At 56.1% G+C, this 56,783-nt stretch carries 58 protein-coding genes, 2 tRNA genes and 1 riboswitch (2 of these 61 running past the window's edge); of the genes, 30 read left to right on the forward strand and 30 right to left on the reverse strand.

Features of this window, described 5'->3' with window-relative positions; all coding sequences use genetic code 11:
- Both ABIE64_RS07595 and ABIE64_RS07600 read right to left on the reverse strand, forming a co-directional pair.
- Positions 1-2,170, reverse strand: the 5' portion of a protein-coding gene (locus ABIE64_RS07595) for a tetratricopeptide repeat protein (protein ID WP_354377033.1). It extends 242 nt beyond the left edge of the window; 2,170 of the gene's 2,412 nt are visible here — the first part of the coding sequence; it begins with the start codon at positions 2,168-2,170; its stop codon lies off the left edge, out of view.
- 187 nt (positions 2,171-2,357) lie between these two features.
- Positions 2,358-3,440 carry a saccharopine dehydrogenase family protein gene (locus ABIE64_RS07600; RefSeq protein WP_071241443.1) on the reverse strand — a complete coding sequence of 361 codons (1,083 nt, stop codon included), beginning with the start codon at positions 3,438-3,440 and terminating at the stop codon, positions 2,358-2,360.
- 177 nt (positions 3,441-3,617) lie between these two features.
- On the opposite strand from ABIE64_RS07600, the gene ABIE64_RS07605 reads away from it, so the two are divergent.
- From ABIE64_RS07605 to ABIE64_RS07615, 3 genes are all read left to right on the forward strand, one after another.
- Positions 3,618-4,055 carry an Lrp/AsnC family transcriptional regulator gene (locus ABIE64_RS07605; RefSeq protein WP_037988527.1) on the forward strand — a complete coding sequence of 146 codons (438 nt, stop codon included), beginning with the start codon at positions 3,618-3,620 and terminating at the stop codon, positions 4,053-4,055.
- Between the two features lie 45 nt (positions 4,056-4,100).
- Positions 4,101-5,945, forward strand: coding sequence for an adenylate/guanylate cyclase domain-containing protein (locus ABIE64_RS07610; protein WP_354377034.1), 1,845 nt, complete (start codon positions 4,101-4,103; stop codon positions 5,943-5,945).
- Positions 5,946-6,099: 154 nt separating this feature from the next.
- The gene (locus tag ABIE64_RS07615; RefSeq protein ID WP_354377035.1) at positions 6,100-7,881 is read left to right on the forward strand and encodes an adenylate/guanylate cyclase domain-containing protein; all 1,782 of its coding nucleotides are present in this window, start codon (positions 6,100-6,102) and stop codon (positions 7,879-7,881) included.
- A 92-nt stretch (positions 7,882-7,973) separates the two neighbouring features.
- Here the strand turns inward: ABIE64_RS07615 and ykgO are convergent, their stop codons facing one another.
- Together ykgO and ABIE64_RS07625 are read right to left on the reverse strand one after the other, a co-directional pair.
- Positions 7,974-8,099, reverse strand: coding sequence for a type B 50S ribosomal protein L36 (gene ykgO, locus ABIE64_RS07620; RefSeq protein WP_007090004.1), 126 nt, complete (start codon positions 8,097-8,099; stop codon positions 7,974-7,976).
- A 150-nt stretch (positions 8,100-8,249) separates the two neighbouring features.
- Positions 8,250-9,296 (reverse strand): methyltransferase domain-containing protein, encoded by a 1,047-nt coding sequence (locus tag ABIE64_RS07625; RefSeq protein WP_037988530.1) that lies wholly within the window; start codon positions 9,294-9,296, stop codon positions 8,250-8,252.
- A 187-nt stretch (positions 9,297-9,483) separates the two neighbouring features.
- Between ABIE64_RS07625 and ABIE64_RS07630 the strand changes: the two genes are divergently transcribed.
- The gene (locus tag ABIE64_RS07630) at positions 9,484-10,854 is read left to right on the forward strand and encodes a DnaJ domain-containing protein (RefSeq protein WP_007090006.1); all 1,371 of its coding nucleotides are present in this window, start codon (positions 9,484-9,486) and stop codon (positions 10,852-10,854) included.
- 56 nt (positions 10,855-10,910) lie between these two features.
- On the opposite strand, the gene ABIE64_RS07635 is transcribed toward ABIE64_RS07630, so the two are convergent.
- From ABIE64_RS07635 to ABIE64_RS07645, 3 genes are all read right to left on the reverse strand, one after another.
- On the reverse strand, positions 10,911-12,371 hold the full coding sequence (locus ABIE64_RS07635; protein ID WP_037988532.1) for an aminoacyl-histidine dipeptidase: 1,461 nt from the start codon (positions 12,369-12,371) through the stop codon (positions 10,911-10,913).
- 133 nt (positions 12,372-12,504) lie between these two features.
- Positions 12,505-13,014: a GNAT family N-acetyltransferase gene (locus ABIE64_RS07640; protein WP_354377036.1), complete on the reverse strand. Its 510-nt coding sequence runs from the start codon at positions 13,012-13,014 to the stop codon at positions 12,505-12,507.
- A gap of 47 nt (positions 13,015-13,061) precedes the next feature.
- Entirely contained in the window at positions 13,062-14,696 is a 1,635-nt protein-coding gene (locus tag ABIE64_RS07645; RefSeq protein ID WP_354377037.1) for a sensor domain-containing diguanylate cyclase, read from the reverse strand.
- Between the two features lie 308 nt (positions 14,697-15,004).
- On the opposite strand from ABIE64_RS07645, the gene ABIE64_RS07650 reads away from it, so the two are divergent.
- Both ABIE64_RS07650 and ABIE64_RS07655 read left to right on the forward strand, forming a co-directional pair.
- Complete coding sequence (locus tag ABIE64_RS07650; protein ID WP_354377038.1) at positions 15,005-15,637, forward strand: NUDIX domain-containing protein; 633 nt, start codon at positions 15,005-15,007, stop codon at positions 15,635-15,637.
- A gap of 130 nt (positions 15,638-15,767) precedes the next feature.
- Complete coding sequence (locus ABIE64_RS07655) at positions 15,768-16,766, forward strand: cysteine synthase A (RefSeq protein ID WP_007090011.1); 999 nt, start codon at positions 15,768-15,770, stop codon at positions 16,764-16,766.
- Positions 16,767-16,832: 66 nt separating this feature from the next.
- On the opposite strand, the gene ABIE64_RS07660 is transcribed toward ABIE64_RS07655, so the two are convergent.
- Positions 16,833-18,113 (reverse strand): MFS transporter, encoded by a 1,281-nt coding sequence (locus ABIE64_RS07660; protein ID WP_354377039.1) that lies wholly within the window; start codon positions 18,111-18,113, stop codon positions 16,833-16,835.
- Positions 18,114-18,222: 109 nt separating this feature from the next.
- On the opposite strand from ABIE64_RS07660, the gene ABIE64_RS07665 reads away from it, so the two are divergent.
- Positions 18,223-19,140, forward strand: coding sequence for a LysR family transcriptional regulator (locus tag ABIE64_RS07665; protein ID WP_354377040.1), 918 nt, complete (start codon positions 18,223-18,225; stop codon positions 19,138-19,140).
- 3 nt (positions 19,141-19,143) lie between these two features.
- On the opposite strand, the gene ABIE64_RS07670 is transcribed toward ABIE64_RS07665, so the two are convergent.
- Complete coding sequence (locus ABIE64_RS07670; protein WP_354377041.1) at positions 19,144-19,650, reverse strand: P-loop nucleotide/nucleoside kinase family protein; 507 nt, start codon at positions 19,648-19,650, stop codon at positions 19,144-19,146.
- Between the two features lie 135 nt (positions 19,651-19,785).
- Between ABIE64_RS07670 and ABIE64_RS07675 the strand changes: the two genes are divergently transcribed.
- The 3 genes from ABIE64_RS07675 (at position 19,786) to ABIE64_RS07685 (ending at position 22,756) form a co-directional block, all read left to right on the forward strand.
- Complete coding sequence (locus ABIE64_RS07675; protein ID WP_354377042.1) at positions 19,786-20,805, forward strand: LLM class flavin-dependent oxidoreductase; 1,020 nt, start codon at positions 19,786-19,788, stop codon at positions 20,803-20,805.
- Positions 20,806-20,982: 177 nt separating this feature from the next.
- On the forward strand, positions 20,983-22,554 hold the full coding sequence (locus tag ABIE64_RS07680; protein WP_354377043.1) for an L-lactate permease: 1,572 nt from the start codon (positions 20,983-20,985) through the stop codon (positions 22,552-22,554).
- A 4-nt stretch (positions 22,555-22,558) separates the two neighbouring features.
- Positions 22,559-22,756 carry a hypothetical protein gene (locus tag ABIE64_RS07685; RefSeq protein WP_063092882.1) on the forward strand — a complete coding sequence of 66 codons (198 nt, stop codon included), beginning with the start codon at positions 22,559-22,561 and terminating at the stop codon, positions 22,754-22,756.
- A gap of 18 nt (positions 22,757-22,774) precedes the next feature.
- Here ABIE64_RS07685 and ABIE64_RS07690 read toward each other — a convergent pair whose 3' ends face one another.
- Positions 22,775-23,407, reverse strand: a complete 633-nt coding sequence (locus tag ABIE64_RS07690; RefSeq protein ID WP_114094383.1) for a LysE family translocator — start codon at positions 23,405-23,407, stop codon at positions 22,775-22,777.
- Between the two features lie 363 nt (positions 23,408-23,770).
- Between ABIE64_RS07690 and ABIE64_RS07695 the strand changes: the two genes are divergently transcribed.
- Positions 23,771-25,396: an inverse autotransporter beta domain-containing protein gene (locus ABIE64_RS07695; RefSeq protein ID WP_354377044.1), complete on the forward strand. Its 1,626-nt coding sequence runs from the start codon at positions 23,771-23,773 to the stop codon at positions 25,394-25,396.
- Between the two features lie 132 nt (positions 25,397-25,528).
- Entirely contained in the window at positions 25,529-26,692 is a 1,164-nt protein-coding gene (locus tag ABIE64_RS07700; protein WP_354377045.1) for a PA0069 family radical SAM protein, read from the forward strand.
- An 80-nt stretch (positions 26,693-26,772) separates the two neighbouring features.
- Here ABIE64_RS07700 and ABIE64_RS07705 read toward each other — a convergent pair whose 3' ends face one another.
- Both ABIE64_RS07705 and ABIE64_RS07710 read right to left on the reverse strand, forming a co-directional pair.
- Positions 26,773-27,051, reverse strand: coding sequence for a tyrosyl-tRNA synthetase (locus ABIE64_RS07705; RefSeq protein WP_297015924.1), 279 nt, complete (start codon positions 27,049-27,051; stop codon positions 26,773-26,775).
- Between the two features lie 297 nt (positions 27,052-27,348).
- Positions 27,349-28,203 carry an AraC family transcriptional regulator gene (locus ABIE64_RS07710; protein WP_354377046.1) on the reverse strand — a complete coding sequence of 285 codons (855 nt, stop codon included), beginning with the start codon at positions 28,201-28,203 and terminating at the stop codon, positions 27,349-27,351.
- 102 nt (positions 28,204-28,305) lie between these two features.
- Here ABIE64_RS07710 and ABIE64_RS07715 point away from each other — a divergent pair, with 102 nt between their 5' ends.
- Positions 28,306-28,707: a nuclear transport factor 2 family protein gene (locus ABIE64_RS07715; RefSeq protein WP_354377047.1), complete on the forward strand. Its 402-nt coding sequence runs from the start codon at positions 28,306-28,308 to the stop codon at positions 28,705-28,707.
- A gap of 102 nt (positions 28,708-28,809) precedes the next feature.
- On the opposite strand, the gene ABIE64_RS07720 is transcribed toward ABIE64_RS07715, so the two are convergent.
- The gene (locus ABIE64_RS07720; RefSeq protein ID WP_354377048.1) at positions 28,810-29,328 is read right to left on the reverse strand and encodes a hypothetical protein; all 519 of its coding nucleotides are present in this window, start codon (positions 29,326-29,328) and stop codon (positions 28,810-28,812) included.
- Positions 29,329-29,412: 84 nt separating this feature from the next.
- Complete coding sequence (locus ABIE64_RS07725) at positions 29,413-30,219, reverse strand: hypothetical protein (RefSeq protein WP_354377049.1); 807 nt, start codon at positions 30,217-30,219, stop codon at positions 29,413-29,415.
- Positions 30,220-30,501: 282 nt separating this feature from the next.
- On the opposite strand from ABIE64_RS07725, the gene ABIE64_RS07730 reads away from it, so the two are divergent.
- The 5 genes from ABIE64_RS07730 (at position 30,502) to rpmF (ending at position 33,706) form a co-directional block, all read left to right on the forward strand.
- Complete coding sequence (locus tag ABIE64_RS07730) at positions 30,502-31,212, forward strand: alanyl-tRNA editing protein (RefSeq protein ID WP_354377050.1); 711 nt, start codon at positions 30,502-30,504, stop codon at positions 31,210-31,212.
- A gap of 169 nt (positions 31,213-31,381) precedes the next feature.
- Entirely contained in the window at positions 31,382-32,239 is an 858-nt protein-coding gene (gene sseA / locus ABIE64_RS07735; protein ID WP_354377051.1) for a 3-mercaptopyruvate sulfurtransferase, read from the forward strand.
- Between the two features lie 17 nt (positions 32,240-32,256).
- Positions 32,257-32,814, forward strand: coding sequence for a GNAT family N-acetyltransferase (locus tag ABIE64_RS07740; RefSeq protein ID WP_354377052.1), 558 nt, complete (start codon positions 32,257-32,259; stop codon positions 32,812-32,814).
- Entirely contained in the window at positions 32,811-33,485 is a 675-nt protein-coding gene (locus tag ABIE64_RS07745) for a GNAT family N-acetyltransferase (protein WP_007090028.1), read from the forward strand. Before ABIE64_RS07740 ends, ABIE64_RS07745 begins: the two co-directional genes overlap by 4 nt.
- A gap of 41 nt (positions 33,486-33,526) precedes the next feature.
- A complete protein-coding gene (gene rpmF, locus ABIE64_RS07750) occupies positions 33,527-33,706 on the forward strand; it encodes a 50S ribosomal protein L32 (RefSeq protein WP_007090029.1) in 180 nt (59 codons plus the stop codon).
- A gap of 127 nt (positions 33,707-33,833) precedes the next feature.
- Here rpmF and ABIE64_RS07755 read toward each other — a convergent pair whose 3' ends face one another.
- Positions 33,834-34,790 (reverse strand): threonine ammonia-lyase, encoded by a 957-nt coding sequence (locus ABIE64_RS07755; protein WP_247793487.1) that lies wholly within the window; start codon positions 34,788-34,790, stop codon positions 33,834-33,836.
- 224 nt (positions 34,791-35,014) lie between these two features.
- Between ABIE64_RS07755 and metC the strand changes: the two genes are divergently transcribed.
- On the forward strand, positions 35,015-36,199 hold the full coding sequence (metC, locus tag ABIE64_RS07760; RefSeq protein WP_354377053.1) for a cystathionine beta-lyase: 1,185 nt from the start codon (positions 35,015-35,017) through the stop codon (positions 36,197-36,199).
- Positions 36,200-36,222: 23 nt separating this feature from the next.
- Here metC and ABIE64_RS07765 read toward each other — a convergent pair whose 3' ends face one another.
- From ABIE64_RS07765 to ABIE64_RS07790, 6 genes are all read right to left on the reverse strand, one after another.
- Positions 36,223-36,573, reverse strand: coding sequence for a type II toxin-antitoxin system HicB family antitoxin (locus ABIE64_RS07765; protein WP_114123869.1), 351 nt, complete (start codon positions 36,571-36,573; stop codon positions 36,223-36,225).
- A complete protein-coding gene (locus ABIE64_RS07770) occupies positions 36,570-36,800 on the reverse strand; it encodes a type II toxin-antitoxin system HicA family toxin (protein WP_244205018.1) in 231 nt (76 codons plus the stop codon). Before ABIE64_RS07770 ends, ABIE64_RS07765 begins: the two co-directional genes overlap by 4 nt.
- A gap of 78 nt (positions 36,801-36,878) precedes the next feature.
- Complete coding sequence (locus tag ABIE64_RS07775; protein ID WP_354377054.1) at positions 36,879-37,880, reverse strand: homoserine dehydrogenase; 1,002 nt, start codon at positions 37,878-37,880, stop codon at positions 36,879-36,881.
- 77 nt (positions 37,881-37,957) lie between these two features.
- On the reverse strand, positions 37,958-38,761 hold the full coding sequence (locus tag ABIE64_RS07780) for a metal ABC transporter permease (protein WP_354377055.1): 804 nt from the start codon (positions 38,759-38,761) through the stop codon (positions 37,958-37,960).
- Positions 38,758-39,624, reverse strand: a complete 867-nt coding sequence (gene znuC / locus ABIE64_RS07785) for a zinc ABC transporter ATP-binding protein ZnuC (protein WP_354377056.1) — start codon at positions 39,622-39,624, stop codon at positions 38,758-38,760. The genes ABIE64_RS07780 and znuC overlap by 4 nt, the downstream gene beginning before the upstream one ends.
- Positions 39,605-40,081: a Fur family transcriptional regulator gene (locus ABIE64_RS07790; protein WP_051682109.1), complete on the reverse strand. Its 477-nt coding sequence runs from the start codon at positions 40,079-40,081 to the stop codon at positions 39,605-39,607. The genes znuC and ABIE64_RS07790 overlap by 20 nt, the downstream gene beginning before the upstream one ends.
- 134 nt (positions 40,082-40,215) lie before the next feature.
- Between ABIE64_RS07790 and hisI the strand changes: the two genes are divergently transcribed.
- The 5 genes from hisI (at position 40,216) to ABIE64_RS07815 (ending at position 44,984) form a co-directional block, all read left to right on the forward strand.
- On the forward strand, positions 40,216-40,620 hold the full coding sequence (hisI, locus tag ABIE64_RS07795) for a phosphoribosyl-AMP cyclohydrolase (RefSeq protein ID WP_354377057.1): 405 nt from the start codon (positions 40,216-40,218) through the stop codon (positions 40,618-40,620).
- Between the two features lie 9 nt (positions 40,621-40,629).
- The gene (locus tag ABIE64_RS07800; protein WP_354377058.1) at positions 40,630-41,766 is read left to right on the forward strand and encodes a CobW family GTP-binding protein; all 1,137 of its coding nucleotides are present in this window, start codon (positions 40,630-40,632) and stop codon (positions 41,764-41,766) included.
- Between the two features lie 312 nt (positions 41,767-42,078).
- Entirely contained in the window at positions 42,079-42,909 is an 831-nt protein-coding gene (locus tag ABIE64_RS07805; protein WP_354377059.1) for an aldo/keto reductase, read from the forward strand.
- Between the two features lie 180 nt (positions 42,910-43,089).
- Positions 43,090-43,728, forward strand: coding sequence for a YitT family protein (locus tag ABIE64_RS07810; protein WP_354377060.1), 639 nt, complete (start codon positions 43,090-43,092; stop codon positions 43,726-43,728).
- Positions 43,729-44,060: 332 nt separating this feature from the next.
- A complete protein-coding gene (locus tag ABIE64_RS07815) occupies positions 44,061-44,984 on the forward strand; it encodes a hypothetical protein (protein WP_354377061.1) in 924 nt (307 codons plus the stop codon).
- A 3-nt stretch (positions 44,985-44,987) separates the two neighbouring features.
- On the opposite strand, the gene ABIE64_RS07820 is transcribed toward ABIE64_RS07815, so the two are convergent.
- The 5 genes from ABIE64_RS07820 to ABIE64_RS07840 all read right to left on the reverse strand — a co-directional run bounded on the left by ABIE64_RS07820 (position 44,988) and on the right by ABIE64_RS07840 (position 47,494).
- Positions 44,988-45,064 (reverse strand) — tRNA-Arg (locus tag ABIE64_RS07820).
- Positions 45,065-45,208: 144 nt separating this feature from the next.
- A complete protein-coding gene (locus ABIE64_RS07825) occupies positions 45,209-45,538 on the reverse strand; it encodes an ETC complex I subunit (RefSeq protein ID WP_354377062.1) in 330 nt (109 codons plus the stop codon).
- A gap of 91 nt (positions 45,539-45,629) precedes the next feature.
- A tRNA-Pro gene (locus tag ABIE64_RS07830) sits at positions 45,630-45,706 on the reverse strand.
- A gap of 184 nt (positions 45,707-45,890) precedes the next feature.
- Entirely contained in the window at positions 45,891-46,337 is a 447-nt protein-coding gene (locus ABIE64_RS07835) for a DUF192 domain-containing protein (protein ID WP_007090044.1), read from the reverse strand.
- Positions 46,334-47,494 (reverse strand): acetoin utilization protein AcuC, encoded by a 1,161-nt coding sequence (locus ABIE64_RS07840; RefSeq protein ID WP_354377063.1) that lies wholly within the window; start codon positions 47,492-47,494, stop codon positions 46,334-46,336. Before ABIE64_RS07840 ends, ABIE64_RS07835 begins: the two co-directional genes overlap by 4 nt.
- A 119-nt stretch (positions 47,495-47,613) precedes the next feature.
- Between ABIE64_RS07840 and ABIE64_RS07845 the strand changes: the two genes are divergently transcribed.
- Positions 47,614-47,919 carry a DUF6506 family protein gene (locus ABIE64_RS07845; protein WP_354377064.1) on the forward strand — a complete coding sequence of 102 codons (306 nt, stop codon included), beginning with the start codon at positions 47,614-47,616 and terminating at the stop codon, positions 47,917-47,919.
- A 52-nt stretch (positions 47,920-47,971) separates the two neighbouring features.
- On the forward strand, positions 47,972-49,060 hold the full coding sequence (locus ABIE64_RS07850) for an alpha/beta hydrolase family protein (RefSeq protein WP_354377065.1): 1,089 nt from the start codon (positions 47,972-47,974) through the stop codon (positions 49,058-49,060).
- Between the two features lie 6 nt (positions 49,061-49,066).
- On the opposite strand, the gene ABIE64_RS07855 is transcribed toward ABIE64_RS07850, so the two are convergent.
- The 3 genes from ABIE64_RS07855 to ABIE64_RS07865 form a co-directional block, all read right to left on the reverse strand.
- A complete protein-coding gene (locus tag ABIE64_RS07855; protein ID WP_354377066.1) occupies positions 49,067-49,663 on the reverse strand; it encodes a GNAT family N-acetyltransferase in 597 nt (198 codons plus the stop codon).
- 76 nt (positions 49,664-49,739) lie between these two features.
- Positions 49,740-49,934, reverse strand: a complete 195-nt coding sequence (locus tag ABIE64_RS07860) for a DUF3008 family protein (protein WP_341363855.1) — start codon at positions 49,932-49,934, stop codon at positions 49,740-49,742.
- A 179-nt stretch (positions 49,935-50,113) separates the two neighbouring features.
- Positions 50,114-51,259 carry a citrate/2-methylcitrate synthase gene (locus tag ABIE64_RS07865; protein ID WP_354377067.1) on the reverse strand — a complete coding sequence of 382 codons (1,146 nt, stop codon included), beginning with the start codon at positions 51,257-51,259 and terminating at the stop codon, positions 50,114-50,116.
- 101 nt (positions 51,260-51,360) lie between these two features.
- On the opposite strand from ABIE64_RS07865, the gene ABIE64_RS07870 reads away from it, so the two are divergent.
- On the forward strand, positions 51,361-52,758 hold the full coding sequence (locus ABIE64_RS07870; protein ID WP_354377068.1) for a CoA transferase: 1,398 nt from the start codon (positions 51,361-51,363) through the stop codon (positions 52,756-52,758).
- A 16-nt stretch (positions 52,759-52,774) separates the two neighbouring features.
- On the opposite strand, the gene ABIE64_RS07875 is transcribed toward ABIE64_RS07870, so the two are convergent.
- The gene (locus tag ABIE64_RS07875) at positions 52,775-53,632 is read right to left on the reverse strand and encodes a LysR family transcriptional regulator (protein ID WP_007090052.1); all 858 of its coding nucleotides are present in this window, start codon (positions 53,630-53,632) and stop codon (positions 52,775-52,777) included.
- Between the two features lie 98 nt (positions 53,633-53,730).
- Here ABIE64_RS07875 and ABIE64_RS07880 point away from each other — a divergent pair, with 98 nt between their 5' ends.
- The 3 genes from ABIE64_RS07880 to ABIE64_RS07890 all read left to right on the forward strand — a co-directional run.
- Positions 53,731-54,714, forward strand: coding sequence for a quinone oxidoreductase family protein (locus tag ABIE64_RS07880; RefSeq protein WP_354377069.1), 984 nt, complete (start codon positions 53,731-53,733; stop codon positions 54,712-54,714).
- Between the two features lie 1,022 nt (positions 54,715-55,736).
- A riboswitch (TPP riboswitch) is annotated at positions 55,737-55,848 on the forward strand.
- Positions 55,839-56,663, forward strand: a complete 825-nt coding sequence (locus ABIE64_RS07885) for an ABC transporter ATP-binding protein (RefSeq protein ID WP_354377070.1) — start codon at positions 55,839-55,841, stop codon at positions 56,661-56,663. It overlaps the preceding riboswitch by 10 nt.
- Positions 56,660-56,783, forward strand: partial view of an ABC transporter permease gene (locus ABIE64_RS07890; protein WP_354377071.1) — the 5' end (the start) only. 674 nt of this gene lie beyond the right edge of the window; only the first 124 of its 798 coding nucleotides appear in the window; it begins with the start codon at positions 56,660-56,662; its stop codon lies beyond the right edge, outside the window. The genes ABIE64_RS07885 and ABIE64_RS07890 overlap by 4 nt, the downstream gene beginning before the upstream one ends.

Raw genomic sequence — 56,783 nt, forward strand, 5'->3', positions numbered from 1 at the left:
CCAGCGGCACACCAAGACCAAGGCAGTCAAACGCCAGCATCGCATCGTTCCATGCCGGACTTTCAAGAACCACATCCACCGCACACAGCAGGGAATGAAGATCTGCACGACTATGCACCGAAACAAACCGCATGCGTCCGGCGACATCGGCATAGTTAAGAGCAAACCGCCGCCCCCATGCCGCGTCCCAGCTATCGCGTTCCGGTGCGATCAGCAAAAGTTCGGCGGTTTCATCAAGGCGCAGGATTTCGGCAATCAGCGGATCAAAATCAGCCGTCAGAACATCAAGCGGCTGCGGGCAAAGATAGGTATTCCGATCCTGATCAATCCGCCAGCGGCGCTGCAAATCGCCCGGCGACAAGGTGATCTCATCGGGCCGTGTTGCATTGACAAACAATCCGGGCAGACGGATCAATTCCTCGCTAAAGCGGGTTTCACCGCCCGCGGTTTCCCAATCCTCGGCAATCAGGTGGCAGTCAATATTTGCAAGCCCGGTCGTCGCGGCAATCCCGCCACCGGCAATTTGCAACGGTGCCAGACGCCAGCTTGCCAGCAACATCGTATAAGCATCGGCCTGTGGATCGGCATAATGCAAAACGTCAAGGTCAAGGCCCGCAATCACGCGCGCCGAATGCAACGGATCAAGCGGCAATGGCACCACCAGATCGGCCTCGGCGTCGATGCGGGCGGTAATGTCATCCTCGCCCAGTGGCGGACGGATAACCGTAATATCAAAACGGTCCCGGTCAATCGCCCGGACCAGCCCCGCAATCCATCGACCAATACCATTATCGCGCATATTGGCCGATACAACGCCAAGCCGGACCTTGCCACCCTTTGGCCGGGTTCGCGCCGCAACATGAGGCACGTCATAACCTGAAACCAACCGTTCCCAATAATGACCAACTGCACGCAATTGTGCATCGCCTTCGGGACGAAGGGCCGCACGCCACACTGGCGGGAACCGTGTCAGGGTAATCGGATCGATCAGGTCACTTTGGCCAAGATCAAGGTCAAGATCATCGTCATCAAGCGTATCGTCGAGAAGATCACGAACAACTTCGTCATTCTGGGCTGCCAGATCGGCCGGGACCGGCGCAAACAGCAATCGGCGGGCCGTTCGGAACAACGCCGTATTTTCCCCAATCGCAATCTTGCGATCAATGGCGTTCTGCAAAACCGATTGGGCCGATGCCGCGTCGCCTTCTTCCGCCAGTTCGACCGCCAGCCGGAACACGGCGTCATCGCCACCCCCCGCACCAATCGACGCCCCAAATCGCTCGACGGCTTCGCTGTGACGTCCGGCAAGGCTTAATGCCTCGCCCATCATCAAAAGAAGGTCGGGATCGTTGGGATTTGCATGCAAAAGTGCTTCAAGCGCACCAATCGCCTCGGTCCCCTGCCCGGTTCGCAAATACAACAGTGCAAGCGTCCGCCGCGCCCCGGCATCCTGCGGATCAAGTGCCAGAACCTGACGCAGGCAATGCAGCGCCCCGGCAAACTGCCCCAGTCGGAAAAGCGCATCGCCATAAGCCGTCAGGGCGCGCTGATGTCCCGGTTGCAGTTCAAGGGCACGCAAAAGGGGTTCGGATGCCGAAACCGTTCGCCCCTGATCAAGCCGGATCTGCCCCATAAGCACAAGTGCATTGACGATATCATCACGCAGCCTGAGCGCGGTTGTGCAGGATGCCTCTGCCCCGGCGATATCCCCCATGGCATACTGGCATGCCCCAAGATTGGCATGAATTTCGGCAACATCGGGTGCCAGTCGAAGGGCCAGCATGTAATTTTCATGCGCCAGTTCAAGTTCATCAAGCTGGCGATAGGTATTGGCGATATTGCAATAAAGTGCAGGGGAATCGGGGCATAGGCGAATCGCGCGCTTGAACGCACCAACGGCTTCGCGCAATTTTCCGACTGCCTTTAACGCCTGCGCATGATCGTGCTGGATTTCGGCGTTATTGGCATCCGCGATTGCAGCCCGGCCCATGCGTTCGGCAGCAATATCACCATTGCCCTGTTTCATCGCCACCAGACCGGCAAGATGCATGGCTTCTGCCGCCTGCGGATAGGCAAGCGTCATCTTGCGGCAGGCGCTTTCTGCCTCCGCCAGTTGACCCGTTTCAAACAGGTCGATTGCAAACCGGAACATCTCGCCAAGATCAGACAAGGATCGTATCGCCACCCGAGAGTTTGTTTAATCCGCCACCATAGGCGCCAAGCGTTAACAAACCACGTCTTTGCCACAAAATATGGGCTCTGACTATGGCAAGCACACACAAAAAACCACCCGGCCTGACAAGACCGGATGGCAAAGTTTGTCATCATGCCAAAAAGCATGATGTGGGGGTTATTCATCAACCCTCGTGGCTGAAGTAGCGGCCGAAACGGTTGGCAAGGAAATCATCGAGCGAAACCTGTTCCTGCCGGATATATCCCTTGCCCGCCAGTTTGCCGGTCAGGACCATATCCATCACCGCACAAAGCCCGGCCGACGTCGTGATCTGGATCGCCGACCAGTTCCTGCCACCGATTGCCGTGCCATGAACCTTGCGGATAAAGTTTTCCTCGCAAAGCTCGCCATCGCGGGTACCAATTGCATCGGCAAAAATCACGATCACGTCCTGACTTGTGATCGGTAGCGACTTTTCAAAGATCTCCTTCATCAGATCGGGGCGCTTGCCAAGCCCAAGGTCTTCGATCAGGATTTTCAGGATTTCCTGATGCCCGGGGTAACGCACGGTCTTGTAGTCAAGGTTTTCGACCTTGCCTTCCAGCATGTCACAAAGCGCACCGACCCCGCCCGATGTATTGAATGCCTCGTATTCGGTGCCATCGATGGTGAAACGCTCATATCCTTCAAGCGGCAGAACCTCGATCCGCTTGCCTTTATGGATGGCTTCGCACGGGTTCAGATATTCGTTGATCAGACCATCTGTCGACCATGTCAGGTTGTATTTCAACCGGTTGGTCGGGTTTTGCGGCAGGGCACCGACACGAAGACGCAGGTTCTGAACGCTATCAAACCGCTTGAACAGATCATGGGCCGCGATTGAAATAAAGCCGGGTGCCAGACCACATTGCGGCACAAACGCCCCATCGGCATCCTTGGCAATATCACGAATGGCACGGGTGGTTTCAACATCTTCGGTGACATCAAAATAAGATGCGCCAACACTGCGCGCCACACGCGCAATCGCGACATTAAGGTAAAACGGACAGGTCGACAGGATTGCATCATGGCCTTTGGCCACATCCGTCAATGCCGCCTCGTCGGTGACATCAACCTTGACCAGCGTTGCCGCATCATCCTTGGCACAAATTTCAAGCATATGCCCGTTGGAATCTGCCAGCGTCACCGCATATTCGCCACTTTCACGCAGCATGACAGCAGCAATACGACCGATTTTACCTGCCCCAAGGATCAGAACTTTTTTCATTTCAGCAAACTCCCATTTTGACGCCTTTGACCGCATATGATGCGTGGCCCCGCCTGATTATGGCCCTGATAACGTTATTATTATGCTGTCTTGATGGTCTTCCGCTGGACTGCCGGTTACAACCCGGCGATACTGTCATTTCTCATGATTTAACCGTTAAAATCACGGGCTACACCGATGAAACGTAACATTGATGACATTGATCGCCGCCTGATCGCCCGGCTGCAACAAAATGCCCGCACCCCGATTGCGGCCCTTGCGCGTGATGTCGATCTGTCACGAAGTGCTGTTCAGGAACGCCTTGAACGCCTTGAAAAGGCAAAGGTCATAACCGGATACACAATACAGCTTGGCGAACAAGCACGGGCGCTTTTGCTTGCCGAAGTCATGATACAGGTCGAACAGAAACAGTCTGCCGGGGTGGTCGGCGCGCTTCAGAAAATAACCCACTGCATTCGGTGCCTTGCGATTTCCGGTGAATATGACCTGATCGCCGAAATTGCCGCCGACACATCCGAAGAACTTGATACCGTTCTTGATCAAATCGGGGCCTTGCCCGGAATTAAACGCACGGCAAGCTCAATCATCCTTTCCACGAAATTTGATAGACGATAAACTGCCCCCGGGTTGGGGAGCCTCTGTTCGGGAATTTTCAAAAAATTGGCTGAAAAACGCAGATATTCCGTCCTGACTGTTCTGCTTGCCGGGTTTTCTGTCACCAGCATTCTTGGTGTCGGTATTGCCCTTTATGTCGGACTTGGGGCCGCCTATCAAAACACCCGCAACCTTTGGGTCATGCTTAGCGATCTGGACCTGACATCGGTCCAGCGAACCATGCATGAACGGATGGACAATGTGGGTAAACGTGCGGTCTGGGTCGCCGATCAGGTGGCAAGTGGCGCTCTGGATCCAAGCTTTCAGTATGGCTGGAACAATGCGATGCGCGCACTTTCGGCATCGCAAATCGATGTGATGGCCTATGGTCTGATTACCGGCGACCGCCAGTTTATCGGCTATAATCCCGAAAATATGAGCGAAATCCGCCGTACATTGCCCAGCGATGATGTTATTTTTTCAGAACTGGCGCATTTGCGTGGACCAACGGCTAATCACACCGGTTTTCCACGATGGGACCCCTATTTCAAGCAGACAGTGATTGCTGATTGGATTCCATTGTTTGCGGACGGTCGCTACGTCGGAACATTCATCCAGTATCTGTCACTGTCAAACCTGTCCAACAGCCTTATCCGTGGGCGCGAGGACTTGCCGGGTGTTCCGTTTATCCTGATCGCCGGAAACCGTGTCATGGCCCATCCACGTCTTCGTGAATGGGGCGATAGTGCTGCATCTGCACTGGTAAATGGCGCGGATATCGCACGCAGCCCTATTCCCCTTCCGACGATCAATGATATCGGTGATCCGGTTCTGGCCAATATCGGCAAGTCCGAGTCCATTGATATTGGCGATGAAAGCAAAAAACGCCCCGAAGCCAAAAACCTTCGCCTGTCCGGCCTTGATCTTGATGGCCGCTATTCGATGATCGTCACCAAACAGATGATGAATACCCCCTTCTCGCCGATCATCATCGGGATCCATTTCGAAGAAGAACTGTTCGATGACGAATGGAACAGGCTGGTTCTGGCATCGGTGATGGGCGGGACTGTTTTGTTGCTATCGATCATCGTTGCCGTGATCATTGCCCGTCACTTTACCAAACCGATCCGCCGTTTTGCCGCTGCCGCCCGGGCATTTGAGGAAGATGGCATCGAAAACCACGATTTCCCCGACCTTAAAGGCAGCCGTATTCGCGAATATGATGATGCCGCACGATCATTCAATCACATGATCAAGGCCGTCCATGACCGCGAACGGATCAGCAGCCTGTTTGGTAAATTCCTGCCGGCCTCCATTGCCCGCAAACTTCTGGCATCGGGAACCGATTCCGGGGTTCTTCCGCCGCAGCAGTGCGAGGCAACGGTCCTGTTTGTCGATATCGAAGGCTTCACGACATTATGTGAAGAACTTGAACCGCAACAGATCATTTCGATGCTCAATGCCTATTTTGATTGCGCGACCAGCATTATCGAAGAACATGGTGGCATCATTACCCAGTTCCAGGGTGACGCAATTCTTGCGGTATTTAACGCCTTTGATGAATTGCATGACCATGCCGATGCGGCCCTTGATTCGGCCCTCGCCATTCAGCATGCCGTCGAAACCCGCCAGTTTGACGGACTTTCCATTCATTGCCGCTGCGGGGTGAATACCGGGCGCATGATCGCCGGGAATGTCGGTGCAAGTGCCCGCCTGTCCTTTACCGTGCACGGCGATGCCGTTAACACCGCATCGCGGCTTGAACGGGAAAACAAGGAACTGGGAACCCGCATCCTTCTATCAGACAGCACCCGCGATCTCCTTTCCGATCCCGAGCGGGTGGTAAAAGCCGGACAAATCCAGTTGCGTGGCCGTCATACCGAAACCCTAATCTATACCTGCCGGAATTGACCCACGCGATATTCTTTTCATTGCGTTCAATCATCAGTAAGCTTTGCCGATAACCCGGAAAGACAAACCGGGCCATTGGGGGCATACGGGGAATATGATGACCAAACCCAGGGGGCGTTTTTCGATACTTGGCGTATTGCTGGGCGCGTTTTTTATGACCAGCGTACTCGGTGTGGGGCTTGCACTTCGCCTTGGCCTTGATACGGCTTATGACAACACCCGCAATCTATGGATTGCAATGACCCATGCCGACCTGAAAGACGCGCAAAATGCCATGCGCAACCGGATCGAACGGATGCAACGCCGCAATATCTGGGTCGCCCGCGAAGTGGCAAATGGCGATCTTTCACCCGATGACACTGCCATCTGGGACAATACCCTGGCGGCCCTTGTGACCAATGAACGCGATGTGACCGCCATCGGGATTCTGATGCCCGATGGTCGTTTCCGGTGGTACGACCCAAAGACGGACAGGACTGTCTCGCGCCAGGCCGATCCCCAGGAAGACATCATCGCCCGATCCCTGATCGCCTTTGGCCCGGGCCAAAGCATCACGCAGTTTCCACGCTGGAACAGCCTGGTCAATCAGGTCGTGATCACCGAAATGATCCCGCTGTTTCAAAGGGGGGAATATATCGGATCGCTTGTGCAGCTTGTATCACTTGGCGATTTTTCACGTGATCTGAAAACGGATCCGACAGAGGCCGGACGCACGCCATTTGTCATCGTCAATGATCATGTCATTGCCCATCCCGCCTTGCCCGACTGGCACCAGTTGCACCCGCCCGCAAATATTGGAACCGATGATGTTCTTGGCGTCCTGCCCCGTATCGACGACCTTGCCGATCCGGTTCTTGCACAGATGGACCAGTGGCAGACATTTGATTTCAACGACGGCCGAACACCTGATGGAACCAATGGTTCGACGGCCTCTGCACTCGAAACCGCGGGCGGATACCACGTTATCATCACCCGGAAATTTGAAGAATCGGCAGGTCTTCCAATTGTAATGGGCATGCATTTTGATCCGACCGTTTTTACCCGCGAATGGGAACGCCTGAAGCTCGCGACACTGATCGGAACGGCAATCATGGTTCTTGCGATCATACTGGCCGTCATGATCGCGCATTATTTCACGCGCCCGCTGAAACGGTTCTCAGCCGCAACAAGGCAACTTGAAACCGGCATGCTTGACGATCTGCCGATCCTGCCCGGCAGCCATATCATCGAATTTAACGATGCATCACGATCATTCAACAATATGGCCATCACCCTGCGTGACCGCGAACGCATCGGACGGCTGTTTGGCAAATTCCTGCCAACGGCCATCGCCCAGCAATTGCTGGCCTCTGACGATGACACCGGCAATATCCAATCCCGCCAGTGCGAGGCATCCATCCTGTTTGTCGATCTGGTCGGCTTTACGACCCTAAGCGAAAAGATCGCCCCGCAGCGGATCGTCACCATCCTGAACGCCTATTTTGCCAAGGCAACGGCAATCATCGAACAAAATGGCGGCATCATTACCCAGTTTCAGGGCGATGCCATCCTTGCCGTGTTCAATGCCTTTGACGAGGTGCCCGGTCACGCCGATGCGGCGGTGCGAACGGCAGTCGCCCTGCAAACGCTGGTTCATAATGAACTGTTTGACGGTGAAGAACTGCGCTGTCGCTGCGGGATCAATACCGGCCTGCTGGTCGCGGGAAATGTCGGGGCGCCGGACCGTCTGACATTCACCGTACACGGCGATGCGGTCAACAGTGCAGCCAGACTGGAAGCCAAGAACAAGGAACTCGGCACGCGCATCCTGATCGCAAGCACCACATTCGATCAGCTTTCAGACCCGTCACAGGCCCGTCTTGCCGATGAAATTCTGCTGCGCGGACGCAGCGAAACAACCGCTGTCTATACCATTCCGATAGATGGCATTGATTAAGAAAAGGGTTGGCAAGCCGCAAAACACAAAACGCCGCATTGGATAAACCGATGCGGCGTTTTGTAAAACCTGAGAGAACAAGGTACCGGGAATTAACCCTGGCGCGCCTTGAAACGCGGGTTCTTTTTATTGATCACGTATACGCGGCCACGGCGGCGCACGATACGGCAGCCTTTTTCCCGCAGCTTCGCGGATTTCAATGAGTTCCGGATCTTCATAATAGTAAACCTTAGAAACTTGGCCCCTTCGAGGAAGCCGGAAAATAGAAGTACACCCAGCCCCTGTCAACACCTAAAACAGGTTGCAGCGACAGAATTCCGGACAAAGTCCATTCCTTCGTCGCCCGCCGTAGACATGAAACAGGGCAATCACCTGATCGTTGCGTAGAACCGATAAAAGGCTAGCGTTCCGTTTTCAAGCATTTTTACGCGATTCATCCACATTTCCATCTCTGGCACCAGATATGTCAGCACATCCGGGTCCAAACCGCTGTTCTGGATATCTGCCAGCATCGCCATCCAGGCTGCTTTGATATGACTGACATGCACATCCGTCTCGTCCTTGGCGATACGGATATCGAATTTCAGCTTGCCCAACACCTTTTTGTATTGGTCAGCCGTCCATGGAAACGGTTTGAAGTCTTCGTACTTTGCCCAATTGGCCACCTCATCTTCGTGGCCCTCGGACGTCAGGACATAGTCGGTCAACAATATCTGGCCGTGATCACGCAGCGTTTCCGCCACCGAGACCAGCAAGACATCCTTTTTTTCGATGTGGAAAAGATCGCCAAACGAATAAACCACGTTGAAATAGGCTTTGCGCAAATCGGGGTTGGCCGGATCAAAGACCTGCACCGGGACTTTTTTCTGAACTCCGGCCTGCACGGACCGCTCCATCCCCAGCAACGCCAGTTCGCCATCCCGCTCGTAGGCAGTTACCCAGACACCAAGCTTATCGGCAAGCAAACGCGCAACCCCGCCAAGCTTCGCCCCGATTTCAAGGCAGCTCAGCGTCTCGTCAAGTGCAAGCGGCTTTGCCAGTTCCAACGCATAATCATGACCACCCGGGATCATGATGCCACGATCAAACAGCTTGGCATAAAGCTTGATTCGTTCCGGTGGCCAGCGACCGATTTCATCATCAAGGTCAAGCTCGCCCAGTTCCGGCTCAATCGGCCGGGCAAGAAACAGGCGCATTTTATGAAGCCACGCCCGGTAATCATCGATTTCTTTTTGCAGAAGATAATATTCGACCGGGTTGTCATACCCCTGCCAACGCGCACGAAGCTTTGTTGCAAGGCTCAGACTGTGACCTTCGGGCATCACGAATTCCGCCATATCACCACCATGACCACCATTGTGATCAAGGACATCGCCGTCATGGTCGGCATTGCGTTGCCAGAATTTAAGTTTCAAGGCGGATACTCGCTAAGCGGTTCGCAGATAAGCGGATCAATTCTTGCAAAATATGGCAAATACGCAAAAGTGACAACGTGTTAAGATTTCAATCATATGATCCCAGCATCGATACGAATATAAAGTGAATGTGATTTAACCTGCCCGGCTTCGGGACAATGTTTATGTGCGGGATGCCTTTTCACGAATGAGCCAGGATCACCTCGGGATCTATTATCGCCTGCTGAAAATTGCGCCGGGCGCCAGCGCAAAGGAAATCAAGCTTGCCTACCGCAAGCTTGCCTTTGAATTTCATCCCGATCGCAATACAGATATCGATGCCGAGGAAAAATTCAAGGACATCACCGAAGCCTATGAAATCCTGACCGGTGCGCGCAAGGCACCGCCAAACCCATCACGTAACGGTAAAAACGGTACCGGCACAAATGATGGCACAGCCGGCAAACAGCAAAACGGCCCCTATGGCCCACAGGCCGCCGGTGCCCAAAACGCCAATTCGCAACAACGCACCCGTCAGGGTTTTGCCGGTACAGGGCGCAAGGCCGAAACCAACCGCGAAAGCGAAGAGGAACGCTTTGCCCGCGCCAACGAAGCATATCGCCAGCAGCAGGAACGCAACGCGGCACGCAAATCAAACATCCATCCAGGCGCCAAGCGCCACGCAAAAGCACGCGCCAAGCCCGATCAGGCCGGTTTTGTCCGCTGTGCCGTGACAGAAGTCGTATCCGCCCAACCCCGCATGGTTGAATTCACCATTGTGCGCGGTTTTCTCAATTCCCTGAAAATCGAAAAAATCACCGCCAACCTTGCTCCCAAAGGGGCAAAACGCATGGCGCTTAAGGCCAGTTTCAAAACATGGTTGCGCGGTTTCTGGGGCTGGCGCAGCTTCATCCCGGCATGGCGCGCGATCATCGGTAATATGCGCGGCGGCACCCTGCCCGCAGAGGGCAATGCAAAACTTCTGTTCACGCAGGCCACCGCGTTCGAACGCAGCGGAAATAAACCCCTTGCCCGGGCCGTGTTGTTACAAGCCAGTGATTTCATCGGCACCAACCGGTCGGTACTGGCCGAACAGATCCGCGCCAATCTGCGGCGTCTGGATGACGGAAAACCCCTTCGCCGGGTCCGTAGCGAATGGAAACAGGCCGGGATGCTCGATGCCCTTTTGCATCTAAGCCCCCTATTTGTTGCCATTTTCTGTTTGCTGGTGGCGTTTGGACCGGGGCAAGGCTTTGTCAGTCACGACATCCCGCAACTTGTTGCCGACAAGACCAGCGAACTGACGCGATCCGTCGAAAAGCTGATCGGCGAAGATCGCGATCCCTATTATATCGACCGTGATCTTCTGAACATGCGCGAAGGCCCCGGCATCGAATATCCGGTCATGCGGCGTCTGGCACGCTTCGAAACTGTCTATGTCGACGGACCAAGCGAGGATTTCTGGATTGAAATTGAAACAGCCCTTGGCGAAACAGGGTTCGTCAATCTGGATGCGCTGGTTCCCGGAAGCGGTGCCAAGGCCCGCGATGAATGGTGCGCTACAAACAGTTGCGACTGACCGCGGATACGATCAGTCGCAAAAGAAACTCATTTGATATGGCCTGATGGAACCGGTCAGTTCTTGACCGGAACCGCCTTCAGTGCAGCCAGAAGATAATCCCAGAAACGCAGGACACTTGGCACATGGACGCATTCGTCCGGGCTATGTGCGCGTTTGATGGTCGGGCCAAATGAAACCATATCCCAATGCGGATATTTAGAGCCCAATACACCACATTCAAGCCCGGCATGAATGACCCGGATTTCAGGGTCTTTGCCAAACATGTCGCGATGAACCGCTTTCATCATATTGACGACTTCGCTATCCGCGTTCGGTTTCCAACCGGGATAGGCATCGCCCCACTTCACCGTCGCACCGATATTTTCAAACACCGATGTCGCAACCTCGCGCAGGGCATCCCGCGCCGAATTGATCGAACTGCGTGCCGAAAGGGTCACATCCGCCTTCCCATCGGCCAGTTTGACAATCGCCAGATTGATCGACGTTTCAACCACACCTTCAACACTGGTGCTCATGGCGTGAACACCGTTCGGTGCCCCGACAACCGCGTTATTGAAACGTTTGGAATCCGCTGCACTCATCGCTTTTGCTGGCAATGCGACATCTTTGGCTGCGATGGCAAAATTCGGCTCAATCGCGCCGATCTCGTCTTTGACCTCGGCGGCAAAGGCGCTCAGCGCGCCATCAAAGGCCGATGCCTTGTCGGACGGCAAAACAACCGTTGCAAAGGATTCCCGCGGGATCGCATTGCGCGCCGTACCGGCATTGATGGTCACAATCCGCGCACCAAGATCACGAATGGCGGTGCGCAGGAAACGCGCCATCAGCTTGTTGGCATTGCCAAGGCCCAGAATGATATCAATGCCCGAATGGCCGCCCTTAAGCCCGGTCAGGGCAATTTCACGCGCGACCTGCCCGCCTTCAACCGCTTCGGGGGTATAGGCAAAACTCGCGACCAGATCACCACCGCCGGCACACCCCACACAAAGCTCGTACTCGTCTTCGGTATCAAGGTTCAGAAGGATTTCGCCCTTAAGCCGCCCCGGCTCAAGGTTCATCGCACCCGTCAGGCCGCGTTCCTCATCAACCGTGAACAACAGTTCCAGCGGACCATGTTCCAGATTATCTTCGGTCATGAACCCCATCATGGCCGCCGCCCCGATGCCATTATCCGCACCAAGAGTGGTATTGTCGGCCGTGATCCATTCACCATCCATGATCATACGGATCGGGTCGGTGTCGAAATTGTGGGTCGATCCGCTATTGGCCTGGGTCACCATATCGACATGGGCCTGAAGGATGACCATCTTGCGATTCTCGAACCCCGGTTTGGCCGGAATGGAAATGACAAGGTTGCTGCCGCTGTCGCGGAAATGGGCGAAACCCTTGGCATCGGCCATCTTTTCCAGAAGCTGCAAAACGGCTTCTTCCTTGGTCGACGGGCGTGGGGTATCGCAAAGCTTCTGGAAGTTTTCCCAGATTGCGACCGGGGCAATTTTGCTGATCTCATTCACGGTGGCGCTCTCCTGTATCGTTTATTCGCGGCATTTATCGCGGGTGCCCCTGCTGCTTAGCGCATCGGCACCGCAATTTCCAGATCGTCTACGGGTTTTTACGCAACCCAGTGACAAATGATTGGATTGATATCTAGTCGATCCCGACAACATTGCTGCGCCGTTCAAGCAGCAGCACATCGCGCCACTGCCCCTGCATCGGGCCATATCCCATCCGGCCAAATCCGCTACGCTGGCAAAGAATCTCGAACCCGTGTTTTCGATGAAGGGCAACACTGCCAGTATTTTCCGGGAATATTCCGGCCTCAAGCGACCAGAAACCGTTCTGTTCCGAACCACGGATCAATGCGTTCATCAACGCACTTCCGATGCCCCGCCCTTGGCATCGCGGATCGACATAAACCGATACCTCCGAAACACCGGCAAAGGCACAGCGCCCCGAAACAGCAGACAATCCCGCCCAGCCCGTTACCTGACCTGCCTCATCGACGGCAACATACCGGCATTTCGTCAAATGCCCGTGATCCCAGTCGTCCCAGCTTCCGCCGTTTTGTTGAAAGGATGCATGGCCGGATTTCAGTGCCCGGTCATAGATATCGACAACAGCATCACCGTCCGAAGACAGCATTTCACGAATTGTCATCTTTCTCCTGCCCGATTGCGCAAAGCGCGAAGATAATTCACGGAAATTCAGTTGTCGATATCATCATCGAAGGTCAGGAACCTGATCGTGTCGCGACCGGCTTCCTTGGCGTCATACATCGCGCGGTCCGCCACCAGCAACGCCTGCTCCAGTTCCACAAACTGCCCACGCAGTTCCCCGCCGACAGTTACACCGAAACTGGCCGTGATGGTCACCATCTCGTTGCCTGAAGCACCGACAGGGATTTCGATGGCACGGATCATATTGGCAAGCCGTTCCGCAATACGCTTCGTAACCGCCGTGGTTGCAGATGGCAGCAGGACAGCAAACTCTTCTCCGCCCAGACGCACGACAAGGTCATCATCACGAAGCGCCTGCCGCAAGGTGATGGCAATTTTCTCAAGAACCCTGTCACCAACGGAATGGCCATAGGTATCATTGACGTATTTGAAATAATCCAGATCCAGCACCACCAGCCCGAATTGCCAGACCTTGCCTTTAAGCAGGCGAATTTCGCGAAGACGGCTGACAGCGGATTCAAATCCGCGCCGGTTCAGCGCCCCGGTCAGCGGATCGGTCGAAGCAAGCGCGTCAAGATGCTGCTCCTTGCGCTTGTGGCTGGAAATATCCAATGCCGAAACCATCACCCTGCCATCTTCCATCAGGTTCATGCGAATATCAGCGTGAGAACCGGACGGGGTTTCAACACTATCGACATTGGCGTGCCCGTGGCCACCTTTGATCATGGATGCATACAAATTGCACAAAATCGAAATATCAAAGACCGGATCGTCATCTTTGTTTTGTTGTTCTTCGCCAAACAGGCGGGCAAATTCACGATTGAAGTTCGTAACATTCTGATAGACATCAAGCATGGCAACAGCCGATGGCACCATGCGGATGACCTCGGTCACGGCTTCTTCAAGCCCGGCCTTGGTTCGCATCAGGGCTTCGTTCATTTCGACTTCTTCGCGCACGTCATGTGCCGTGGTCAGGATTGCCGGGCGTCCGTCGTGCCACAAAATCCGCTCGTCGGTCAGATCGCGCCAGACCGTGCTGCCATCATCAAGAATATCGCGCACACGATGACGTTCGCCTTCACGCGCGCCGTGTAAAATATCAGCAACATGTTTTATCGCCCGATCCCGATCCGCTTCGGGAATAAACCGCAAGATATCGGGTTTTTCCATGAATGCACTGGCATTGTGCGCCCCCATCAGGCAGGCAAAGGCATCATTGACATAAAGTGCCGTCATGTCGCGATGGACCATCACGCCGATAAAGGATCGTCCCAGCATGTGATCGACCTGCATGGCCGTCGTGCCGTTATCAATCAGCTGTGCAGTGGTTAGAACCGCGTTGTCATCGCCCCATTCGACGGTTTCGTCGCTGATCTCCATCCAGACCGGGGTTCCATCGGTGCGGATGTTATAGACCTTTTTCCAACCGTGAAAACCGGTCGAATCCTGGAACTTCGCAACAAGCTTGCTGGCTTCGTAGTGGAAACTGGGCGGGATATACTGGCGCAGATCGGGCTCCGCCATGAAATCCTTAACGTCTTTTCGGCCAAGCATTTTCGCATAGGCGTCATTGACATACACAGCGTTCAAATCCCTGTGCACGACAACTCCCACCCGCGACCGCCCGTAAAGACGCGCGATTTCAGTCGGTTCGAATCGCATCAATGCCCCATCTTCCCCGCCAATGCGATCTAACGCGCTACCTGTCCGGTTTGGCAGCGTTCATTCCGCGCGCTAATTGATCAGATTTTACACTACATTAAAAATTATTAAAATACGGCACTTGGCCTCACACCCTTGCGAATAGTTGCAGTGCAACCTGAACGGTTTCGGCTAATCACCCCCTCACGGGAGGCGCGCATCAACCGCAAAGTGGCTCTGCCCTCTTCTCTTCACAAATCTGATGTGAAACCATGAGATATATGTTGTCTCCAGAATGATAATTCCAGAACCACCACCGGACAGAATTTATGAAACACAACAATAATTACGAAATCATTCGCCGCACACGCGGTTGGGACGGCCATTTCAAACTTGATGTATATGAATTGCGCCATCACCTTTTTGACGGCGGTCAAAGTGCGGTTTTGCAGCGCGAGGTTCTTGAACGCGGCCATGCCGTCGCGGTCCTGCCCTATGACCCGGTGCGTGATGAAGTTGTTTTGATCGAACAATTCCGCCCCGGCGCCATTTCGGTTCATCAGCGCTTCCCTGAAATGCCGCTTTGGCTGACGGAAATTGTCGCGGGCATCGTCGAGGATGGCGAGGAAATGGAAGATGTCGCGCACCGCGAAACCAAGGAAGAATCCGGTTGCACCATCATCGGCGACCTGGAACTGATTTCGCGTTACTATGTCACCCCCGGCTGTTCGAGCGAGACAGTCACCATGTATTATGGTCGGGTCGATGCGTCGGGTGCCAATGGCCTGCATGGTCTGGAAGAAGAAGGCGAAGACATTCGCGTTTATACGGTATCGTCCGATGAATGCTTTGCCATGTTGCGTGACGGACAACTCTGCAATGCAACGGCGACGATTGCCGTTCAGTGGCTGATGCTCAATCGCGACCGTATTCGCCGGGAAGCCGGGGTTTCCGGTCCATGAGTGCGGTTTTGGGATGTGAATTAATTAACACACAAATTACGTGGTAATTTTTAATCCATCTTGACTTTTGTGTATAAAAGACCCAATCAACAGGTAACAAAACACATTCTAACCACGCTTGGAGTCTGTCATGGACATTCGCAATGGCACCATTGAAGCCATTGGCCGCACCCCGCTTGTGAAACTCAGAAAGGTTTCCGAGCTGACGGGCTGCACCATTCTGGGCAAGGCGGAATATGCCAATCCGGGCGGATCGGTCAAAGACCGCGCTGCCCTTGCCATCATTCGTGACGCGGAAAAACGCGGCCTTCTGAAGCCCGGCGGCGTGATTGTCGAGGGCACTGCGGGCAATACCGGCATCGGTCTTGCCGTGGTCGGCAACGCGCTTGGCTATCGCACCGTGATCGTCATCCCCGAAACGCAAAGCCAGGAAAAGAAAGACCTGTTGCGTTTGCTCGGTGCCGACCTTCGCGAAGTCCCCGCCGTCCCCTATCGCGATCAGAACAACTATGTTCACGTTTCGCGCCGTCTGGCCGAAGAACTGGCAAAGACCGAACCGAACGGGGCCATCTGGGCCAACCAGTTCGATAACGTCGCCAACCGTCAGGGCCATATCGACACCACCGGCCCCGAAATCTGGGAACAGACCGACGGCAAGATTGACGGCTTTATCTGTGCGGTCGGTACCGGCGGGACACTTGCCGGTGTGTCGATGGCGCTCAAGGATCGCAACAAGGACATTCAGATCGGTCTTGCCGATCCGATGGGGGCTGCCCTTTACAGCCACTACAAATTTGGCGAACTGAAATCCGAAGGAAGCTCGATCTCCGAAGGCATCGGTCAGGGCCGGATCACTGCCAACCTCGAAGGCATCGATATCGATCACCCGTTCCAGATTTCAGATGATGAAATGCTGCCGATCGTCTTTGACCTACTCAAGGAAGAAGGGCTGTGCATGGGTGGCTCGACCGGTATCAACATCGCCGGTGCGGTTCGCCTGGCACGTGAACTCGGCCCGGGCAAAACCATCGTCACCATCCTGTGTGACCTTGGCACCCGCTATCAAAGCAAACTGTGGAACCCGGCCTTCCTCAAGGAAAAAGGCCTGCCGAGCCCAGATTGGCTCTAAGCACGCCTGTAACCAGCGATCAGACAGAAGCCCCCGCCCGATAGCGGGGGTTTCTTTTTGTCTGTGTCAGGCAACGGCCTCAGCCCGTCTTGCGGCCTGCCAAAGGTAAGTCCCGCAAATCGCCGCCCCAATCAGAAGCGCCCCGGCAAACGCCGCCACCGCGTCCCAGCCGCCATGCGACCAGAACCAGCCGCCAACCGATCCCATGATGCTTGAACCCAGATAATAGGCCAGCAGATAAAGCGATGACGCATGGCCCTTGGATTGTTTCGCCATCCGCCCGACCCAGCCACTTGCCACCGAATGGGCCACGAAAAAGCCGCTGGTCAGGACCATGATCCCACCGATCATGCCCCAAAGGCTGGAAAGCAGGGTCAAGGCAACCCCAACACCTGCAATCAGGATACCCGACACCAAAACCGGGCCCCGGCCGATCCGGTCGGACATGGCACCGGCAATGGAAGACGTCACCATCCCGCAAAGATAAACCACAAAAATCAGACTGATCTGCCCCTGGCTCAGGTCATAGGGGGCCGCGGATAAACGGAACCCGGCATAATTATACACCGTCACAAAACAGCCCATCGCAAATGCCCCGATCAGGAACACGAATGGCAGGCCGGGATGGCGCAGATGCCCCTCCCACGCGCGGATATGATAGGATAATTGAAAACCGGGGCGGCGCACGAAATTGCGCGATGCCGGCAACAGGATGACAAACCCAAGGGCAGCCAGCAAACCAAGTGCCCCCATCGCACCAAGGGCCAGATGCCAGCCAAACATATCGGTCAGAATGCCGATCACCACGCGCCCGCTCATCCCGCCAAGTGCGGTCCCGCTGATGTAAATTCCCATCGTGGTGCCAAGGCCGCGCGGATGCATTTCCTCGGCCAGATACGCCATCGCCACCGCCGGAACCCCACCCAAAATCAGGCCCTCAAGCGCACGCACCACCAGGAATGCATGCCAGTCGGAAAGCAACGGCGCAATCAGGTTCAAAATAGACGCGCCGCACATGGATGCAAACATCAATTGCTTGCGCCCGAATGCCTCGGACACCGCCCCGGCAAGCAGGATGGCAAAGGCAAGAAACCCGGTCGTCAGTGACAGCGCAAGCGAACTGGATGCCGGGCTGACGGCAAAATCGCGCGCCAGTTCCGGCAATAGCGGCTGAACACAGTAAATCAGCGAAAAGGTCGCATACCCCGCCAGAAACAGCGCCAGACTGATCCGGCGAAATTCCGGCGATCCCGGTTCGGTATAAACCGGCTCGGCCCCGGCGGCGGCTGGCTTGATATCATCATTGGCAGCCTGCGCTGCGGGGCTTTTCGCCCGATAGGCACTCATATTCCGGCCTCGTTTTGAAGAATTCTGATCTGACCGAAAGGATTGCAGCTTTCTCGATATCGGTCCAATATATGTCACAGTCATTTTCGATATGTTTTGGAGATACCGGATGGAACTGCGCCATATTCGATATTTTCTTGAAGTCGCCCGCGAGGGGAACTTTACCCGTGCCGCAGCCCGCATCGGCATCGGTCAACCGCCGCTAAGCCAGCAGATCCGCGATCTTGAAACCGAAATCGGCACCCAGCTATTTCACCGCGTCCCGCATGGCGCGGAATTGACCGAGGCCGGGATTGCCTTTCGCGATATCGTGCAGCATTTCCCCGAACTGGCGGAACGCGCCATCCGTGCCGCCCGTCGCGCCGGTCGCGGTGAAATCGGCTCGATCCGGGTGGGCTTTACCGCATCCGCCGCCTTTAGCCCCAGCGTCCCACGCGTTTTCCGTGATTTCAGGCGCGCCTATCCCGGTGTTGAAATGACGCTGGAAGAAAACAATTCCGCCCGCCTTTTGAATGCGCTGATGGATGAACAGCTTGATGCCGTCTTCCTGCGCCAAGGTGCTGCCAACAGCGATGCCATCAAACTGCATCGCCTGAAATCCGAACCGATGCTGATCGTGCTTCCGGCGGGTCATCCCGCCGCCCGGCATGAAACGGTTGCGCTCGAAACCCTGCGTGACGATGCCCTGATCCTGACCCCGCGCCAGGTCGGACCAACCCATTTCGATATCGTCGTTGCCGCCTGCCGTGCCGCCGGGTTTGAACCGGTCATGGGGCAAAGTGCACCGCAATTGGGCTCGGTGATCAACTTTGTCGCCGCCGAACTCGGTTTCTCGCTCGTCCCCGCCGCCATGGCACAATTGCAGGTCAATGGCGTCGTCTATCGCAAGGTCGCGGGCGATGTCCCGATGGCGCATCTCGCACTGGCCTATCGCAGCAACGATATCTCGACCGTACTGCGCAATTTCGTCAGCCGCACGCTGAATGCCCATCGCGCAGAAGATCAGGAAAACGACCTGAACAATTGAACCTTATTTATTTTTATCGATCACACCGCAAATTGCATCGACGGCCTGATCCACCGTCATCTTTGCCGTATCGATAATCAGATCAACCCCGTGCCACGGCTCGTAATAACGGCCAAGGACCTTGTCCCAGTCGGGCTGATGCAGGTTTTCAATGTCACAGGGCCGGGTTTCGACACGGTGGCGATGTTCCCCCGGATCGGAACAGATCAGTTCAATCTGCACATAGGGTTTTTCGGCCCGCTCTGCTGCCAGTCGCCATTCGCTTCGGGTTTCTTCAACCGAATTGACCGCATCGCCAATCACCGTCAGGCCGAGCTTAAGGTTATCGGTCGCCTGCCGGTTGGCAACCATATAGCCGACCGGGCCGATATCATCGGGCAAAACCCCGGCATCAAGGATCGCCTGCTCTATCGTGTCGATCCGAAGATGCACCGCACCGATTTTTTGCGCCAGTGCGCGTGCAATGGATGTCTTGCCAACACCGGGCAAACCGCCAAAAATGATCAGCATATTCTATCCTTTCTCCGGCCCTGACCCTAAAACCGACACTCCCTGACTGGCAAGCATCTGATTTTGGGCTAGATTAATCCCAACACTGAAATCCGGCGCGCCGTTTTCGGCCTGCGCCCAATTGGGATTATGCCTATGCCCCGTTTTTCCGTTCTTGATCTTTGCCCCGTGAACGAGGGTGAACACCCGCGCGATGCGCTTCGCAATACGCTTGAACTGGCCCAGCATGCCGAAAAGCTCGGCTTTCATCGTTACTGGCTGGCCGAACATCACAACATGCCCGGCATCGCCAGTGCCGCAACCTCGGTTGTCATATCCCATGTCGCGGCGGGCACCAAAACCATCCGCGTTGGTTCAGGTGGTGTCATGTTACCCAACCATGCGCCATTGGTGATTGCCGAACAGTTCGGCACCCTTGATGCGCTGTATCCCGGCCGTATCGATCTTGGCATCGGGCGCGCACCGGGAACCGACCAACGCACCGCCGCCGCCCTTCGCCGTGATATGCACGGGACCGAGGAACGCTTTATCCAGGACGTGCTTCAGGTTCAGCAATTCCTCGCCCCCCTTGAAGGCAATCCGCCAATCCGGGCGGTTCCGGGTTATGGTTCCGAAGTCCCGATGTGGCTTCTGGGCAGCAGCCTGTTCTCCGCTGATCTGGCGGCACGTCTTGGCCTGCCCTTTGCCTTTGCGTCACACTTTGCGCCCGATATGCTGATGGATGCATTGTCGCTGTATCGTCACCGGTTTGAACCAAGCAAACAGCTTGATGAACCCTATGCGATTGCCGCAATGGGCTTCTTTGCCGCCGATACCGACGAGGAAGGCGAATTTATTGCCACCTCCATGCAGCAGCAATTCCTGAATTTGCGGCGCGGTTCACCCGGTCAGTTGCCCAAACCGGTCAAATCGATGGATGACATCTGGAACCGGGTGGAAAAGGCCGGGGTCGATCATGCCATGCGCTGTGCCGCAATCGGCTCGCGCGACACGGTTCGCAAAAAGCTGCGCGATTTCATCTATATGACCAAGGCCGATGAAATCATGGTCACTGCCAATATCTTTGATCACGCAGCACGTCTGAAATCATTCTCGATTGCCGCAGAATTGCGTGACGAACTTGAAACCGAACAAACCGCGCAAAACTGCGCCTGAAACAATTAATCAGACAATAACCGGGCTCGACTGAAACCAGCCGAGCCCGGTTTTGTATTTCATCATACGAAATGCCATAACTGTTTTCTTGCGCTTGCAGAAGCACTGGGACAAGATGTCGGCCCGGTTGGAAAATCAACCGCAACACATTGTTCCAAAAGGTTTTGGCTCGCCCCCATGACAGACTTCCTTCTGGCTGCCCTGCCAATCGCCACCATTCTGTTTCTGATGATCAAGGCAAACTGGGGCGCGGCACGCGCCGGTGCGGCCGCATGGTTCGTCACCGTTGCCATCGCCATGATCGCGTTTGGTGCGCCGACCGATATGCTGATCATCGCGCAGGCCAAGGGCGTGATGCTGGCCCTATACATTCTTTATATCGTCTGGGCCGCCCTGATCCTTTATTTCGCTGCCGAAGAAGCCGGTGCCATCAAAACCATCGGGCGCGCCATCCGCCAACTGACCGATGACCGCCCGCTGCAATTGCTGATCCTTGGTTATGTGTTTGCCACCTTCTTGCAGGGCGTCGCGGGGTTTGGTGTGCCGATTGCGGTGATCGCGCCACTTTTGCTTGGTATGGGCTTCTCGCCGGTGATCGCCGTTGCCGCCCCGATGATCGGCCATAGCTGGTCGGTGCTGTTTGGCAATATGGCGACTTCTTTCGAGGCCCTGATCGGCGTGACCGGCATTCCCGGCACCGAGCTCACGCATTATTCCGCCATTCTGCTTGGCCTGTCGGGCTTTACCTGTGGTGCGGCGGTTCTGTGGCTGGATGGTGGTTTTCGCACCGTGCGCCGCCGGATTGTGCCGCTTGTGCTGATTGCCGGTGTGATGGGTGTCGTTCAATATCTGATGGCGAATTACGGCGTCTGGACATTGGGCGGACTGACCGCCGGGATTGCCGGTCTTGTCACCTCGATCATCGTCACCCGGTTCTGGAAACCCCATCCCGATGACGTCACCGAACCAAACGGGGATGACGATCATCACCACATGCCTTTGATCGAGGCATTGACCCCTTACCTGGTCTTCATGGTGATTGTCGGTCTGGCAACCTTTGTCCCCTCGGTCGAGGATTTCCTGTCGGGCCTTCGCCTGACATTCGATTTCCCGGCAATCTCAACCGATCTTGGCTGGAACATCGACGCCGAAAGCGCCAAACCGATTGCCATTTTCGGCCATCCCGGCGCGTTGCTGCTTTATACCGCCGCCATCAGCTTTGCCTTCTTTAAAATTCGCGGACGCTATGACAACGGCATTGCCAGACGCATCTGGCAACGCACGGTCAAAAGCGGCCTTCCGACCAGCATCGGCATGGTGCCAGTCATAGGCCTTGCCATCATCATGGATCATGCGGGCATGACCTATGCCTTGGCCGAAGGCGGTGCTGCGCTGTTTTCCGGCTCCTTTGCCGTCGCCTATCCGGTGGTGGCCCCGGCCATCGGGGCGCTGGGTGCCTTCATGACCGGCAGCACGAATAATTCCAACGTGGTCTTTGGCATGTTCCAGCGCCACACCGCCGAACTTTCGGGCATTTCCACCGCCCTTGTTCTGGCCGCACAGGCGACCGGGGCATCGCTTGGTAGTATGCTGGCCCCGTCAAAAATTCTGGTCGGCTGTTCGACCGTCGGACTTTCGGGCAAGGAAGGACCGGTTTTATCGGTCGTGCTGAAAACCGGTGTGCTTCTCACTGCCCTTTGCGGCTTCATGGCGCTGGGCCTGTTGCTGATTGCGATGATCGGGGGATAAGACCATGAAAAACAAGCTGTTCAATCCGGTCTTTCTGTTTCTGGCGTCCCTGATCCTGCCGCTGGTCGCGTTTGAAGCCCTGATAAACGAAGATGCCGCACTTTCCGGTATCCTGTCAGGCATACCGGTTGACATCCCTGTGGGCGGCATTCTGTTTGGCCTGTTTGCGGCCGTCATGGCGCTGATTGCCATCAAGAAATAATACGATCCCGGCCCGATATCAGGGCCGGAACATCGCAAGCTTGATCCCGAACGCAATAAACACGCTGCCGGTCACGGCCTTTAACGCCCGCTGGAACGATCCACTGCGCGCCACGCCTGTCAGGCGCGATAACAGAATGATCATCGCCGAAAACCAGATGACATTGATGCTGGCATGCACACACACCAGCATGAAGGCCGATGTAATCGCCCCGTCACCGACCGGAATGAATTGCGGAAATGCCGCAAGATAGAAAATCGATACCTTGGGGTTAAGCGCATTGGTCAGAAACCCTTCGCCATACGCCACCAGAAGCGTCCTGCGGCGTTTGGCCGGGGCCACTTCGGCAACGGTTTTAACCCCGCGCCACGCCTCGCGCAGCGCCTTGAACCCGACCCAGCAAAGATATGCCGCACCGGCAATCTTCACCATCATGAACAATTGTGCCGACTGCACGAGGATCACCGAAATCCCTAAAATCGACAATGTGCCATGCAGGTAAAAGGCGGTCACGAAACCGGCAACATTGGCAAAACCTGCCGCACGGCCCGATGTCGGAACGGTTTTGGCAATCAGAACGCCATTGGGGCCCGGTGACATCACCAGAAGGGCGGTGACAAGCGTAAAGCTGACAAACTGTGTCCAATCCATCGGAATGGCTCCATAAAAAGGGTGGCCACGAAACTATAGATGGATTGTAAAAACCGGCAAGCGCGCGATTGTACCGATACATGACAATCGAAAAGGCAATTTAAAAGGTCGACAAAAAGACGGGGCTCAATAGTCCGCTTTTGCGCACCTCGCACTGTTTCCTATCCATAAAACGCAATGGATATCCACTTCGCGCAGGAAAATATCGCATCCCTGCCGTTGCTGTGGCGACCCATGCGCAAATCCCCTAATCCTCGGACTTCCATTTCATGAACTGGCTTAACTGCCGATCTGACTGATGCGCAAAATGCCAGCGATTTTTCCCGCCGCGCATAAGCCAGATCAAAATGATTGAAGACAAAAATGAAAAAATATGCGGTTGGATTTGTCTGTAGCTGCGCCGTCGCTTTCGCGCCATCCGCGCATGCTCAGGACGCAGATGGCGGCAACAAATGGGGACCGCATATCGACCTTGAAGGCAAGGCCGGCACAGACCGCAACCTTGGTGAAACCGATCTGTTCATTCCGCTATGGCAGGATGACGATACCCTGGCCTTTGCCAATATCCGCGCGCGGATGGATGATGCCAACAGTCACGAAGGCAATTTCGGTGTCGGCATTCGCCAGATGCTTGATAGCGGCTGGAATATTGGCGGCTATGGCTATTTTGATCGCCGCCATAGCGCGTATGACAACAAATTCAATCAGGTGACTTTCGGGGCCGAAGCCCTTTCGCTTGACTGGGATTTTCGCGCCAATGCCTATATGCCGGTCGGCAGGACAAGCTATATGGAAGACAGCCTGAGCACGGCGGATTTTTCCGGCACCACGATCATGTACCGTCAGGGCGAAGAACGCGCCCTTCGCGGTTTTGATGCCGAAATCGGCTGGCGCGCGCCATTGTTTGAAGCCACGGCACCACAACAATTGCGCCTTTACGCAGGCGGCTATCGCTTTACCGAAGACGATGTCGACACGCTACAGGGACCTCGCGGGCGGCTTGACCTGACCTTTGATGAAATACCGTTCCTGTGGGAAGGCTCACGCTTTTCGCTGGGGGCTGAAATCCAGCATGACGACCCGCGCGGCACACAAAGCTTTGCCAGCTTCCGCCTGCGCATCCCGCTTCAGGAATTTGGCGACAATCCCAAACCGCGCCTGAACGCTATCGAACGCCGCATGACCGATCCGATCATACGCGACATTGATATCGTCAGTCAGGCAGGGCAATTCACCACTGCGGAGGAAATAACAAGCACGGCCAACGGCAACACCATCACGCTTGTCAGCAGCGCAACAACAGCAAGTGCCGACCTTGCCACGACCATATCATCCGCCGGTGCCAATTCGACCGTGCTCCTGAATGGCAGCTTTGCCAACGTGAACAGCCGCCTTGATGTTCAAAACGGCCAAACCATCATGGGAACGGGCAATCTTGATGTTAAAACACCTTCCGGTCGTACTCTGACCATCACCACACCGGGTGCCAGCCTGAGCGGCCAAGGCGGCACTCCGCCCGGCTTTGGCAGTCCAAGCCATATTTTCAACATGGCCAGCAACAGCCGCCTTGTGGGCGTTACTGTCTCAACCACCTCCGCGGGTGCGACCACAGCAGTGCGGATCAACGGCGTGAATAACGTCGAAATCATCAATAGCACATTGACCAGCAACGCTACGGGCAACACGTCCTTTGGCATACAGGTTATCGGAAACGCACAAAACACGGTCATTCGCGGTAATACGATCACATCCACCAGTAACGATACCTTTGCCTATGCCCTGTCAGTCATCGGATCAGACAACCTCGTCTTCGAGAACAACACACTCAATGTCAGCGGGGCGGCAACCAACCACCTGATCTTCTTTAACCTGAACAATACGAATCTCTCCGGCGCCGGTAACAGCGGCAATGTAAGCACATGCAATGTCGGTGGCGGGACAAACACCGGCTCCATCAGTTTCACGACAGCAACGCCGACCTGCCCGTAATCAGGAAAGCTGTTGATAACCGGATGATGTCAAATCAACGGCCTGCCGCTGTCCGCGTTGACATCGGTGCGGGCAACCTGGGCACTGCGTATTTCGCTTGAATGTTCCTATTTTGTTCTATATTTTGAACATATGCGAAACATCATCGAACCGACATCCGATCACATCGAAACCGCCCAACCGGGCGAAGGATGGAGCCATCCGGATTTTAATCCCGATCTGCTGCCCGCGCGTCGGCAAAAAGGCCGCGGGGCGGTATCGAACATTGATGGCCGCTATGAACGCCATATCCATCAGGCGGTCGATGATGGCTGGATGACCAACCTGATGGAAGATCGTGAAGCGCCGCGCATCCGCACCACCCTTGGCATTGATGGCGCGCGCAGCGTGATTACCAAAAATCAAAGCCCGGACGTGCCGTTTGATCGTTCGATCAATCCTTATCGCGGCTGTGAACATGGCTGCATCTATTGCTTTGCCAGACCAACACACGCCTATCTCGGCCTGTCGCCGGGGCTGGATTTTGAAACAAAGCTTTTCTGGAAGCCCGACGCCCCAGCACTTTTGCGCAAACAGCTCGCCGTCAAAAGCTATATGCCCGCCCCGATTGTCATTGGCACCAGCACCGATCCCTATCAGCCGGTTGAACGTGAAAAGCAACTGACCCGATCCATCATCAAGGTGCTTGGCGATTGCCACCATCCTTTTTCGATCATCACCAAAGGCGCACTTGTCACCCGCGACATTGATCTGATCGCGCCAATGGCCGCAAAAAACCGGGCGTCGGTCGCGGTATCGGTTACAAGCCTTGATCACAGATTGTCCAACCTTCTTGAACCGCGTGCCTCCGCCCCGCACCGTCGGCTTGATGCCATTCGCAAACTTGCCGATGCCGGTATTCCGGTCACGGTCCTGTGTGCGCCGATCATTCCCGGCCTCAATGACATGGAAATCGAAAATCTGGTCGCGGCGGTGCGTGATGCCGGGGCAACGTCCGTATCCCACATCGTCGTCCGCCTGCCGCTTGAAATCGCCGATCTGTTCGAAGAATGGCTTGGCGCCAATTATCCGGACCGCAAGGCAAAGGTCATGTCGCTGATCCGCCAGATGCGCGACGGCGACCGCTATCAATCCGAATTTGGCACCCGCATGCGCGGCACCGGCCCGATTGCCGATCTGATTGCCAGGCGGTTTGATGCCGCACGCAAAAAACACGGCATGACCGGCCGGTCGCTCAACCTTGATTGCAGCGGCTTTGTCCGCCCCAGCGCGAACGGGCAAATGTCGCTGTTCTGATATCACCAGCAACATCGCCCCCTCGCCCCCAAGCCCTGCTCGCGCGACCGGCGGGCACCAAGCCGATCACTCCGCCCCGCTCACTCCGCACGACGGATCAGCATCGTCCTTTGGCCACCAACGGTAAGGCGCAAGATTTCGCCATCATCAAACGCGTAACTCAGGATATGATGATCGGGATCAACAATCTGTCTGTTCTCGATCATGACCGCACCACTTGCGACCAGCTCGCTCGCCGCCGTAATGGTATCGGCAAAACCCGCCATCAGAATAAGCGGCACCACCCCGATCCCGTCTTTCAGGGCATTGGGCGTGAAATCAAGTGTCGGCATACGATCAGCAAGGGAGATATGGGTCATTTTCCGGTTTCCTTGTTGGTGGGGCCACCTCGGGCAAACCGGTTTATGGAAAAAACAAAGGCCGCCCTGGGGCAGCCGGTCTTGGTTTAATTTACAAACACATCAACAGGCGCCGCGCTATGTGCACGACGTAAAATAGGCGTTCTGATGTGTAACAATGTTTTCCATCTTCAAATCATTACGTACCTTATGCTGTCAGGTCAACCCTGATTGCAGCGGCTTTGTCCGCCCCGGCGCTGATGGCCAGATGAAATTGCCGTAAGCCGTGTTACCGACAGGCCCGATCTGGAAATCCCCTTACTGTCCGTCGGGTGCAAAATAGCGTGCAGGCGTTACGCCATAGGTTTTGCGAAATGCTGCAATAAACGCGCTGATATTCTCGTATCCCAGATCGAGTGCGACTGTCGTTACCGATAATCCGCCCGCCAACATCTCAAGGGCCGCAAGCATGCGCGCCCGCGTCCGCCACTGACCAAAACCAAAGCCTGTTTCCCGTAACATGCGTCGCCCCAATGTGCGGCACGGAATTCCGGCCCAGTCGGCCCATTGCGTCATCGACCTGCCATCAGAAAGATCAGCCATCAAGGCTTGCGCCAGACGCACCAGACGAAGATCCTTTGGCATCGGCAATCCTAGTGTTTCCTTTGGGGTTGTCGCAATTTCATCAAGGATAATCCGGGCTATGCGTGCCTCGGCATCCGATTGCGGCCCATCCCCCCAACCCGCAGCACGGCGAATGGCCGCCATCAACAGCTCGCTGGTACGCAACGCCCTTGGGTAATCTGGCAACCCGGCACAAAGGTGGGGACCGACATAAACGCTCCATCCGCGAAACGGCCCGTGCGAAACCAGTCCGTGCTCCATTCCCGGCGGCACCCAGAATGCATTGATAGCAGGGACCACCCATTTACCATGATCGGTCGAGATACTCAGCAATCCTGAAACCGCTCCGATCAACTGCCCCTGCGGATGGGAATGCGCGCCGGTTTCCCGTGGAATTGGGGTCTCGCGCATCACAACCCGGACAGCCAGGCGGGTTTCGCTGCCTGACACAACGTCACCCTCAACGCCCCCCTGTGCACTCCGCGCCTGTGATGACGCAGGCTTTTTCAGCGTCGCAAGAACATCTGGATCGATCAAAAAGTCAGACATGGCCAAAACACCGTATTGATTGGCTTCGATGGGTTAGATTGGCCATATTTCATCACCTATCGTCAAGGTGGCTTGAACCTCTTCAATCAATGGAACAGCACCATGACACATGACGAAACACGCATCTTTCTCGAAAACCTGTTTGGGTTATTGCTCGACCCCGAACGCCCGGCAGAGGATCTGTTGCATCTATTCACATCGGATTATGTTCAGATTGCCGATGGTAAAACACTTGATTTGAAGGATTTCGTCGCACATGCCCGCACGCTGAAATCAATCCTGAAATCCGCGCATGTCCGGTTTGAAAAGATCATCATGTCAAATAACAGCATCGCCGACATCCATATCGTCGATGCCATCAAAAAAGATGGATCAACAATGACATGCAAGGTTCTGACTTTTTACGAAATGCGGGACGGCAAGATTTCCCGGATTGAGGAACTGTCGCATTTGATTGCTGGTGCCAAAGAAGACAGCGATCTGGCCTCGCGGATTGCCCACTGAAATCATCGCCTAAAAAGCCAAGGGCAGCATCAAAATCATGACACGAAAAACGGAGGTGACCTGTTGATCACCTCCGCCTGAAAACCTGCTTTAATGTGCAGCTTAAACCAGTCGATAACGCACGTGGGGGGCCGGACGGGCAATAATTGAAGGATCAATTTCCTGCCCGTCCACGCCTTCCTCCGCGCCTGTATATTCTGTCAAATTCTTGCCTTGGGCGTCGGTGTCGTTCATCGCCATCATGCGCGCGCTTTCGAAAAAGCGAAGACCGCGCTTTTCAAGAACATAAAGCGTTTCCGCACCCCAAGGCCCCGACCAGACCAAACCCGAAAGCGTTTCCATTTCGCGTTCGATCCGGGTCGGCGAAATCGGCCGACCAAGGCATGTGGTCAGCAAAAAGGAAAGTTCGGCTGCCGTCACACCGTCTTCGCAGCATTCCTCGGCCAGAACCGCCATCACCGCCATGGTCACAACCCGAAGAGAAACCTTGCCGGTTTCAATCCCCGGAAAGCGGCTTTGCTGCAGGCTGACGATATCATTGGCGATGCGATCAACGCCCCCACGGATCACATATCGCCCACGCCAGACCCTGCAGCTTGTCCGTACTTCCCATTCCCGCATTTTGTCCCCGCCTGTTTTCATGTCCCACGTCGAGAACGATACATTATCAATACATTACGTCAACCACTTTATAGACTTTTTGTATCATTTAATACAAGCATCACGAAACCACTGATACCCGGTTCCGGTCGCGGCAAATCCCCCGTCCCCGTCAACCGGTTCGATATAGCCCCGCGTGATTGCGCTATGAAAATCACGGCCGAAATTCTTTGGCATGCGCAGATGTTCCTGCCGCCGTAACAGCCGCCGGATATCGTCACGCGTCACAAAGCTGCGCCCGTCGCGGTAATGCAGCCAGATCGCGGCAATCAGGATCGTTTCGGCAAAACCACGTGGTTGCAGACGGGCAATCAGATCGCCCAGACTGCCGATATATCCAATCAGGAAATTCGCCGGATCAATCGCATCCGCAGCACCTTCGCCAAGCAGACCGGCCCCACCGAAATAGCGCCCAACGGCCTGCCCGGCCGCCTGCCCCGTTACGTTTTCCTGTCCAGATGCAGCCTCGCCCGCAATAGCCGACCGGGCCGGTGAAAGCCCCGGGCCGGATCGATCCGACCGCGCCGTTACAGGGAATTGCCCGCCAGCAGGCATTTCCCGCAAAGAGCCACCAGGCCCGAATGACGAAGATGGCGCAGACGGAGATGATGCCGCAGGTAACATGGAAGAGGACGTGGCAGCCGACATAGCAGGCGACATCGAAGCCCCCGAAGAAGCTGCCCCATGATCAACCGCACCGCTCCCTTGCGCCGCCCCCGCCCGCAAACTGGTCGGAGAACCAAACAGGGCCGCCATCACCAAAGGCAGGCGCGCAGGCGGGATCGCACATTCGAGATCCACCGGCCCGAAATCACCTTCGCCCGTCAGTTTGACATGAATAACAGCAGCCAAGTTTCTTTCACCCCCAATTTGGGCCAAGGGGATATCATACATATCGTATCATTATCAACATCAATTCCGAAAATATGTATCAATTTATACACAAACCGAATTCACAAAAACTCCTCGACAAACCAAGCCTTCCGGCAGCACCATGATTTCACTGCAAGATTTCAGACCGGACCATCACCGCGATGCTGCCCAGCCCCACAAAAGGCACATCTGCCGCCTCCCCGATTTAGGCGGCAAACTGACGGTCACGCGATCTGATCGCCACCAAGTATGGAGGAGTCTGTGACCCGCCTTTTATTTCGTGAAGACGCCTATCGCCGGAACTGCGACGCCAAAGTCGTCTCGATCTCGGACCGCGGCATCGAACTGGACCAGACCGTGTTTTATGCCACCGCAGGTGGCCAGACCGGGGATGTCGGGATTTTCAGAACCGCCGATGGCCGTGAAATACCGGTCGCAACCACGATCAAGGATCGCGACAGCGGCAAAATCCTGCATATCATCGCCGAGGGTCACGACCTGCCCGCAATCGGCGATACCATCACGGCCGAACTGGATTGGGAAACCCGCCACCGCCTGATGCGCTTTCACACCTGCCTGCATTTGCTGTGCGCAATTGTCGAAGGCGACGTCACAGGCGGCAATATCGCCGCCCACAAGGCGCGGCTTGATTTCAACCTGCCCGACGAAGCGCCTGACAAGGATGAACTGACCGCAAGACTGAACGAACTGATCGCACGCAATGCCGAGGTCTATGACGGTGAAATCAGCGTAGCGGAACTTAAAGCCAATCCCGAACTGGTTCGCACCATGTCGGTACAGCCACCGATGGACGGCAACAGCATCCGCACCGTCACGATCGAGGGGATCGATTATCAGCCCTGCGGCGGAACGCATGTCAAAAGTACGGCCGAAATCGGCAGGGTTCTGGTTGCCAAGATCGAAAAGAAAGGCCGCCAGAACCGCCGCATCAATATCGTCTTTGATGAATAAATTCCCCGGAAACGCGCAATCGGCATATCCCCGAATTCAGTCGGGATATTGCCATGCGCTTTCAGGACGGATAGAAATTAAAACAAGAAACATTTGAATTTGACGTTACAGATCTGCGGAAACGCCCCGGATCGCGCAATACCCACCATTGCAAACCGGAGTCTCTTTGATGACCAACCCAACTTCCGACGCACTGGTCTCCACCCAGTGGCTTGCGGATCACCTTGATGCACCCGACGTTCGCGTCGTCGATGCCAGCTGGTACATGCCCGCCCAGAACAAAAATGCGCGCGAGATTTATAACGCGCAGCACATTCCGGGCGCGGTATTCTTCGATATTGACGAAATCGCCGCCGACGATAGCGCGCCGCTTCCCCACATGATGCCCGACGCAATCAAATTTTCGGCCAAGGTCCGCAAGCTTGGCCTTGGCGACGGTGTGCGCATCGTGGTTTATGGCCAGACGGGGTCCGCCCTTGCCGCCTGCCGGGTATGGTGGATGCTGCGCCATTTCGGGCATCACGATGTCGCCGTGCTTGATGGCGGCCTGCCGAAATGGCTGGCGGAAAACCGCCCGGTGACCGATGCACCAACCCCGCCGCGCGAACGCCATTTCACCGCACGCGCCAACAGCTTCCTTTTGCGCGAATATGATCAGGTGCTGGCAAACGTCAAAAGCAAACGCGAACAGCTGGTCGATGCCCGCGCAACCGAACGCTTCACCGGCGATGCCGACGAACCCTGGGGCAAGGCTGGCCATGTCCCGGGCTCCCGGAATCTGCCATTTGACAGACTCCTGAACGCGGATGGCACCTTCAAGGATGCCGATGCCATTCGCACCGCTTTCCACGATGCAGGCGTCAATCTGGATAAATCGGTCGTTGCCTCCTGCGGCTCGGGCGTGACCGCCTGCGTGCTTGCCCTTGGTGCCTATATTGCCGGCAAAAAGGAAGTCGCGGTTTATGACGGCTCCTGGGCCGAATGGGCAAGCACCGAAGGAAGCCCGGTCGACAAAGGCCCAGCATAACACGGCGCACAAAAGATATGAAAACGCCCGGCTCCCCTACCCTGTCCCCCGCCGATACCGCCCGATATGACGCGGTCGGCACAGGTGACAAAGCCAAGGATCCGGGCGTTTTTCTTGAAAGACTGCAATCACCGACCACCCACGATATCGCCGCCATTGGCGACCTTTGGCAGAAATCCGGGCTGACCGGACCGGGCCATGATGCTGGTCGTGATCTCGCCACATGTCTGAATTCCGGGCGCGGCAGCGTGATTTTGGCGCGAACGGCAAAAGACGCTACAATCATCGGCACAATCATGGCCGGTCATGACGGTGAAAGTGGCTGGGTTCATTATCTTGCCGTATCGCACGATGCGCGCGGCACCGGCCTTGGATCGGGTCTTTTGGCCCTGGCCGAGGATATCCTTGCCGCCACCGGCCTTGCTGTAAACAAGGTCACCGTCACAGACCCGGCAGTGCATGATTTTTATCGCAAGCTCGGTTATGAAATTGTCGAAACCGCCCCACACACCAAACCGCAAACACCTGAAATCAGAAATGATTTCGTGGTCATGCGAAAAAGGCTGAAGTCATGAGTGCATCCAACCCGCGCAAGCTGGAAGTCGTCATCACCTTCCTTGAAATGCTTGATCCGCCAGATCGCCCTGCGGCAACCATCCCGCCGGGCAAGGTCGCCATCGTGCGCGCCGAAAACCCCACCCTGTCCTTTTATCGCTACCTTTATGATACGGTCGGCGAGCCGTGGCTGTGGTGGTTCCGCCGCCTGATGGGTGATGACGAACTTGCCGAAATTCTGGCCCGCCCCGAAACCCACGTTTACGTTTTATATGTCGGCGGCGTCCCGGCCGGGTTTGCCGAACTTGACCTGACCGATCTTGAAGAAAACGGCGTGATCGACCTGCATTATATGGGCCTGATCCCCGATTTCATCGGCAAGGGGTATGGCAAATACCTTCTGAACTGGGCGATTGACACCGCCTGGGGCCTTAAACCGCAACGCATAACAGTCAATACATGTTCGCTCGATCATCCAAGTGCTTTGGGGGCTTACCAGAAGGCAGGCTTTGGTGTATACGACCAGCGAACAGATATTGTTGACGATCCGCGTGATACCGGCCTGATCCCGGCCATCGACCATCATGTTGATCATGATGCCGGTGCCGATCACGGCAAAAAAGCCGAAAGGTCGCAGGAAAATGAAAATTCCGGCACTTTGATCGTTGACTTTCCCGACCGCGCACGTTAACAAGCGCGCCTGAGTTTACCCAAGCCAGAGGATGATGACCCATGGCAGTGCCAAAGAAAAAAGTGACCAAGTCCCGTCAGGGCATGCGTCGCTCGCATGACAAGCTCGCCAAGGGCTCGTACCGCGAAGACAAAGAAACCGGCGAACTGCATCGCCCGCACCACATTGATCCGAACACCGGTATGTACCGTGGTCGTCAGGTGGTAGAGCCGAAGATGTAATTCCGCACCGGAGGGCTTTGGCTCTTTGGCGGTTTGCGACGCTACAAGTTTCCACGCCATCCGTTTTTCGGATGGCGTTTGGTTTAAAAAAGGACGAAGCCCAGCGGTTTCGTCCTTTTTTATTTGATCACGCCATTCCGTCCGAACCGGTACCGCAAATCACAATCCCGATCTTGCCGGGGTTATCGATCCCCAGCCGGTCGGTCAACACCGCGGCAATCCCGGCCGCCGCCGAAAGCTCGACCGCAATTCCCAACTCCCGCCAAAGCCAGCGCGCCGCATCGCGCATTTCATCGTCACTGACCAGAACGATCCGGTCGACATTCCTGCCAATCAGATCAACATTCAATGCCGATGACTGACGCGGCGCCAGACTGGTTGCTGCCGTATTCACACTTGGCAATGTCGCGACCTCGTTATGCTTGATGCTCTCGAACAAGGTCGGGGCGCCTGTCGGCTCAACCCCGATCACCCGGATCGAGGGTCGCAAAAGCTTCGCTGCTGTTGCAACACCCGAAATAAGCCCACCCCCGCCAATCGCCACCACCAGCGTATCAAGGTCGGCCTGCTGCTCAAGCATCTCAAGCGCAATCGTGCCCTGCCCTGCAATCACCTTGGGATCGGCAAAGGGATGGATATAGGCCATGCCGCTTTCGCGTGCATGATCCATCGCCGCCCGGTTGGCATCGTCCCAGACCGCTCCGGTCAATGCGACGTCAACACCCTGCTTGCGCAGCTTTTCGACCTTGGGCTTTGGCGTATTGGTCGGCAAAAAGATTTTGACCGGCACGCCCAGCACACGGGCCGCATTGATCACCCCCATGCCATGATTGCCGCCCGATGCGGTACAAAGCCCCACGGCGCGTTTGTCTTCATCAAGGGCAAGGGCGGCATTCATTGCACCACGCGCCTTGAACGAGCCCGATACCTGCATGTTTTCAAGCTTCAGATACAGGTCCGGAATGCGATCCCGGTCGGGAAAAACCGACCTGTCGCTATAAATACCGGCGGCAAATACCGGCGTCAGGCGCATGTGATCGGAAATGGCGCGACGCGCGGCACGAAAATCCTGAAGTTCGAGCACGGGGCCTCCTGCAAGTCGGACTTGGTTGGACGGGTTTTGTCTGTTGTAACGCGGGCCGGAACCGGACGCGAGGCATAAGGACTGAAATATCGCAAAATGGCGATTTCACAACTCTTTGCGGTGAAAAAACCTTGAACCCGCTAATCTGAAATGCTTTGAGTTATAGAAGAGATTCAAGGTATCGAGCGTCATCCTAACCGATGCCCCAAGGAGAAAAGCCACCCATGTCAGGTCACCGCCCCCAAAAGCCCGCCACAAAACTGGTTCATGCCGGTCGCCGGTCCAGCGAATATCACGGTGTGGTCAACCCGCCGGTTCTGCATGCCTCGACCATTCTGTTTGAAACCCTGGCCGACCTTGAAAAGGCCGGGGCATCCGCACCGGGCAAGGTGACTTACGGGCGGCACGGCACCCCGACACGCTTCCTGCTTGAAGAAGCGGTTGCCGAACTTGAAGGCGGCTTTGGCACCCTGTGCGTATCGTCCGGGGTGGCGGCGATCACCAATGCGATCCTGGCCTTTGTCAAACCGGGCGATCATATTCTGGTCACCGACAGCACCTATTACCCGACGCGCAATCTGTGCAACACGTTTCTCAAACGCTTTGGCGTTGAAACCGAATATTACGATCCGGCCATCGGCGGCGATATCGCCGACCTGATCCGCGACAATACCGCCCTCGTCTGGTGCGAAAGCCCAGGATCGCTGACCTTTGAGATGCAGGATATCCCGGCGATTTCAGCCGCAGCACACGCACGCGGGGTCAAGGTCTTGCTTGATAACACCTGGGCGTCCCCCATGCTGTGCCGCCCGTTCGAAATGGGTGTCGATGTATCGGTTCAGGCCGGCACGAAATACATCGTCGGCCATTCCGATGTCATGCTGGGCACGATTACCACCGCCACCGAAGAAGACCTTCTGACCATCAAGAAACAGATCATCATATCGGGCGATGCGGTTGGTCCCGATGATTGCTATCTCGCACAACGCGGGCTTCGCACCCTTGGCGTGCGCCTACGCCAGCATCATGAAAGCGGCCTCAAGGTCGCCCAATGGCTGCAAACCCGCCCAGAGGTCAAACGCGTCCTGCACCCGGCCCTGCCCGACGATCCGGGCCATGCCATCTGGAAACGTGACTTCATCGGCGCGTCCGGCCTGTTTTCCTTTATCCTGAAACCGGTCACAAAACCGCAGCTTGCCAATATGGTCGATCACATGGATCTGTTTGGCATGGGATTTAGCTGGGGCGGCTTCGAAAGCCTGATCCTGCCATCTGATCCCAAAAACATCCGCACCGCGACCAAATGGGACGAAGACGGCCAACTGATCCGCCTTCATATCGGCCTTGAAGATACCGACGACCTGATCGCCGATCTGGAAGCCGGGTTTGCACGACTTGAAATGGTCTGAGGTTTCTCAGCCCGGAACGAATATCAGGCGGTCGAAGGCTCCTTGCGTTTGACCGCCTTTTCGATGATTTCCTCGCTCCACTGGTTAAGGCTTTTGCCCGCCAGCTCTGCAGCAATCGCTGCCTTCCGGTGAATATCGGGACTGACCCGCAGCATCATCTTGCCGGAATAAGGTTTTTGCGGCGTCTTGCCCGTCTTGGCACAGGTCTCAAGATAGTCGTCTACCGCCTCGTAAAAGGCTTCCTTCAAATCCGCAACCGTATCGGCATGAAAACCGACACGGTCCCGAATACCGGCAATATGGCCGACGAAAATCTCGTCATCGGAATCGAATTCGACGCGCGCCATATAACCTTTGTAAGTCATTGCATTCATGGCGTTACTCCTGTGCGGATCAGAAAATCACGCGCATCGCGCACCTGATACCGCTTGGCTTCTTTGGCCGGATGCGGTCGATGGAAAGTGGCGATTTCACCATCCTTTTCAAACCGGACCCGCGATCCGCTGCCTTCAATCACATTTGCACCGGTGGCTTTCAGCAAAGCCTCGATTGCCCGCCATTCAATACTGGCGGATACCGGATTGGTAAAAACTGCAATCAAGGTTTTTCTGTGCTTGCCCTGCATGCTATCATTATATGATAGCAAAATCAAAAACCGCAATCATAATGTGATATCAGATCAGGCCACTCTGGCTTTCAGGATATGTTCGAAATCCTTCAGGGCTGCGGCGGCTGTCGCCAGCGGCTCTTCACCGCACCCGATGGCGATTGTCTCGCCCATTGCATCGGTGGTGATCCGGATTGCCTTGTTCTTGCCGCTGACCTGCGCCAGGGGATCGGAATTGGGATAGGCCCTGACACCGACACGCGCAGAAATCGTCCCGTCATCCGCACATTCCAGACTACCGACAAGCTTCGGAACAAGGCCCTCCGCCCGCCACGCATCAATCCGGTCTGCGGTCACACCGTGAATGCCCTCGACAACAAGGTCATCCATCACAAGCTCCGCCCCCAGGCCGAAATTGGCAAGCAGCAACAGCTTGCATGCCGTGTCCCAGCCTTCGGTATCATTGCGCGTATCTGCCTCGGCAAAGCCGCCTTTTTGCGCCTCTTTCAGCGCTGCGTCAAAGCCAACACCCTTCGAAACCATCGCATCCAGAAGGAAATTGGTCGTGGCATTCAAAATACCCTCGACACTCAAAACCCGGCACCCGGTCAGACTATGTTCCACAAGATCAATGGTCGGCAGGGCCGCGGCACTTGCGCCGCTCAGCTTTAAAATCGCCCCCGATACCTTCGCCAGATCGCGCAATTCCCGTCCACTATGAACCAGCGCGCCCTTGGAAATCACAATCGTGTCTCGCCCGGCTGACAAGGCCGAATGAATATAGGCAAGCCCCGGCCCCCCGGTACGAAAATCACTCGGCCCGGCTTCAATCAGAACATCCGCCCCGGACGTGCCGATAAAGCCCGGCCCGCTCAGGCCCGGCTCCAGCGCATCAAACTGATCGGCGCCAAGCCCGTTTGCATCAAACAGGCCCGAACGCGATCCGCACACCGCCACCAGACGAACATCGGCACCATAAAGGCTGCGGTAAGGCTCCCGCCTTGCCAAAAGCAGATTTGCCGTGGCGCGCCCAACGCCCCCAAAACCCGCAATCGCAACCTTGATCACCCGCATATTGTCCGTCCTTGTTTCATATCTGACAGCGCGTTTTCGCGTGCCTTGCACGTAATCCAGACATTACCGATACCGGCTTATCCCCGGAAATGCTTGATCACCGGCGATGCCATCCCGACCAGCAGGAACAACCCCGCCGCCGAAATCACGATGCTGGGCCCCGCCGGGCTATCGACATGCCATGACAGGCTGATCCCCGCCATAACCGATGCCGCCCCGAACAGGGCCGCACCAATCGCCATCTGTTCGGGTGTTCTGGCAAAGAACCGCGCACTGGCGGCCGGCACGATCAAAAGGGCGGTGATCAGAAGAACCCCGACAATCTTGATCGCCATGCCAATCACAAGCGCCATCAGCAACATGAAAACCAGACGCAGCCGTTCGACCGGAATGCTCTCAGCCGCGGCAATTTCCGGGCTGACGGTGAGCGCCAGTAACGGCCGCCACATCCAGACCAGAACGGCCAACGCCAATCCACCGCCCAGCCCCAGAAGCCAGATATCGGCAACATTGACCGCCAGAATATCACCAAACAGATAGGCCATCAGGTCAACCGCAATCCCCTGCACAAAGGCAAGGGCGACCATGCCAAGGGCAAGCGTCGAATGCGCAAGCATCCCCAGAACCGTATCGCTGCCAAGGCGGCTTTGACGTTGCCCGATGGCAAGGATCAGGGCGGCGGCAAGGCAGGTGGCAATCATCCCGATCCGGACATCCACCCCGACCAGAAGCCCGAGTGCCACACCCAGCAACGCCGAATGCGCCAGCGTATCGCCAAAAAACGCCATCCGCCGCCAGACGATAAACGCCCCGAACGGCCCGCAGACAAATGCCAGCAAAATCCCGCCGATCACCGCACGGGTCAGAAAATCATCCATCATTGCGGCCGCCATATCCGATCTTTTTCGTCGATTTCTTCTTCATGATGATGATGCCCATGCGCGCATCCCGGCCCGTGCACGTGCCCGTTATGGTTATGCACATGATCATGATGATGATCATGCCCGCCCTCGACAATATGCCCGGCAAGGTCATGTTCGTGATCATGCGCATGGGTATAAATGCCAATCGCATCCGCCGCCTGATTGCCAAACAACGACCGGTATTCAGGATGCTGGCGCACGGTTTCAGGGATGCCCGAACAACAGACATGCCGGTTAAAGCACACCACCTGATCGGTTTTCGCCATCACCAGATGCAGGTCATGCGATATCATCAAAACCGCACAATTAAGTTCCGCCCGGATATCATCGATCAGGCGGTAAAGTTCCGCCTGCCCGGTCACATCCACACCCTGAGTCGGCTCGTCCAGCACCAGCAATTCCGGGCGCAGCAACAATGTCCGCGCCAGCATCACGCGCTGCGTCTCGCCGCCTGAAAGGCTGCTCATCTGCGTATCGATCACATGGCTTGCACCGACCTGATCCAGAACCTTCTGGCAGTCGCTTCGCGATGCCGACCGGGTGAGTGTCAGGAACCGCTTCACCGTCATCGGCAAAACCTGATCAATCGCAAGCTTTTGCGGCACATAGCCGATACGAAGACCCGGTTTGCGGGTGACTTCGCCCTGATCGGCGTGCTGAAGCCCCAGAAGCGTCTTGACCAATGTTGATTTGCCCGCCCCGTTCGGCCCGATCAGGGTCATGATCTCGCCCGCCTTGATCGAAAGCGTCACGTTATCAAGCACCCGCTCATTGCCAAACGAAAGGATCAGCCCCCGCCCTTCAATGAGTGGTGCAGTCATGGCACAGGCCCTTGATTTCAACAGTGGTGGCTTCGATTTTAAATCCGACCTGTCTCGCCGCCTTGCGGACCGCGATGCTCACATCCTCATCCACCGTTTCGGCAACCCGGCCGCATCGGGTGCAAATGAAATACTGCCCCAGATGATCGCAATCAGGCTGATCACAGCCGAAATAGGCATTAAGCGACTCAATACGATGCACCAGCCCAAGATCGGTCAGGAACTCCAGCGCCCGATAAACCGTGGGCGGCTGCACCCGCTGCCCTTCAGCCTGCAGCGCATCCAGCAGCTCATAGGCCGTCACCGCCTTGTGCGATTGCCAGATCAGGCTGAACACCTTGCGGCGCATATCGGTAAAACGCGCATTTTCCGCCTCGCAGACTTTCTCTGCCTGCGCGATTGCGCTATCGATACATCTGTCGTGATCGTGGCCCTTTTTCGGGAAAAGATCGGTCATGTCGCACATCCGAAGTCACGCCGGGCGATTTGCATTAATCTGCAAAAAGCCATGGCACAGGGTGATATGTTATAATATATCATTTCTTGACGCCACTGCCGCGAAAAGTCAACAACCATCGACCGGAGCCTTCGATGACCAGCGCCACCACCAACGCGAATATTGCCGACAAACTGAAATTCAATGAAAGCGGCCTGATCCCGGCAATCGCCCAGCAGCATGACAGCGGCGAGGTCCTGATGATGGCCTGGATGAACCGCGATGCGGTGATCGAAACGCTTGAAACCGGCCGGGTCTGCTATTACTCACGCTCACGCGGCAAGCTCTGGCGCAAGGGCGAAAGCTCCGGCCAGGTACAGAAACTGATCGATTTCCGCTATGACTGCGATCAGGACACGGTTCTGATACAGGTCGATCAGCTTGGCGTTGCCTGCCACACCGGGCGTCGCAACTGTTTCTATTTCGCCGCCCGCGATGGCGAGGAAGTGGTGATTTCCCAACCCGAAATCGCCGTCGAAGACCTTTACGGCAAAAAGTAAGCATCAGACATGGCGATTTCCGACGAACAGTTTGACCGCGTTGCCACCACCGTGATCACCGGCTTCCTTGGCAGTGGCAAAACAACCCTTCTCAATGCCCTTCTCGCACAGGACGGCATGGCAATGACCGCCGTTCTGATCAATGAATTTGGTGAAATCGGGCTCGATCACCTTCTGGTCCGCGAGGTGTCCGAGGATGTCGTACTGCTGAATTCCGGCTGCATCTGCTGTTCGGTGCGCGGCGATCTGATTTCGGGCTTGCGTGATCTGTTTGTCAAACGCACCCGTGGCGAGGTACCGGAATTCGACCGGGTGATCATCGAAACCACAGGTCTGGCCGACCCCGCCCCGATCCTGCACACCCTGATGACCGATCCGTTGCTCACGGCCAAATTCCGCCTTGATAGTGTGGTCACCACCGTCGATGCTCTGCATGGCGCGGGGCAGCTTGATGACCATCCCGAAAGTGTAAAGCAATCCGCCGTTGCCGACCGCATCCTGATCACCAAATCCGATCTGGCCGACGCCGAAACGCTTGCTACCCTTGAATCCCGCCTGCGGCAGCTTAACCCGGCCGCCCCGATCCATGCCGTCACCATGGGCGATATCGCCCCGGCCAAGCTGTTCAATGCCGGGCTCTATGACCCGGCCACCAAAAGCATGGATGTGCAGAAATGGCTGCGCGACGAAGCCTATGAACAGCACGGCGACAATCATCAGGATCATCACGACGGGCATGATCACGCGCATGACCACCATGACCACGATCACGGCCATGATCACCACCACCTCGCGCATTCCCACGACGTCAACCGGCATAACGACCATATCCGGTCCTTCTGCATCACCTTTGACGAACCGCTGCATTGGGATGCGTTTGTCACCTGGGCGGAAATCTTCACCCAGATGCGCGGCGAAAGCCTTTTGCGTGTGAAGGGCATCCTGAACCTTGTCGGTGAAAGCAACCCGGTTGCGATCCATGCCGTGCAGCATGTTTTTCATCCGCCCGCCACCCTGCCCGCATGGCCAGATGAAGATCGCCGATCAAAAATCGTCTTCATCACCAGGGATCTCGGCCCGCAGGTGATCCGGGAATCGCTCTATCACCTGAATGCCGCCGTCTCGGAAACGACTGAGAATACCTGAAATCTTTCGGCATTTGAGCCACATCAAGGCATTCAACCCGAAATTGGATCAGATTGGGTCTTGGCTTGATACAGCCTCACTCTAAGTCCTGAACTTCGGGCGACCTCATTTACTGCGGTCGCCCTTTTTCTTGCCGTTTTTCATCGGCATTCTATCCCCTCGCCAAACCGAAGGACAGCATCCACCATCCAACCGTACAGGTTGCGCTGCTGTTGCGCTGCACTAAATCTGGCGCAGGTTGGCAAAGCTGTCCTCAGTTTTCCGAAACTCTCAAAACAATCAATCAAATCAAATCGAAGGGGGTAGAACATCATGATTTTCCGGAACTGGCAGGGTACGAAAATCCCCGCACTTGGCTTTGGAACATACGAGCTCGATAACGCAAGTGCTGAACATATGGTCGCCGAAGCCGCCAAAATCGGTTACCGCCATTTCGATACCGCCCAGATGTATCATAACGAGGAAGGGGTTGGTCGCGGGCTCAAGGCATCCGGCCTTTCACGTGATGACTACTTCCTCACCACCAAAATCTGGCCCGACAATTTCCAAAGCGGCGATCTGCAAACCTCCGTGGTCGAAAGCCTGCGCAAGCTTGATCTCGACCATGTCGATCTTTTGCTGCTCCATTGGCCCAATGATGACATTCCGCTGCGCGAAACCATCGCGGCATTAAACGAGGTCAAAAACCTCGGCATGACGCACCTGATCGGGATTTCCAACTTCCCGACCGCCCTGATCGAACGCGCCGTCGGCCACAGCAACCTTCCCCTTGCCGTCAATCAGGTCGAATATCACCCCTATCTTGACCAGTCCAAGGTGCTTGAATGCCTGCGCAGCCATGACATGCTGCTGACCGCCTATTGCCCGCTGGCACGTGCCAAGGTGATGAATGATGAAACGCTGGTTGCCATCGGCAAGGCCTATGGCAAATCCCCGGCACAGGTGACATTGCGCTGGCTTCTGCAACAGGATGGCGTCATGGCGATCCCGAAATCCGGCTCACCCAAAAACGCCAAGGCCAATTTCGATATCTTTGATTTCGAACTCTCCGATACCGACATGGCCGACATCAACGAACTCGCCCGGCCCGATGGCCGCCTGATCGATCCCGATTTCGCCCCCGAATGGGATCAGGCCGCCTGAACCAGCGGCATAACGCATAAAACCACCAGGACCGGCCCCCGACAGGCCGGTCTTTTGCGTTAAATCCCCCCGCCCCGCCAAAAACCATCATATTGCCCCCGCTATCCACCCTCGGCTTGTTTCGCACATGCGAAAAGCGTAATTTGATAGCCTGTTCAATCCGTAACCGGCGATTCCTTCATGACCAGCACCACAACCAACACCGCCGAAACCACCAAACCCGATCTCGGCCACCGCCTGTACGAGGATGTGCTGGCCCTTCTGCTCGGCACCATGGTCGTATCGCTCGGTGTGATGCTCTATAGCGAAAGCGTGCTGGTCACCGGCAGCACGGCGGGCGCGGCCCTTCTGATCGAACATGCCACCGGCATCGGGTTTGGCGTGATCTTCTTTGCGATCAATCTGCCGTTTTACGGGCTGGCCTTCAAACGCATGGGGCTTGCTTTCACGATCAAGACCTTCATCGCGGTCGGGCTTGTCTCGCTGTTTTCAAAACTGATGCCGATGTGGATCGATTTCTCGATGCTCAACCCGATCTTCGCCGCCATCGCCGGGGGCGCGCTGATGGGCATCGGCCTTCTGATGCTGTTTCGCCATCGCGCGGGGCTCGGCGGGATCAATATCCTCGCCCTGTATCTGCAAGAACATTTCGGCATCCGCGCCGGTTATTTCCAGCTCGCCGTCGATCTGGTCATCCTCGCCTGCGCCTTCCTGACCCTGCCCTTTGACAAGGTCCTGCTCTCGATCCTCGGCGCGGTCGTGCTCAACCTGATCATCGCACTCAACCACCGCCCGGGCCGCTACCTCGCCGCCCGATAACCCGTTCAAACGCCACCTTACCGATATCCCGCCGCCGAAAGGCCACAAGATCAGCACGCGCATTATCCCCCCGGATATGAATTGATCGCCCCGACGAGACTCAAAGCTGCAACCGGAGGATCAAAGTCGGATGGTTTGTTCTGTTTATTGCATATCGCGGGGAAGAAGATGTGGGATAGTTGCGCTTGCTCTCCAGCTTGCCAAGCATCAGACACAAATAGTGAGAAAAGCAAAATTAGCCTCTCAGAACCATTATATTAGATTTTTAATTTGCACGCACAGAGTGATTAATCATACATTAAATTAAATCATAACCATTGGAATGCCAGCTCATGATTATTCTGAAAACGAGAGTCCTGTCTGCGAAACCAGTACTAGATGTATTAGAGGCCAATCAAAAATTTCGGCTTTTGGTCAATATTAGCGATAACGTTGAGACCAACCTTAAAAAAATTGGCCTTCCGGAAGATAGCCCGGCAAATTCGACAATACTCCCTGCAGTCCAAGGCTCTACCAGTAGATTCAACGCATACGGAAAATACCTTCCGCTAAAGCAGCTTCCCAAAATCAGTCGTTACATAACCACTCTCGAATGGACCAGAGAGCAGTGGGCTGGCAGAGGCGAGACAGAAACTGTTACAACGGAAGTGGACATTTATAGGGACTGCTTCCAGCAAGAATTCATCCCTCCAACCAGCCTTGAGATGACATATATAGTAAAAGAAGCTGAACATCTAATCGTATCAGATGAAATGAATTCAACTGACACACCGGAAGAAATAATCAAAACTTATACTAATTTGTTCTTGGAAATATTCAAAAATTGCGAAGTTGTGACCTCAAATCTTGAAGATATACAACCTACTAAGATCGAAAAAAGAAACTGGACTTTTCTCCCCGTTGGTGAACACCCGTGGGAAAGGATTGAAGAACATTTGCGGAATCGATTGCATCGTTTCTCAGATAGAAAACTCAATCCAATAATCAGCAGGCAGAAATATATTGCTGACAAGGGAATTTCTTTAGCTGTAGTCGGCAACGGAGGGTTTCGCAGCTACGTCGCCTACATCTTCAAGGATAAGAAACTATGTGTTCTCGAAAGCAGTGACATAGATAATGCAACTTATGTCTTTGGGGACAATTGGGAGCAATTATCCCAACTAACTAAAGCAGAAATCCTGCGAGGCGAACTCCATGTTCACCGCGTAATTCACGGGAAAGATTGGAAGGATCAGATAGACAAGATCCTCGGATAAAAATGGCGATCCCTGCAGGACTCGAACCTGCAACCTACAGATTAGAAGTCTGTTGCTCTATCCAGTTGAGCTAAGGGACCGCTGTGGGGGCCGGTTGGTGCCCCGGGGCAAAGCATTGGACGCCTGCCCGGCTGATATCTTTTCAGTCTTTAACGTCTTCTGTCAGACGAACGGGGCGGAAACCGCCCCGATAATGGTGATCGGCCGCCTTGATGGCCGAAGGATCAGACGACGCGTTTGAACGCGAAGTTATCGGCATAGGCCTGCACCCGGCGGACGCGCGATTTCGGCTGTTCGATATCGGCAATCAGCTTGTGACGGGCGGCAAATGCCTGTGCTTCTTCAAGGGTATCGAAATACATGCGCACCTGGCCACGGGTATCGGTCGATCCGATCCAGCCCATAAGCTGATCTGCAACCTTCTTTGCACCCGGTTCAAATTCCATCACCCAGTGTTTGGTCGCGGCACGACCGGACTGCATGGCGTTTTTGGCAGGTTTGTAAACACGGACCTTCATCGGGACCCTCGTCTTGACCGTCGGATAAGATGACATGAATGCAGGGCTCTCTAACACCCGCTGTCTCGTCATCTTTTACACCTTTTGCCGGCACATGAAAACGTGTCCGTATGGCAAAAGGGAAAAATGGTCGGGAAGGCGAGATTCGAACTCGCGACCCCCTGCTCCCAAAGCAGGTACGCTACCAGACTGCGCTACTCCCCGACGCGGATGTGGATTTAGCACCATAATTCCGCACGGGCAAGACCGCATTATGCGTTTTTTGCCCGGATTGGAAATAAAATGCAGCCCAAAAACCAAAGGCCGCAGAAATCATCCGCGGCCTTGCTATTGCTGATTGAGGATCGCGTGGCCGCAACGGGCCTGTCACGATTGCTGTTACTATGTCTTAGCGCGGCAGCCCCTCGACCTTCTCGCCAACTTCAAATCCCAACCGGTCCGCCGAACCGCCATTAAGCTCCAGAACAAAGCGCACCGGCTTTGGCCCCGGAATGATGGTTTCGGATTTCGGCACCGTGCGTTTTTCAATCCCGACAATCACGCCATTCTTGTCGATAAACAGCATATCAAGCGAGATGAAGGTGTTCTTCATCCACATTGAAATGTCGCTGGCGCGGCCAAAATCAAACAGCATCCCGGCATCCTCGGCCATTTCGGTGCGGAACATCAATCCGCGGGACCGTTCATCGGGTGTCACCGCCATTTCAACATTGAAAACCTTGCCATCCACCAGCAGGCGCGATCGTTCAAACCCCGTCGCCTTTGCATTCAGCCCCGCCATCACGGCAGCACTGATAAAGCAAACGACCAAGGTCATTTGAATGAACGACTTCATAACCCATACCCCTTCAGTCTTTGGACGCGTGTCCTGACTTCGTCACGTATGTCCCCGCCGCGCCACGGATCTTTAATGCTGGTCAGCATTTTTTCGTCCGGCTGCTTTCCACGGCTATGCGTCCATTTTACGGCACGCAGGATATTTTCCGCTGTGATGGTTAACACAGGTGGTATTTCGATTTCGTTTACAACCGCCCACACCCCGGACCAACAGCGCGCAACCCCATAAGGGTTATATCCTCCGCCCCCCAGTACCAGACACCTGGGTGCCATTTTGATCATGGCCCCGACCACGTCCCAAATGGCCTGATTGCCAAGCATCTGTCTGGATAATGGATCTTCTGCTAATATATCACATCCACATTGCAAAACAATGGCTTGTGGTGAGAACTCCTGCGCAAGCGGCATGAAATATTCATGAAGGACATACCGCATCTCGTCATCATGCATGCCACTTGGCATCGGCAGGTTCCGCGCCATTCCCCCGGCGACATCATCAATCGTCCCGGTGCGCGGCCATAACCCTTCTTCATGCATCGAAACCGTCAAAACACGGTCATCATCGGCAAAGGCAATCTGCACACCATCCCCGTGATGGGCATCAATATCAAGGTAAAGCACACGATCCAGCCCCGAATCGAGCAATTCAAGTATCCCCAGAACCGGGTCATTGAAGTAACAGAAACCCGATGCCCGGTCGCGCAAACCATGATGCGTGCCCCCCGCCGGATGATGGATGATCCCGCCATCCGAAATCAGACGTGCTGCCATAATCGATGATCCGGCCGCCGTCGCCGGACGCCGGAAAATTTCCGGATAGATCGGATTGCCGTTTTTCCCCAATCCGTATCTGACCATCATGTCTTCGGGCAGCATCCGGTCGCGTTCGGCCTGTGCCACGGCGGCGATATAGTCGGGATCGTGAAAGCGTGCCAATTGTGCGGGCGTCGCCACCGGCCCGATGAGATAATTATCCCCATCGACCCAGCCCATCGCATGCACCATATCGACCACAAGCGACACCCGCGGGATCGCAAGCGGGTGCTTTGGCCCGTAACTCGACCCGCGGTAAATCTCGGCCGCAATCATGCGCGGACGGATATCATGGCGGCGATGATCGGGATAATTCAGAACAGGTTCATCAGATGGCATCATGACCATTCATGGTTCATTCGGGCTGGGCTCATTGGGACATCGCAGGATTGACGCGCAAACGCATCCGCGTAACTCTGCTCCCGGAACACTTTCTCCTTTCTTAAACGACGAGCCGCCCCATGCCGATCAAAAACTATGCCTTTCTGATCAAGGCCGACGGATACCCGGTGCGTGGGACGCAAACCACCCTGCCCGGCGATGGCTTCACCACCCATATCTTTGCCGCGTCAAATATCGCGGCCCTGATCGTCGCCGCACAGGGTTTTGCCAAGGACGGGATAGAGGTCATTGAAACCTGCGGCGGCTTTTCCGATACGGATTTTGATGCGGTCAAAAACGCACTTGATGGCCGCGTCGCCCTTGGCCGGGTAACGTTTGACGCCGCCAATCAGGCCCTTCTGACCCGTTTCATGACATCGTCCTGATCACTTTCAATCAGTCATCAGCCACCGCCCCAAAACAGTCGGAGCCCCACTAGTGCCCGGAAAAACCTCAAACCGCCGCCGCCTTTTCGCGGGGCTCGCGATCCTGATCATCGTTATTGTCATTGGCGCTGGTTTTGCCCTTTCGGGGCTTGCCGATTTTGATCTTGAAGGTCGCACTACCCGCCTTGTCGAGTTTGACGATCACGGCAACCGGCTTTCGGGCACCCTGATCCTGCCCGATGGTGCGGCGGCCAATACCGCCCCGATTGTCCTTCTGATCCACGGTGATGGCCCGCAGGACCGCTTTTCGCATGACGGTTACCTGCCGCTGATCAACAGTCTGCTGGATGGCGGGATTGGCGTTTATAGCTGGGACAAGGCAGGTGTTGGCAACAGCAAAGGAAACTGGCTTGATCAATCCATGAATGATCGCGCCAACGAGGCGATGGCGGCCTTCGCCGCCCTACGCAATCTTGATGGCAACGAAAACCGCAAAATCGGTTTTCTGGGGTTTTCGCAGGCCGGCTGGGTCATCCCCGATATCGCCAACCGCCTGCCAGATGCCGCCTTTCACATCCTGATCGGCGCGGCGGTCAATTGGCAGCGGCAGGGCACCTATTATATGCGCACGCGGCTTGAGGCCCTTGGCACCCGGCCCGATGAAATCGCCATGCGCATTGAAACCGCGCACAACATGGATGACCGGATTTTCGGCCCCGACAGTACCTATCAGGACTATCTCGCCATCCCCCATGATCAGGAAGTCATGGCACAGGACCGCTATGAATTCGTCAAACGCAATATCGGATCAGACGCCACCGGGTCGCTTGAAACACTCACATCCCCCCTGCTCGCCCTCTGGGGCGAGGATGATCTGAATGTTGATCCGGCGCATAACGCAGCGATCTATCGCAAACTTGCCCTGCCCAATAATCCGCTCAACAGGGTCATCACCCTTCCCGATGCGACACACGGGTTGCTGCGCGCTGGCCTGTTTAATTATCAGCTTGCCGAACAAATGCCCGACATCGTCAAACTGGCCTTTGTCGTGATGGGGCGGCATGCCTATGCCCCCGGCGCGATGGATCACATCATCACCTGGATCAGACAGGTCACGCAAACCCCATCCCCGGCACAATAACCGGCATCAAACCTGTAACATCATCGTTGTTGCCGTGCGAAACCCGAATAGATGACGAAGCGGGCCAAGTTCCTGCACATCGCCCGCCACAAAGCCGCATCGTTCATAAAGTGCTCGGGCCCGCGGATTGGTATCGATCACGTCAAGCCGCACCTGCCTCAGGTCGCGCATCCGGGCTTCATGTGCAATCGCATCCAGAAGTGCCGTCCCGACACCCCTGCCGCGCGCATCAGAATCAACAAAAATCCCGTCCATCAACAGAACACCCTCGGACAGATCCCGTTCAAGCGTTTCGATCAAAACCCCGCGCCACAAGCCACCCCAAAGGCCATAAATCGCACAGACATCCGATAACGTCCCGCCAATAAACGCCCCCTGCGCCGTCTTGAAACCGGCAATGCCCAGCAAATCGCCATCCGGCGACACCGCACTGATCGCATGGGCCGGATCAACAACCCGTCTCAGGAATAATTGCGCCTTGTCTTCGGGCTTCATCACCGGCGCCAGTTTCTGACGAAACGCCTGCCAGAAAAGATCAAGCGCCTTGTCGATATGGCGATCTTCGATGCCATGATGAATGGAAAATGTTTGCCGGTCCTGCATCTGTACCTTCCGCGATCCTGCCGATCAGAAAGATAGCCGGACGGCATGATTTCACAAGTTAAGGATGTGATACCGATCACGATCCCGACTTGGATTTGTGCTCCGGTTTGCCCTTGCGCTGGCCGGATGCCAGTTCTTCAAGCTCCTCCTCGGACATGCTTTCTGCCATCTCGCGCGCAGCCCCGGTCAGTTCGCTCTTTTTCTGCTCGCCACGCTTGACCGAAAGCGCCAGACCGGCGGCTTTCTGCTGGGATTTCGATTTTGCAGGCATTGTCTCGTCCTTCGTTACCGTTTGCCCTGTTTATCAAACAAACAAAACCGGCGCGTGTTCCGAAAAGTCGACAAAAACGCGCACGCATGCTGCAACGCCCCAAACCGTCACTCCCGCGAACGCGGGAGTCCATCGCGCCGCAAATTCAATGCCCCCAAGACCACCACATGCCCACCACCTCACCCGGCCACAGCCGCCCGGGGCCGAATGATCTTGCCGCTCTGGCGCTGCTCGAACAGATGCGCGATCCAGCCTGCCATGCGCCCGACGGCAAAAATGCCAAGCCCCACCCCCTTCGGAAGATCAAGCTCGCGTTCCAGCAACGCCAGCCCGAAATCAAGGCTGGGATATTGCCCGGTTTCATCCGTCACCCGATCCGCAATCCGCGCCCAGAACGCATCCCCCACCTGCCCGCAGGATTGCATGATCGCGCGCGTGCGCGGATCACCATCGGGATAAAGCGGATGGCCGAAACCGGGCGGCACGCCATCCTGCACCGGATCAATCTTGCGCTTTTCCACCCGGTCCATCCATGCCCGGCAACGCGGCGTTAACCCGCCATGCCGACTGCCCGATAATGTCGCCAACCCCGCCAGCAACGACGCCGGGATACTCGCGCCTGCCGATGCCGCCACCCGCACCGCATAGGCCGACGCATTCAATTCATGATCGGCACACAGCACAAGCGCACGGCGCAGCAAATCCACGGCCTCCGGCCGTTTTGACCACGCCCGCGCCAGCATCACATGGATCGGACTTTCACCGTCATCACGCATACCTGCCGCTGCCAATGCGGCGAGGCGCATCAACTTCGCCGCCGCCGGGCGGCCATCCCCGGCGGGGTGACTTGTCACCTCGCCCGCCATCATCGCAATCATCCGGTCAAACGGTGTGGCATGACTGGCCGGAATGAAATCGGGTGCGCAACACCGATCCTGATCGCCCCGCAATCCCGCCAGAAGCCGCGCGGCATCTTCAAGCGTTATGGTATCAGACAGCCCCACCGCATCCCTGCCGCGATAGAAAAACCGGCCATCGGCAATGCGGGTGATTTTCGACACCAGTATCGGTTCGCCCCAGTCAATCGTCGATGCCGCCACCGATTGCCGCGACCGGCCGCGCTTTTTGCCCGCGATGATTTTGCGCACATCGCGATGATCATAAAGGCTTTTGCGTGCGTCCCCCGGATGGGCAATGGCGCGCACGATCCCGCGGCTGACATAGGCATAAAGCGTATCGCGCGATATGCCGGTCGCCGCACAGACTTCCTTTGCTGACAGCGTGAAAAATGCCGTTTCGTTCATCAGGTCATCCAGATTTTTCATATTGATTATCTTGATCAAGATTGACGATTTGTCCAGCCCCGCGTGATTCTTGGGTGATCAACCCCTCCCGCGCCACCGATGCGGAAAAAGGAGCCACCAACATGACCGCCATGACCGACAAGACCAACCCGTTCATCGCCCCGATTACCAATGCCCTTAACGCCGCCCTTGATCTTCCGGGCGCAACAAACGCCCTGCCCGATATTAAAATCACCGGCACGGACGCCCTGCCATCCTTCTTTGCCGTCACTGATCTTGCTTCGGCCTCAATGGGCATCGCATCCGCCATGATTTCCCGCTATCGCGGTTTGGCGACTGGCGATCTGGCGGCGGTCACCATTGATCAACGGCTGGCATCGAAATGGTTTGATATGACGATCCGCCCCGATGGCTGGGAATTGCCGCCGGTCTGGGATGCGATTGCCGGTGACTATCAAACCGCTGATGGCTGGATACGGCTGCACACCAACGCCCCGCACCACCGTGCGGCCGCCCTGTCGGTTCTGGGCGATTACACCGACCGCGAAGCCCTCGCCCCCATTGTCGCAAACTGGAAATCCGATGATCTCGAAACCGCAATCATTGCGGCGGGCGGCTGTGCCGCCACCATGCGAAGCCTGGGTGACTGGCAATCCCATCCGCAGGGGGTTGCGATTGCGGTCGAACCGCTGATCGACTGGCAGCATCACGGCATCAGTTCGAAATCCCGCCACGTTATCCGGCCGGACCGGCCTTTGACCGGGATCCGCGTGCTTGACCTGACCCGTGTTCTGGCCGGTCCGGTCGCCGGGCGGTTTCTGGCCGCCTATGGCGCGGATGTCCTGCGCATCGACCCGCCCCACTGGGACGAGGGGGCGGTAATCCCCGAAGTCACCCTTGGCAAACGCTGTGCCGGGCTTGACCTTAAAAGTGCCGAAGATCGCCAAACATTCGAAAGCCTTCTGGCCGGTGCCGATATCCTGCTGCATGGCTACCGCCCCGATGCCTTGCCCGGTCTTGGCTATGACGCGGACGAACTTCGCCGGATCAATCCCGGCCTGATTGATATCACTCTCTGCGCCTATGGCTGGACCGGCCCGTGGGCCAAACGGCGCGGCTTTGACAGCTTGGTACAAATGAGCTGCGGCATCGCCGATTTCGGCATGAAACAGGCCAATGCGCCAAAGCCAACGCCCCTTCCGGTTCAGGCCCTTGACCACGCCACCGGCTATCTGATGGCGGCAAGCACGATCCACGCCCTTTTGCTTCGCAGCCAGACCGGCCAGATCACCACCGCCCGCCATTCGCTCGCCCGCACCGCCCATCTGCTCTGCCAGACCGCACAACCGACCCTAACCCAAACCATCGCCCCCGAAACCGAAAACGACATCGCCCCGCATCTCGAAACCACAAGCTGGGGCAAGGCCCGGCGCGTTCGTTTCCCGGCCACGATTGATGGCGTCGCACACGGCTGGGATTACCCGGCAGGACGGCTTTTATCCAGCGCGGCAGCGTGGTGAGCAATATATCAATTACTCAGACGATCTGGGTTTTCAGCACGGCAACAGTCTTGATCAGGAAATCCATCACAGTTCGTATGCGTGGTGCATGACGCAGATCCTCATGCACCAGCATCCAGACCTCGCGCGGTGGAAAACTTTCATGAGGATAAAGGCGGGCCAGCCTTGGATCGGCATCCCCGACAAAGTGCGGTAAAATCGCAACTCCCAACCCCGAGCCAGCCGCCGCAGCCTGTATGCTGGTATCATTGCTACGCAGCACGACTTTGCGCCCATGCAACCGCTCCTCAATCCAGCGATGTTGCGGGATACTAGCCGTCGTTTCATCCCAGCTGATAAAGTCCCAGACATGCTCGGGCTTGTCATAATCAGGTGCGCTGTAAAAACCGAACGGCATATCCGTCAACTTGCGCACTGTGACCGCCGATTTTTCCGGGCGCGACAGGCGCAACGCAATATCGGCCTGCCGCCGGTTCAGGTCTGTTGATCGGGTTTCCCCCTGCAAAACAAGATCGATCTCAGGATGCTGTTCTCGCAATTCCCGGACTTTTGGCCCGATAATATGACTGGCCAGTGCCGGTGGTGCGCTCACACAAACAGTTCCTGAAACATGGTCGGCGGATCCCGCCGCAACACGTTCAACCGCCTGCATTGCCAGAACCGCCTGACGCCCCTGCTCGGCAACCAGTTTGCCATCAACCGTCAACATCACCGACTTCGGCAAACGATCAATCAACCGGACCCCGAATGTGGTTTCAAGCGCATTGACCCGACGCGCAACCGTGCTGTGATCCACACCCAGTTCCCGTGCCGCTGCCGAAAAACTGCCCGTATCAGCCAAAGCCAGAAAGTATCGGTAGTCTTCCCAATTCATTTGCGCATTTTTCCCCATTAACTACGCAAATATAGGGAATTTCCCCCAAGAAAAACAACGGATATTCCTGATATCACATCGAATGTCAGGAGTATTTCATGACCAGAATCATCGAACTCAGCCAAATCGGCGGCCCGGAATGCCTTCAGGAACGCGCAATCAATTTACCCGCACCAGCCGTAGGTGAAGTCCGGATTGACCAAAACCGGATCGGGGTTAATTTTGTCGATATCTATCATCGCGTCGGCCTGTATCCGCTGCAAGAAAAGCCCGCAATTATCGGGGTTGAAGCTGTCGGAACCGTTACGGGAACAGGTCCTGACGTGACCGGCTTTGCCATCGGCAACAAGGTTGCCTATGCCGGTTTTCCGGCCGGAAGCTATGCCTCAGAACGCAACATTTCGGCAAGCCAGCTGATCAAAATCCCCGATGATCTTCAACCCGATCAGATTGCCGGTTGCTTCCTGCGCGGCATGACTGCCTACCTTTTATTAGAACAAATTGGCCGCGTCTCACCGGGCCAAACCGTTCTGATACACGCAGCAGCAGGTGGTCTGGGCCAGATACTGGTCCGCTGGGCCAAGCATTTAGGGGCGACAACCATCGGCACAATCGGCTCCTCAGACAAGGCACTGGCAGCACGAGCGCAGGGGCTTGATCACGCGATCTTGTATCGCGAACAGGATTTTGAAACCGCCATCATGGACCTGACATCAGGACGGGGTGTTGATTACGCGATTGACGGGATCGGCGGCGATAATCTGACTAAATCCCTAAACGCGACCAGGCCGTTCGGAATTACCGCAACAATTGGTCAGGTTGCCGGAGACATACCGCCTCTTGATCTGCGGCATCTGACCAACCGGTTTCTTGCCCGGCCCAGTATCCTTACGTATGTCGCGGATACAGAAAACTATCACCGGGCCGCACACGCGTGGTTCAATATTTTGCGTCAGTATGAGTTCCCGGCCGCGACCGAGTATCCCCTTTCCGAGGCCACACGTGCACATGCCGACCTTGAAGCGGGCCGAACAAGCGGAGCAATCACGCTGGTAACACAAGCCGATTGCACACCCAACTGATCAATTGCGGTCCTGCACAGGTCAACAGGCATCGACAAATCAATTGGTTGATGCAAGCCCATACTGCAGGGCCGCCGTGATACGCGCACCCCAACCGCCCCCAGACCATCGCCCCCAAAAACAGAAAATGACACCGCCCAGCATATCGGAACCACAAGCCGGCGCAAAGCAAGGCGCATTTGCTTCCCGGCGGTGATCGATGGCTTAGCACATGAACGGGATCACCCGGCGGGCTTGCTGCGAACGGTCGATCCGATCACTTCCGGCCATGGCGGCACTTCCGGCAACCCGTGCCCCCCGGACAAACCTCGGGCGTCTGCAATCCTCGCCAACAGACGGCCTTCGGGCTCACCGCCCCCTCCTGTCCCACCATCGACGGGCCACTAACCGCCCACGGCATCGCTGCCTGCTCCGGCCTCTTTCGCCTTTGCCATGACCATGAAGCCCGGACACACCTCGGGCCTCCAGCAATCTCGCCAACTGACGGTTCACTGACGGCCACCGGCTCGTTGCCCGCTCCGGCCACAGAGGCAACAACCTGCCACCCCGACGTCCAGACACATCTCGGGCTGCCGCCATTTTCATCAGCAGACGGATTTCGGGCGCACTGCCCCCAACCTGTCCACCACCGACGGGCCGCAATCCGATGCCACCACCACTGCCATTGCTGCCGCTTCCGGCAAATCCGGGGTCCGTTCCCCGACAAGACGCACCTCTCCCGTCATGACAAACAAGCGTATTGAAAGCGTATTAGAACCAGCGCGGAACGCCGCCGTAATGGCTCCGCCATCCCCCGACCCATATCCTGCGGACTACTCCGCCGCCCTGCCTCAATCCTTGCCGCTGCATCCTGATCCCCTCTTTGATCTGGTCCCAAACGCAAAAACCCGCGAGGCACAAGGCCTTGCGGGTTTCGGTCCGGGTACATTTCTCCCGTTGACTTTGTCTTTATGCCACAAACAAAAGAACAAATCAAGAACTTTTCCAATGCTTGACGTCCCGCCATGATCTGCGCATAGTCCCGTCATCTCCAGGGGGGCCGATCGTGAATCGGCTGAGAGGTTCGGTGTTGCCGGACGACCCTTTGAACCTGAACCGGTTAAGACCGGCGTAGGAAGGATCGCATGCGCAAGACAGAACCAGCGCCGAAACCGGCAGCCCCCTTAAATTCCCCCGTTTTAACGGGCAACGTAACGCCGTTTGATGTTCATCTGCGCGGTGGTCGCGTGGCCTTTAACGGCGACGATATTTTCCATGATCTTGACCTGACCCTGCCCGCCAGCAGCATCACCTGTTTGCTGGGCCCATCTGGTGTCGGCAAAAGCACATTACTGCGTTATCTCGTCGGGCTGGTCGATGGCGAGACGGGTGGAGATATCGCCTGCTCGGATGGCAAGCCGCTTTTGGGCCGGGTTGCCTATATGGCGCAGCAGGATTTGTTGATGCCCTGGCGGACTGTCCGGGAAAATGTCGTTCTGGGGGCGGTGCTTCGCAATCAACGCCCCGATCTTGCGCGCGCCGATGCGCTGATTGCCAAGGTCGGACTATCGGATGCCGCCCACCTGCGCCCGGCCGAACTTTCCGGCGGCATGAAGCAGCGTGCCGCCCTTGCCCGCACCCTGATGGAAGATCGCCCGGTTGTCCTCATGGATGAACCCTTTTCGGCCCTTGATCCGCTTAACCGCATGCGCCTTCAGGACCTTGCCGCACGGGTATTGCGCGGCAAAACGGTTTTGCTGGTCACCCATGATCCGCTCGAAGCGCTTCGGATTGGTGACCGGGTTCATGTCTTGCGTGGTACCCCCGCGGTCCTGAGTGACGCCATGCTTCCGGCGGGCAGCATCCCGCGCGATGTCACCGATCCGGAAATCCTCCGCCATCAGGCCGAACTGCTCCGTCAGCTTGGCGCCACCGCCGAGGAACTCAACCGGACGGAGGGCACGGTATGACAAACACGTCCCGCACCCCACTTACCGAACGGCGGCTGCTGAAACTCGCCCGGCCCTTCATCATCATCGCCGCCCTGATCGCGACATGGCAGATTGTCGTGTCTGTGACCGGCGCACCAA

This window comes from Thalassospira sp. MBR-102, from assembly GCF_040549275.1.
Taxonomy (GTDB): Bacteria; Pseudomonadota; Alphaproteobacteria; order Rhodospirillales; family Thalassospiraceae; genus Thalassospira; species Thalassospira xiamenensis.

Excerpts from the sequence above, each read along its gene's own strand:
- ABIE64_RS07600 (WP_071241443.1), bottom strand. The coding sequence starts at position 3,440 with ATGAAAAAAGTTCTGATCCTTGGGGCAGGTAAAATCGGTCGTATTGCT.
- ABIE64_RS07605 (WP_037988527.1), top strand. The coding sequence starts at position 3,618 with ATGAAACGTAACATTGATGACATTGATCGCCGCCTGATCGCCCGGCTG.
- ABIE64_RS07615 (WP_354377035.1), top strand. The coding sequence starts at position 6,100 with ATGACCAGCGTACTCGGTGTGGGGCTTGCACTTCGCCTTGGCCTTGAT.
- ykgO (WP_007090004.1), bottom strand. The coding sequence starts at position 8,099 with ATGAAGATCCGGAACTCATTGAAATCCGCGAAGCTGCGGGAAAAAGGC.
- ABIE64_RS07630 (WP_007090006.1), top strand. The coding sequence starts at position 9,484 with ATGAGCCAGGATCACCTCGGGATCTATTATCGCCTGCTGAAAATTGCG.
- ABIE64_RS07640 (WP_354377036.1), bottom strand. The coding sequence starts at position 13,014 with ATGACAATTCGTGAAATGCTGTCTTCGGACGGTGATGCTGTTGTCGAT.
- ABIE64_RS07645 (WP_354377037.1), bottom strand. The coding sequence starts at position 14,696 with ATGCGATTCGAACCGACTGAAATCGCGCGTCTTTACGGGCGGTCGCGG.
- ABIE64_RS07650 (WP_354377038.1), top strand. The coding sequence starts at position 15,005 with ATGAAACACAACAATAATTACGAAATCATTCGCCGCACACGCGGTTGG.
- ABIE64_RS07655 (WP_007090011.1), top strand. The coding sequence starts at position 15,768 with ATGGACATTCGCAATGGCACCATTGAAGCCATTGGCCGCACCCCGCTT.
- ABIE64_RS07660 (WP_354377039.1), bottom strand. The coding sequence starts at position 18,113 with ATGAGTGCCTATCGGGCGAAAAGCCCCGCAGCGCAGGCTGCCAATGAT.
- ABIE64_RS07665 (WP_354377040.1), top strand. The coding sequence starts at position 18,223 with ATGGAACTGCGCCATATTCGATATTTTCTTGAAGTCGCCCGCGAGGGG.
- ABIE64_RS07670 (WP_354377041.1), bottom strand. The coding sequence starts at position 19,650 with ATGCTGATCATTTTTGGCGGTTTGCCCGGTGTTGGCAAGACATCCATT.
- ABIE64_RS07675 (WP_354377042.1), top strand. The coding sequence starts at position 19,786 with ATGCCCCGTTTTTCCGTTCTTGATCTTTGCCCCGTGAACGAGGGTGAA.
- ABIE64_RS07680 (WP_354377043.1), top strand. The coding sequence starts at position 20,983 with ATGACAGACTTCCTTCTGGCTGCCCTGCCAATCGCCACCATTCTGTTT.
- ABIE64_RS07685 (WP_063092882.1), top strand. The coding sequence starts at position 22,559 with ATGAAAAACAAGCTGTTCAATCCGGTCTTTCTGTTTCTGGCGTCCCTG.
- ABIE64_RS07690 (WP_114094383.1), bottom strand. The coding sequence starts at position 23,407 with ATGGATTGGACACAGTTTGTCAGCTTTACGCTTGTCACCGCCCTTCTG.
- ABIE64_RS07695 (WP_354377044.1), top strand. The coding sequence starts at position 23,771 with ATGAAAAAATATGCGGTTGGATTTGTCTGTAGCTGCGCCGTCGCTTTC.
- ABIE64_RS07700 (WP_354377045.1), top strand. The coding sequence starts at position 25,529 with ATGCGAAACATCATCGAACCGACATCCGATCACATCGAAACCGCCCAA.
- ABIE64_RS07705 (WP_297015924.1), bottom strand. The coding sequence starts at position 27,051 with ATGACCCATATCTCCCTTGCTGATCGTATGCCGACACTTGATTTCACG.
- ABIE64_RS07710 (WP_354377046.1), bottom strand. The coding sequence starts at position 28,203 with ATGTCTGACTTTTTGATCGATCCAGATGTTCTTGCGACGCTGAAAAAG.
- ABIE64_RS07715 (WP_354377047.1), top strand. The coding sequence starts at position 28,306 with ATGACACATGACGAAACACGCATCTTTCTCGAAAACCTGTTTGGGTTA.
- ABIE64_RS07720 (WP_354377048.1), bottom strand. The coding sequence starts at position 29,328 with ATGCGGGAATGGGAAGTACGGACAAGCTGCAGGGTCTGGCGTGGGCGA.
- sseA (WP_354377051.1), top strand. The coding sequence starts at position 31,382 with ATGACCAACCCAACTTCCGACGCACTGGTCTCCACCCAGTGGCTTGCG.
- ABIE64_RS07740 (WP_354377052.1), top strand. The coding sequence starts at position 32,257 with ATGAAAACGCCCGGCTCCCCTACCCTGTCCCCCGCCGATACCGCCCGA.
- ABIE64_RS07745 (WP_007090028.1), top strand. The coding sequence starts at position 32,811 with ATGAGTGCATCCAACCCGCGCAAGCTGGAAGTCGTCATCACCTTCCTT.
- rpmF (WP_007090029.1), top strand. The coding sequence starts at position 33,527 with ATGGCAGTGCCAAAGAAAAAAGTGACCAAGTCCCGTCAGGGCATGCGT.
- metC (WP_354377053.1), top strand. The coding sequence starts at position 35,015 with ATGTCAGGTCACCGCCCCCAAAAGCCCGCCACAAAACTGGTTCATGCC.
- ABIE64_RS07765 (WP_114123869.1), bottom strand. The coding sequence starts at position 36,573 with ATGAATGCAATGACTTACAAAGGTTATATGGCGCGCGTCGAATTCGAT.
- ABIE64_RS07775 (WP_354377054.1), bottom strand. The coding sequence starts at position 37,880 with ATGCGGGTGATCAAGGTTGCGATTGCGGGTTTTGGGGGCGTTGGGCGC.
- ABIE64_RS07780 (WP_354377055.1), bottom strand. The coding sequence starts at position 38,761 with ATGATGGATGATTTTCTGACCCGTGCGGTGATCGGCGGGATTTTGCTG.
- znuC (WP_354377056.1), bottom strand. The coding sequence starts at position 39,624 with ATGACTGCACCACTCATTGAAGGGCGGGGGCTGATCCTTTCGTTTGGC.
- ABIE64_RS07790 (WP_051682109.1), bottom strand. The coding sequence starts at position 40,081 with ATGACCGATCTTTTCCCGAAAAAGGGCCACGATCACGACAGATGTATC.
- hisI (WP_354377057.1), top strand. The coding sequence starts at position 40,216 with ATGACCAGCGCCACCACCAACGCGAATATTGCCGACAAACTGAAATTC.
- ABIE64_RS07800 (WP_354377058.1), top strand. The coding sequence starts at position 40,630 with ATGGCGATTTCCGACGAACAGTTTGACCGCGTTGCCACCACCGTGATC.
- ABIE64_RS07805 (WP_354377059.1), top strand. The coding sequence starts at position 42,079 with ATGATTTTCCGGAACTGGCAGGGTACGAAAATCCCCGCACTTGGCTTT.
- ABIE64_RS07810 (WP_354377060.1), top strand. The coding sequence starts at position 43,090 with ATGACCAGCACCACAACCAACACCGCCGAAACCACCAAACCCGATCTC.
- ABIE64_RS07815 (WP_354377061.1), top strand. The coding sequence starts at position 44,061 with ATGATTATTCTGAAAACGAGAGTCCTGTCTGCGAAACCAGTACTAGAT.
- ABIE64_RS07825 (WP_354377062.1), bottom strand. The coding sequence starts at position 45,538 with ATGTCATCTTATCCGACGGTCAAGACGAGGGTCCCGATGAAGGTCCGT.
- ABIE64_RS07835 (WP_007090044.1), bottom strand. The coding sequence starts at position 46,337 with ATGAAGTCGTTCATTCAAATGACCTTGGTCGTTTGCTTTATCAGTGCT.
- ABIE64_RS07840 (WP_354377063.1), bottom strand. The coding sequence starts at position 47,494 with ATGATGCCATCTGATGAACCTGTTCTGAATTATCCCGATCATCGCCGC.
- ABIE64_RS07845 (WP_354377064.1), top strand. The coding sequence starts at position 47,614 with ATGCCGATCAAAAACTATGCCTTTCTGATCAAGGCCGACGGATACCCG.
- ABIE64_RS07855 (WP_354377066.1), bottom strand. The coding sequence starts at position 49,663 with ATGCAGGACCGGCAAACATTTTCCATTCATCATGGCATCGAAGATCGC.
- ABIE64_RS07860 (WP_341363855.1), bottom strand. The coding sequence starts at position 49,934 with ATGCCTGCAAAATCGAAATCCCAGCAGAAAGCCGCCGGTCTGGCGCTT.
- ABIE64_RS07865 (WP_354377067.1), bottom strand. The coding sequence starts at position 51,259 with ATGAAAAATCTGGATGACCTGATGAACGAAACGGCATTTTTCACGCTG.
- ABIE64_RS07870 (WP_354377068.1), top strand. The coding sequence starts at position 51,361 with ATGACCGCCATGACCGACAAGACCAACCCGTTCATCGCCCCGATTACC.
- ABIE64_RS07875 (WP_007090052.1), bottom strand. The coding sequence starts at position 53,632 with ATGAATTGGGAAGACTACCGATACTTTCTGGCTTTGGCTGATACGGGC.
- ABIE64_RS07880 (WP_354377069.1), top strand. The coding sequence starts at position 53,731 with ATGACCAGAATCATCGAACTCAGCCAAATCGGCGGCCCGGAATGCCTT.
- ABIE64_RS07885 (WP_354377070.1), top strand. The coding sequence starts at position 55,839 with ATGCGCAAGACAGAACCAGCGCCGAAACCGGCAGCCCCCTTAAATTCC.